This is a genomic window from Sciscionella sediminilitoris, from assembly GCF_000737195.2.
Taxonomy (GTDB): domain Bacteria; phylum Actinomycetota; class Actinomycetes; order Mycobacteriales; family Pseudonocardiaceae; genus Sciscionella; species Sciscionella sediminilitoris.
On record NZ_JALM01000068.1, the window covers coordinates 1 to 56,693 of the forward strand.

The 56,693-nt window shown below is 69.0% G+C and carries 56 protein-coding genes, 1 pseudogene and 1 riboswitch (1 of these 58 running past the window's edge); of the genes and pseudogenes, 37 read left to right on the forward strand and 20 right to left on the reverse strand.

Going from position 1 to position 56,693, the window contains the following annotated elements; genetic code table 11:
* Window positions 1–155: 155 nt before the first annotated feature.
* A complete protein-coding gene (locus tag AD72_RS24205) occupies window positions 156–2,255 on the reverse strand; it encodes a HelD family protein (RefSeq protein WP_082469129.1) in 2,100 nt (699 codons plus the stop codon).
* Window positions 2,256–2,451: 196 nt separating this feature from the next.
* Between AD72_RS24205 and rsmD the strand changes: the two genes are divergently transcribed.
* Both rsmD and coaD read left to right on the forward strand, forming a co-directional pair.
* On the forward strand, window positions 2,452–3,006 hold the full coding sequence (gene rsmD / locus AD72_RS24210; RefSeq protein WP_031468866.1) for a 16S rRNA (guanine(966)-N(2))-methyltransferase RsmD: 555 nt from the start codon (window positions 2,452–2,454) through the stop codon (window positions 3,004–3,006).
* An 11-nt stretch (window positions 3,007–3,017) separates the two neighbouring features.
* The gene (coaD, locus tag AD72_RS24215; RefSeq protein ID WP_031468867.1) at window positions 3,018–3,497 is read left to right on the forward strand and encodes a pantetheine-phosphate adenylyltransferase; all 480 of its coding nucleotides are present in this window, start codon (window positions 3,018–3,020) and stop codon (window positions 3,495–3,497) included.
* Window positions 3,498–3,520: 23 nt separating this feature from the next.
* Here the strand turns inward: coaD and AD72_RS24220 are convergent, their stop codons facing one another.
* On the reverse strand, window positions 3,521–3,985 hold the full coding sequence (locus AD72_RS24220; RefSeq protein WP_031468868.1) for a GNAT family N-acetyltransferase: 465 nt from the start codon (window positions 3,983–3,985) through the stop codon (window positions 3,521–3,523).
* A gap of 62 nt (window positions 3,986–4,047) precedes the next feature.
* Between AD72_RS24220 and AD72_RS24225 the strand changes: the two genes are divergently transcribed.
* The 7 genes from AD72_RS24225 (at window position 4,048) to AD72_RS24255 (ending at window position 9,601) form a co-directional block, all read left to right on the forward strand.
* A complete protein-coding gene (locus AD72_RS24225) occupies window positions 4,048–4,506 on the forward strand; it encodes a guanyl-specific ribonuclease (RefSeq protein ID WP_031468869.1) in 459 nt (152 codons plus the stop codon).
* A gap of 109 nt (window positions 4,507–4,615) precedes the next feature.
* Window positions 4,616–5,389: a DivIVA domain-containing protein gene (locus tag AD72_RS24230; RefSeq protein ID WP_231644948.1), complete on the forward strand. Its 774-nt coding sequence runs from the start codon at window positions 4,616–4,618 to the stop codon at window positions 5,387–5,389.
* A 77-nt stretch (window positions 5,390–5,466) separates the two neighbouring features.
* The gene (locus AD72_RS24235; RefSeq protein ID WP_031468871.1) at window positions 5,467–6,048 is read left to right on the forward strand and encodes a YceD family protein; all 582 of its coding nucleotides are present in this window, start codon (window positions 5,467–5,469) and stop codon (window positions 6,046–6,048) included.
* 37 nt (window positions 6,049–6,085) lie between these two features.
* Entirely contained in the window at window positions 6,086–6,271 is a 186-nt protein-coding gene (gene rpmF, locus AD72_RS35915; protein WP_082469130.1) for a 50S ribosomal protein L32, read from the forward strand.
* 14 nt (window positions 6,272–6,285) lie between these two features.
* Window positions 6,286–7,029, forward strand: coding sequence for a ribonuclease III (gene rnc / locus AD72_RS24245; RefSeq protein WP_063890793.1), 744 nt, complete (start codon window positions 6,286–6,288; stop codon window positions 7,027–7,029).
* Window positions 7,030–7,074: 45 nt separating this feature from the next.
* The gene (gene mutM, locus AD72_RS24250) at window positions 7,075–7,932 is read left to right on the forward strand and encodes a bifunctional DNA-formamidopyrimidine glycosylase/DNA-(apurinic or apyrimidinic site) lyase (protein ID WP_031468874.1); all 858 of its coding nucleotides are present in this window, start codon (window positions 7,075–7,077) and stop codon (window positions 7,930–7,932) included.
* A 154-nt stretch (window positions 7,933–8,086) separates the two neighbouring features.
* Window positions 8,087–9,601 (forward strand): acyltransferase family protein, encoded by a 1,515-nt coding sequence (locus tag AD72_RS24255; protein ID WP_156365357.1) that lies wholly within the window; start codon window positions 8,087–8,089, stop codon window positions 9,599–9,601.
* Here the strand turns inward: AD72_RS24255 and AD72_RS24260 are convergent.
* Window positions 9,558–10,136 (reverse strand): histidine phosphatase family protein, encoded by a 579-nt coding sequence (locus tag AD72_RS24260; protein WP_197285061.1) that lies wholly within the window; start codon window positions 10,134–10,136, stop codon window positions 9,558–9,560. The two genes, AD72_RS24255 and AD72_RS24260, sit on opposite strands and share 44 nt — an antisense overlap.
* Window positions 10,131–10,295, forward strand: a riboswitch (cobalamin riboswitch). (Overlaps the previous gene by 6 nt.)
* A 13-nt stretch (window positions 10,296–10,308) precedes the next feature.
* Between AD72_RS24260 and AD72_RS24265 the strand changes: the two genes are divergently transcribed.
* The 3 genes from AD72_RS24265 (at window position 10,309) to AD72_RS24275 (ending at window position 11,787) form a co-directional block, all read left to right on the forward strand.
* A complete protein-coding gene (locus tag AD72_RS24265; RefSeq protein WP_020502433.1) occupies window positions 10,309–10,521 on the forward strand; it encodes a CbtB domain-containing protein in 213 nt (70 codons plus the stop codon).
* Between the two features lie 31 nt (window positions 10,522–10,552).
* On the forward strand, window positions 10,553–11,287 hold the full coding sequence (locus AD72_RS24270) for a CbtA family protein (protein ID WP_031468877.1): 735 nt from the start codon (window positions 10,553–10,555) through the stop codon (window positions 11,285–11,287).
* Window positions 11,288–11,400: 113 nt separating this feature from the next.
* A complete protein-coding gene (locus AD72_RS24275; RefSeq protein WP_031468878.1) occupies window positions 11,401–11,787 on the forward strand; it encodes a VOC family protein in 387 nt (128 codons plus the stop codon).
* Here AD72_RS24275 and AD72_RS24280 read toward each other — a convergent pair.
* Window positions 11,784–12,209, reverse strand: coding sequence for a MarR family winged helix-turn-helix transcriptional regulator (locus AD72_RS24280; RefSeq protein WP_031468879.1), 426 nt, complete (start codon window positions 12,207–12,209; stop codon window positions 11,784–11,786). The two genes, AD72_RS24275 and AD72_RS24280, sit on opposite strands and share 4 nt — an antisense overlap.
* A gap of 16 nt (window positions 12,210–12,225) precedes the next feature.
* Entirely contained in the window at window positions 12,226–14,064 is a 1,839-nt protein-coding gene (asnB, locus tag AD72_RS24285) for an asparagine synthase (glutamine-hydrolyzing) (RefSeq protein ID WP_031468880.1), read from the reverse strand.
* A 425-nt stretch (window positions 14,065–14,489) separates the two neighbouring features.
* On the opposite strand from asnB, the gene kdpF reads away from it, so the two are divergent.
* The 6 genes from kdpF to AD72_RS24310 are packed head-to-tail and all read left to right on the forward strand — an operon-like array spanning window position 14,490 to window position 22,230.
* Complete coding sequence (gene kdpF, locus AD72_RS35920; RefSeq protein WP_082469131.1) at window positions 14,490–14,591, forward strand: K(+)-transporting ATPase subunit F; 102 nt, start codon at window positions 14,490–14,492, stop codon at window positions 14,589–14,591.
* A gap of 3 nt (window positions 14,592–14,594) precedes the next feature.
* Window positions 14,595–16,256 (forward strand): potassium-transporting ATPase subunit KdpA, encoded by a 1,662-nt coding sequence (kdpA, locus tag AD72_RS24290; RefSeq protein ID WP_031468881.1) that lies wholly within the window; start codon window positions 14,595–14,597, stop codon window positions 16,254–16,256.
* Window positions 16,253–18,346: a potassium-transporting ATPase subunit KdpB gene (kdpB, locus tag AD72_RS24295; protein ID WP_031468882.1), complete on the forward strand. Its 2,094-nt coding sequence runs from the start codon at window positions 16,253–16,255 to the stop codon at window positions 18,344–18,346. Before kdpA ends, kdpB begins: the two co-directional genes overlap by 4 nt.
* A 4-nt stretch (window positions 18,347–18,350) precedes the next feature.
* Entirely contained in the window at window positions 18,351–18,974 is a 624-nt protein-coding gene (gene kdpC, locus AD72_RS24300) for a K(+)-transporting ATPase subunit C (protein WP_031468883.1), read from the forward strand.
* 5 nt (window positions 18,975–18,979) lie between these two features.
* Window positions 18,980–21,547 (forward strand): DUF4118 domain-containing protein, encoded by a 2,568-nt coding sequence (locus AD72_RS24305; protein ID WP_051898957.1) that lies wholly within the window; start codon window positions 18,980–18,982, stop codon window positions 21,545–21,547.
* A complete protein-coding gene (locus AD72_RS24310; protein WP_031468885.1) occupies window positions 21,544–22,230 on the forward strand; it encodes a response regulator in 687 nt (228 codons plus the stop codon). Before AD72_RS24305 ends, AD72_RS24310 begins: the two co-directional genes overlap by 4 nt.
* On the opposite strand, the gene AD72_RS24315 is transcribed toward AD72_RS24310, so the two are convergent.
* On the reverse strand, window positions 22,227–22,865 hold the full coding sequence (locus AD72_RS24315; protein WP_156365358.1) for a hypothetical protein: 639 nt from the start codon (window positions 22,863–22,865) through the stop codon (window positions 22,227–22,229). The genes AD72_RS24310 and AD72_RS24315 overlap by 4 nt on opposite strands.
* Window positions 22,866–22,919: 54 nt before the next feature.
* Between AD72_RS24315 and AD72_RS24320 the strand changes: the two genes are divergently transcribed.
* The 3 genes from AD72_RS24320 (at window position 22,920) to AD72_RS24330 (ending at window position 27,428) form a co-directional block, all read left to right on the forward strand.
* A complete protein-coding gene (locus AD72_RS24320; RefSeq protein ID WP_031468887.1) occupies window positions 22,920–23,219 on the forward strand; it encodes an acylphosphatase in 300 nt (99 codons plus the stop codon).
* Between the two features lie 179 nt (window positions 23,220–23,398).
* Window positions 23,399–26,989, forward strand: coding sequence for a chromosome segregation protein SMC (smc, locus tag AD72_RS24325; RefSeq protein WP_031468888.1), 3,591 nt, complete (start codon window positions 23,399–23,401; stop codon window positions 26,987–26,989).
* Window positions 26,990–26,993: 4 nt separating this feature from the next.
* Window positions 26,994–27,428 (forward strand): SRPBCC family protein, encoded by a 435-nt coding sequence (locus AD72_RS24330; protein WP_031468889.1) that lies wholly within the window; start codon window positions 26,994–26,996, stop codon window positions 27,426–27,428.
* 161 nt (window positions 27,429–27,589) lie between these two features.
* Here AD72_RS24330 and AD72_RS38220 read toward each other — a convergent pair.
* From AD72_RS38220 to rnhA, 3 genes and pseudogenes are all read right to left on the reverse strand, one after another.
* Window positions 27,590–27,781: pseudogene (locus AD72_RS38220) on the reverse strand (restriction endonuclease); the annotation flags it as partial.
* Between the two features lie 248 nt (window positions 27,782–28,029).
* Complete coding sequence (locus tag AD72_RS37230; RefSeq protein ID WP_197285062.1) at window positions 28,030–28,260, reverse strand: winged helix-turn-helix domain-containing protein; 231 nt, start codon at window positions 28,258–28,260, stop codon at window positions 28,030–28,032.
* 77 nt (window positions 28,261–28,337) lie between these two features.
* Complete coding sequence (gene rnhA / locus AD72_RS24345) at window positions 28,338–28,793, reverse strand: ribonuclease HI (RefSeq protein ID WP_231644949.1); 456 nt, start codon at window positions 28,791–28,793, stop codon at window positions 28,338–28,340.
* 52 nt (window positions 28,794–28,845) lie between these two features.
* Here rnhA and AD72_RS24350 point away from each other — a divergent pair, with 52 nt between their 5' ends.
* The 4 genes from AD72_RS24350 (at window position 28,846) to AD72_RS24365 (ending at window position 32,760) form a co-directional block, all read left to right on the forward strand.
* Window positions 28,846–29,367: an adenylyl-sulfate kinase gene (locus tag AD72_RS24350; protein ID WP_031468893.1), complete on the forward strand. Its 522-nt coding sequence runs from the start codon at window positions 28,846–28,848 to the stop codon at window positions 29,365–29,367.
* 68 nt (window positions 29,368–29,435) lie between these two features.
* Window positions 29,436–30,107, forward strand: a complete 672-nt coding sequence (locus AD72_RS24355; protein WP_037347191.1) for a DedA family protein — start codon at window positions 29,436–29,438, stop codon at window positions 30,105–30,107.
* Between the two features lie 52 nt (window positions 30,108–30,159).
* Window positions 30,160–30,543, forward strand: a complete 384-nt coding sequence (locus AD72_RS24360) for a MerR family transcriptional regulator (protein WP_031468895.1) — start codon at window positions 30,160–30,162, stop codon at window positions 30,541–30,543.
* A 45-nt stretch (window positions 30,544–30,588) separates the two neighbouring features.
* Window positions 30,589–32,760, forward strand: coding sequence for an NB-ARC domain-containing protein (locus AD72_RS24365; protein ID WP_031468896.1), 2,172 nt, complete (start codon window positions 30,589–30,591; stop codon window positions 32,758–32,760).
* On the opposite strand, the gene AD72_RS24370 is transcribed toward AD72_RS24365, so the two are convergent.
* From AD72_RS24370 to AD72_RS24380, 3 genes are all read right to left on the reverse strand, one after another.
* A complete protein-coding gene (locus AD72_RS24370; protein ID WP_031468897.1) occupies window positions 32,702–34,279 on the reverse strand; it encodes a hypothetical protein in 1,578 nt (525 codons plus the stop codon). The genes AD72_RS24365 and AD72_RS24370 overlap by 59 nt on opposite strands.
* A 192-nt stretch (window positions 34,280–34,471) precedes the next feature.
* Entirely contained in the window at window positions 34,472–35,140 is a 669-nt protein-coding gene (locus AD72_RS24375) for an MBL fold metallo-hydrolase (protein WP_037347192.1), read from the reverse strand.
* A 17-nt stretch (window positions 35,141–35,157) separates the two neighbouring features.
* On the reverse strand, window positions 35,158–35,964 hold the full coding sequence (locus AD72_RS24380) for a maleylpyruvate isomerase family mycothiol-dependent enzyme (RefSeq protein WP_051898959.1): 807 nt from the start codon (window positions 35,962–35,964) through the stop codon (window positions 35,158–35,160).
* Between the two features lie 267 nt (window positions 35,965–36,231).
* Here AD72_RS24380 and uvrA point away from each other — a divergent pair, with 267 nt between their 5' ends.
* Complete coding sequence (gene uvrA, locus AD72_RS24385; RefSeq protein ID WP_031468900.1) at window positions 36,232–39,087, forward strand: excinuclease ABC subunit UvrA; 2,856 nt, start codon at window positions 36,232–36,234, stop codon at window positions 39,085–39,087.
* Window positions 39,084–39,893, forward strand: a complete 810-nt coding sequence (locus tag AD72_RS24390; protein WP_031468901.1) for a phosphotransferase — start codon at window positions 39,084–39,086, stop codon at window positions 39,891–39,893. Before uvrA ends, AD72_RS24390 begins: the two co-directional genes overlap by 4 nt.
* A 37-nt stretch (window positions 39,894–39,930) precedes the next feature.
* Here AD72_RS24390 and AD72_RS24395 read toward each other — a convergent pair whose 3' ends face one another.
* From AD72_RS24395 to AD72_RS24410, 4 genes are read right to left on the reverse strand one after another with little or no spacing between them, the layout of a single operon-like run.
* Window positions 39,931–40,899, reverse strand: a complete 969-nt coding sequence (locus tag AD72_RS24395; RefSeq protein ID WP_051898960.1) for a lactonase family protein — start codon at window positions 40,897–40,899, stop codon at window positions 39,931–39,933.
* A 48-nt stretch (window positions 40,900–40,947) separates the two neighbouring features.
* Window positions 40,948–42,333 (reverse strand): GntP family permease, encoded by a 1,386-nt coding sequence (locus AD72_RS24400; protein ID WP_031468903.1) that lies wholly within the window; start codon window positions 42,331–42,333, stop codon window positions 40,948–40,950.
* Window positions 42,334–42,350: 17 nt separating this feature from the next.
* Window positions 42,351–43,928, reverse strand: coding sequence for an N-acyl-D-amino-acid deacylase family protein (locus tag AD72_RS24405; RefSeq protein ID WP_031468904.1), 1,578 nt, complete (start codon window positions 43,926–43,928; stop codon window positions 42,351–42,353).
* A 2-nt stretch (window positions 43,929–43,930) separates the two neighbouring features.
* The gene (locus tag AD72_RS24410; RefSeq protein ID WP_051898961.1) at window positions 43,931–45,244 is read right to left on the reverse strand and encodes an amino acid deaminase; all 1,314 of its coding nucleotides are present in this window, start codon (window positions 45,242–45,244) and stop codon (window positions 43,931–43,933) included.
* A gap of 39 nt (window positions 45,245–45,283) precedes the next feature.
* On the opposite strand from AD72_RS24410, the gene AD72_RS24415 reads away from it, so the two are divergent.
* The gene (locus AD72_RS24415) at window positions 45,284–45,661 is read left to right on the forward strand and encodes a RidA family protein (RefSeq protein WP_031468906.1); all 378 of its coding nucleotides are present in this window, start codon (window positions 45,284–45,286) and stop codon (window positions 45,659–45,661) included.
* Window positions 45,662–45,765: 104 nt separating this feature from the next.
* Window positions 45,766–46,737, forward strand: a complete 972-nt coding sequence (locus tag AD72_RS24420; protein ID WP_031468907.1) for a translation initiation factor eIF-2B alpha/beta/delta subunit family protein — start codon at window positions 45,766–45,768, stop codon at window positions 46,735–46,737.
* Here AD72_RS24420 and AD72_RS24425 read toward each other — a convergent pair.
* Window positions 46,716–47,078 (reverse strand): DUF1844 domain-containing protein, encoded by a 363-nt coding sequence (locus AD72_RS24425; RefSeq protein ID WP_051898962.1) that lies wholly within the window; start codon window positions 47,076–47,078, stop codon window positions 46,716–46,718. The genes AD72_RS24420 and AD72_RS24425 overlap by 22 nt on opposite strands.
* A gap of 184 nt (window positions 47,079–47,262) precedes the next feature.
* Here AD72_RS24425 and infC point away from each other — a divergent pair, with 184 nt between their 5' ends.
* From infC to pheT, 6 genes are all read left to right on the forward strand, one after another.
* Window positions 47,263–47,919 carry a translation initiation factor IF-3 gene (infC, locus tag AD72_RS24430; RefSeq protein ID WP_051898963.1) on the forward strand — a complete coding sequence of 219 codons (657 nt, stop codon included), beginning with the start codon at window positions 47,263–47,265 and terminating at the stop codon, window positions 47,917–47,919.
* 50 nt (window positions 47,920–47,969) lie between these two features.
* Window positions 47,970–48,164, forward strand: a complete 195-nt coding sequence (gene rpmI, locus AD72_RS24435; RefSeq protein WP_020502401.1) for a 50S ribosomal protein L35 — start codon at window positions 47,970–47,972, stop codon at window positions 48,162–48,164.
* Window positions 48,165–48,224: 60 nt separating this feature from the next.
* On the forward strand, window positions 48,225–48,605 hold the full coding sequence (gene rplT, locus AD72_RS24440; RefSeq protein ID WP_031468910.1) for a 50S ribosomal protein L20: 381 nt from the start codon (window positions 48,225–48,227) through the stop codon (window positions 48,603–48,605).
* Between the two features lie 3 nt (window positions 48,606–48,608).
* Window positions 48,609–49,454 carry a TrmH family RNA methyltransferase gene (locus AD72_RS24445; RefSeq protein ID WP_082469135.1) on the forward strand — a complete coding sequence of 282 codons (846 nt, stop codon included), beginning with the start codon at window positions 48,609–48,611 and terminating at the stop codon, window positions 49,452–49,454.
* A gap of 114 nt (window positions 49,455–49,568) precedes the next feature.
* On the forward strand, window positions 49,569–50,636 hold the full coding sequence (pheS, locus tag AD72_RS24450; RefSeq protein WP_031468912.1) for a phenylalanine--tRNA ligase subunit alpha: 1,068 nt from the start codon (window positions 49,569–49,571) through the stop codon (window positions 50,634–50,636).
* A 2-nt stretch (window positions 50,637–50,638) separates the two neighbouring features.
* Window positions 50,639–53,116 (forward strand): phenylalanine--tRNA ligase subunit beta, encoded by a 2,478-nt coding sequence (gene pheT, locus AD72_RS24455; RefSeq protein ID WP_031468913.1) that lies wholly within the window; start codon window positions 50,639–50,641, stop codon window positions 53,114–53,116.
* An 80-nt stretch (window positions 53,117–53,196) separates the two neighbouring features.
* Here the strand turns inward: pheT and AD72_RS24460 are convergent, their stop codons facing one another.
* The 3 genes from AD72_RS24460 to AD72_RS24470 form a co-directional block, all read right to left on the reverse strand.
* On the reverse strand, window positions 53,197–54,399 hold the full coding sequence (locus AD72_RS24460) for an acyltransferase (RefSeq protein WP_051898964.1): 1,203 nt from the start codon (window positions 54,397–54,399) through the stop codon (window positions 53,197–53,199).
* Between the two features lie 92 nt (window positions 54,400–54,491).
* Complete coding sequence (locus AD72_RS24465) at window positions 54,492–54,983, reverse strand: nitroreductase family deazaflavin-dependent oxidoreductase (RefSeq protein ID WP_037347194.1); 492 nt, start codon at window positions 54,981–54,983, stop codon at window positions 54,492–54,494.
* A gap of 10 nt (window positions 54,984–54,993) precedes the next feature.
* Window positions 54,994–55,563 (reverse strand): TetR/AcrR family transcriptional regulator, encoded by a 570-nt coding sequence (locus AD72_RS24470; RefSeq protein WP_031468916.1) that lies wholly within the window; start codon window positions 55,561–55,563, stop codon window positions 54,994–54,996.
* Between the two features lie 101 nt (window positions 55,564–55,664).
* Here AD72_RS24470 and AD72_RS24475 point away from each other — a divergent pair, with 101 nt between their 5' ends.
* Window positions 55,665–56,498 (forward strand): putative RNA methyltransferase, encoded by an 834-nt coding sequence (locus tag AD72_RS24475; protein ID WP_031468917.1) that lies wholly within the window; start codon window positions 55,665–55,667, stop codon window positions 56,496–56,498.
* A 22-nt stretch (window positions 56,499–56,520) separates the two neighbouring features.
* On the forward strand, window positions 56,521–56,693 hold the 5' portion of the coding sequence (argC, locus tag AD72_RS24480; RefSeq protein WP_031468918.1) for an N-acetyl-gamma-glutamyl-phosphate reductase. 856 nt of this gene lie beyond the right edge of the window; only the first 173 of its 1,029 coding nucleotides appear in the window; its start codon is at window positions 56,521–56,523; its stop codon lies beyond the right edge, outside the window.

Below are 56,693 nucleotides of genomic sequence, written 5' to 3' on the forward strand. Positions count from 1 at the left end.
GTTACGAGACACCCCTTAGCAAGGTGTGGTGGTGATGCTGACAGTCGATCGGTTTTCTTCAGCAAATTCGCTCATCGCCGGCCGATGACAACGTGAAGCCGGAGCGGCTCTGTAAGGAGGTGATTCCTCGTGCTGGAACGAGTTGGGTGCGATAGTCAGTCAGGAAGCCAGTTCATTCCGCTAGCCAGTACGATCAATTCCTGGGTCGCCCGGGTCAGTGCAACGTAGAGTCCGCGCCGTCCGGCGGCTGATTCTGCGATGAGCTCATCCGGTTCGTAGAGCACAACCGCGTCGTATTCGAGCCCCTTCGCATCCAGGCTGCCCACCACGCGGATCCGGTCATCGGTGAACCTGTCCAGCCAGCCGCTAGCCTCGGTGACCCGGTCCATCGCGGTGATCACACCGACTGTGCCCGCCACCGAATCGAGCAGTTCGCTTACCGCCGCGCGCACATCCTCCGGCGCGGTGCCGGAATGGATGCGCGGCTCGACCCCGGTGGCGCGCACTGCGTCCGGAAGTAGCTCGCTCTCAGTGTAGGGGGCGACCACGCGTGCGGCGAGCCCGAAGATCTCCGCCGAGTTCCGGTAGTTGGTGGCGAGTGTGAAGTCACGCCATGCGCTCTGCCGTTCGAGTGCGGTCCGCATCGCGGCGACCGATTCCTCCGGCCGTGCCCAAGAGGACTGCACCGGGTCGCCGACGATCGTCCAGCTTGCGAATCGGCCGCGCCGTCCGACCATGCGCCACTGCATCGGGGACAGGTCCTGGGCCTCGTCCACGACCACGTGCGCGTATTCCTCGTAGACCTGAGGCATCGACAGACCGGCGCTGCGGCCCGAGCGCTTGCGCGGATGACCGAGCAGCACCCGTAGTTCGTCGAGCAACGGGATGTCCGAGACGGTGAAACCCTGTTCCTCGATCCCGGCGAACGAGGCGGCGAGTGTCCGTACCTCGGACGCGGTGAGGGTCTTGCCCGCGGCACGCGCGAGCCTGCGCTCGTCGGCGAGCCCGCGCAGCACATCGGCGGGGGAGGCGAGCACCCAGAACCGCACCACGAAGCGGTGGAAATCGAGCCGTTCCGCCATATCGTCGAGGAACTGCGCGCGATCGAAGGACAGTTCGCCGCCGGAGTTCTCGGCGAGCGTGGAAGCCTTGTCCCACAAGGCCTCCAGCAGCATCTCCGCGGCGATCACCCGGGACGCGTTCGGCAGTCCGCCGCGTGCGTGCACCTTGCGTCGCAGCCTGGCCAGCTCGCGTCCCTCGAGGCGCAGCACCTGGCCCTTGTAGGTGGTGCGCAGTTCCCCGGGAGCATCCTCCGGGGCGAGCCGCACCGCAGAGCGCAGCACCTTGCGCATCCGCTCCTCACCCTTGAGGGTGGCCAGCTCCGCACCATCCTGTCGAGTGGCGCGGACCCCGTCGAACACCTCCCCGAGCGAACGCAGCTCCGCGGAGTCCTCACCGATCGAGGGAAGCACGCGGGAGATGTAGTTGGTGAACACCGGAGAAGGGCCGACGACCAGCAGCCCCGAACCGGCCATCGCGCGGCGGTCCCGGTAGAGCAGGTAGGCCGCGCGATGCAGGGCGACCGCGGTCTTTCCGGTACCCGGGCCGCCGGTGATCTGGGTGACCCCCTTGGCCGGGGCGCGGATCGCCTCGTCCTGTTCCTTCTGGATGGTGGCCACGATGTTGTGCATCCGCTCGCCGCGTGCCCGGGACAGCGAGGCCATCAGCGCGCCCTCGCCGACCACCCGCAGCCCCTCGCCGAGGTGGTCCGGCATGAGCAGGTCGTCGTCGATATCGGTGACCGTCCCCCCGCTCGAGCGGATCACCCTGCGGCGGATCACGTCCATCGGCTGGTCGGCGGTGGCCTGGTAGAACGCGGCCGACGCGGGGGCGCGCCAGTCGGTGACCAGGTTGTTGTACTCCTCGTCGCGGATGCCGAGCCGTCCGACGTAGATGGTTTCCCCGTCGACGAGGTCGAGCCTGCCGAACACCAGTCCCTCATGTTCGGCGTCGAGCGACTGCAGCACCTTGGAGGCGTGCGCGACCATGATGTCGCGCTGCAGCAGCATCTGTCCCGCCTCGAGCTCGTCCTCGTTGCGCGCGCCGTCCGCGACGGCGAAACCCTTGTCTCGCATGGATTCCGCGTGCGTCCGCAGCTCGGTGACCCTGGCGTACACCCGGTCGACGTGGCGCTGCTCGATCGCGATCTCGGCGGCCTGAGCTGCCAGGCCCTCATCCGTCGTCGTTCTGGACACCCATCGCTCCGCTAGCTACCCGCTCCTGAACGCCTGAGATCATCCGCCGTGCCTCCCCGGCCGGTAATCTCAGACGCTCGAGCTTACGTCGCGTGCGCGCGTACGTCCGCCCCTGGTCGGTGAATGTTGCCGTCCGGGGGCCGCGTAAACTGGAACTCGTGACAGCGCACCCGCATCCGCGTGGCCCGGAGGCGCGGTGACCAGGATCGTCGCAGGCAGCGTCGGTGGCAGACGGATCAAGGTGCCGCCGAAGGGGACGCGGCCGACCGCGGAACGGGTTCGCGAGGCGCTGTTCTCCGCGCTCGAATCCGATGACCGGGTGACCGGCCGGGTGCTTGACCTCTACGCCGGATCCGGCGCCCTCGGTATCGAGGCGCTCTCCCGTGGCGCTCACGAGGCCGTGTTCGTGGAATCCGACGGCCGTGCGGCCGGGGTGCTGCGCGCCAACCTCGTCGAGCTCGGTCTCACCGGATCGCAGGTGGTGCGAGGCAAAGTGGAGACCGTGCTCGCCACATCCCCGGCGGCCTCGTTCGATTTGGTGCTCGCCGATCCGCCGTACGCCATCGCCGAACCCCAACTGGGCACCGTGCTGCAAGAACTGACCGAAGGCTGGCTGGCCGAGGACGCCATGCTCGTACTCGAGACATCCGCGCGCGCCACTGAACCGAACTGGCCGCACGGCCTCGAACCGGTGCGGGCACGCCGCTACGGAGAGACCACCGTGCACCAGGCGGTGTTCACGGGCGGTTAGGCTGCACAGCCATGCGCAGAGCGGTCTGTCCCGGTTCCTATGATCCGATCACCAACGGGCACCTCGACGTGATCGAGCGGGCCAGCGGCCTGTTCGACGAGGTCATCGTCGCGGTGGGGATCAACAAGAACAAGCGCACCCTGTTCACCGTGGAGCAGCGGCTGGCGATGATCGCGCAGGTCACCGAGGAGTTCGGCAATGTGCGCGCCGACTCCTACGAGGGCCTGCTGGTCGACTACTGCCGGGCCGAGCAGGCCCCCGCGATCGTGAAGGGGATCCGCGCGGCTGGTGATTTCGACTACGAGTTGCAGATGGCGCAGATGAACCATGGCCTCACCGGAGTCGAGACGCTGTTCCTGCCCACCAGTCCGCGCTACTCCTTCCTGTCCTCCTCGCTGGTCAAGGAGGTCGCCGCGCACGGCGGAACGGTGGACGGGCTGCTCCCGGCCACCGTGCACGAGCGGCTGCTTGAGCGGCTCGCGCAGGACTGAGCCGGCGCCGAGTCAGTCCTCGCTCAGCTGAGGGCGAGCTTCATCCCGATGTGGGTGTGCTCGAAACCGAGCCGCTCGTAGAACCGGTGCGCATCGGTCCGTTTCAGGTCCGAGGTGAGCTGAACGAGGACCGCACCCTCGTCGCGGGCGTGGTCCACCGCCCAGCGCACCAGGCGTTCGCCGAGCCGGTTCCCACGCTGATCGGAGCGCACCCGGACACCCTCGATCTGCGCCCGCAGCGCTCCGCCCCTGGACAGTCCGGGCAGCCAGCTCAGCTGGAGAGTGCCGACCGGTTCGCCACCCGACTCGGCTACGACCAGCAGTTCGCTCGGGTCGGTGTCGATCCGGTCGAATGCCTCGAGATAGCGCGGATCGTCGGCGGGGTACTCACGCTTCGCGCCGAGGAAATCGTCGGAGAGCATCGCGACGATCGCGGATACGTCGGCGCGCTGTGCCTTGCGGATGATGGTTCCTTCGTCGTCACTCACGCGGAGAATCTTTCACCGCGAAGAAAGCCCGAGGACACCTGGGGCGGTTAGGGTCACCGGTCATGCGCACACCGAACACAGGCCACATTCGCAACCGCTTCCTCGCCCCGGTGCTCGCCGGTGTCTTCGCGCTTGCCGCGCTGCTCGGCTGCGCCGGGCCCGCTGTCGGCGATCCGGGCCTGGCCACGCACACCGCTCACGCCGTCGCCGCGCAACCGAACTGCGGGGACACCTCGAGCTACAAGAAGGTCGACCTCTCCACGCTGCCGAAGGAGGCGACCGACACGGTGAACCTGATCAAGAAGGGCGGTCCGTACCCGTATCCGCAGGACGGCACGGTGTTCAGCAATCGTGAGGGAATTCTGCCGAAATGTGATTCCGGGTACTACCACGAATTCACCGTGAAGACTCCGGGTAGTGATGACCGGGGTGCGCGGCGGTTCGTCACCGGAAAAGGTTCCGAGTACTTCTACACAGACGATCACTACAAGTCGTTCTCGCTCGTCAACGTGGGCGCCTGAGCACGTAGGGGACACGCCAGGGCGCCCGGCATCCGGGAAATGACCGCACCCGCGAGTCACACTGTCGGGGAAACAACGACGCGGTGACGTTGGGTCAGGAGTGTGGATCGTGTACCGGGTGTTCGAAGCCCTCGATGAGGTCGTAACCATCCTCGAGGAATCGCGCGGCGTCCCGATGACGGCGAACTGTGTCGTGCCGAGAGGCGATGTGCTCGAGCTGCTCGACGATGTGCGGGACGCATTGCCGAGCGAGCTCGACGACGCCCAGGACGTGCTCGATCGCCGGGACGAGATCGTGGCCACCGCCGAGCACGAGTCCGAGCAGACCATCTCCAAGGCCAATCTCGAGGCCGAGGAGACGACCGGGAACGCGCGGGAAGAAGCCGAGCGGATGCTCGCCGAAGCCCAGCGCAAGGTCGAGGAGATGCTCGAGGCCGCGCAGGCGGAGGCGAATCAGACCATCGAGGCGGGCCGGGCCGAGTACGAGCGGCTCAGCGACGCCGGCCAGGCCAACTATGAGCAGGCCGTCGCCGCCGGGCAGGCCGAACAGGACCGGCTCGTCTCCCAGTCCGAGGTGGTGCGCGCCTCGCAGGCCGAGGGCACGCGCATCGTCGAGGCGGCGCACGCCGAGACCGATCGGGTGCGCGCGGACTGTGATGTGTACGTGGATACCAAACTCGCCGAGTTCGAGGACCTGCTGCACCACACGATGCGCACCATCGACAACGGCCGGGCACATCTGCGCCCGCAGGGAATGCCCCCGCAGCCTTCACCCCAGTACCAGCAGCAGTATCAGCAGCAGCAATACCAGGAGCAGCAGTACCAGGAACCGCAGCGTCAGCAGCACAACGACTTGGACGTGCCCTTCGACTACACGGCCTAGGAACTCTCTTCGCGTTCCACGATTACCTCGCGTAACCTGTACGGCGGGGGTCGACAAGCAGCCGTGCCGATCGAGGGATGACAGTGTCGCAGCAGCAAACACGCCGTGGTTCGGTGAATCCGTGGGTGCTCGACACCCGCATGCTCGGCAGGCGCCCCGGTACATCCAGGACCTACGAGTACGAGGCTCCGATCGGGATGGAGCTCGGTGTGCCCGATGTGGTGACCATCGCCGAGGACGCTCCGGTCCGGCTGGACCTGCTCGCCGAGGCGGTCGTGGAGGGCGTGCTGGTGAGCGGGACGGCGAGCGTGGACTACACGGGCGCCTGTATGCGCTGCCTGGATCCGGTGCACGGCGAGACGGGCGCCGAGGTCATGGAGCTGTTCGCGTACCCGGAGAGCACCACCGAGGAGACCACCGAGTCCGACGAGGTGTTCCGGCTGGTCGACGACCTCGCCGACCTGGAGCCGATCGTGCGGGACGCCCTGGTGCTCGCGCTGCCCCAGGCGCCGCTGTGCTCCCCGGACTGCCCCGGTCTGTGCGTGGATTGCGGCAGGAAGTGGGCCGATCTCGAGCCCGGACACACGCATGAGAGAATTGATCCTCGGTGGGCCGCGCTGCGCGAGCGTTTCGGTGGCCCCGAGCAGAACCAAGACTAGTTCCCAAGGCTAGTTCTCAGACTCAAGGAGAAACCTCGTGGCCGTCCCGAAGCGGAAGATGTCGCGCTCGAACACGCGTACGCGCCGTTCGCAGTGGAAGACGACTGCGCCGAACCTCGTGGCTTGCTCGAACCGCGCCTGCCGCCAGCCGAAGCTCCAGCACGTCGCCTGCCCGTCGTGCGGCCAGTACGACGGTCGGCGGGTCGTCGAACCCGCCAACTGACCAGGGCGTCGCTCGTGCCGGATCGCCAGCAGGGCAATGCGTCCCCGGACCGGGGGCCACTGCTCGAAGCGCTCGGCGTGGCGATTGACGACGACCTGCTCACGCTCGCGCTCACGCATCGGTCCTACGCGTACGAGCACGGTGGTCTTCCGCCGAACGAGCGGTTGGAGTTCCTCGGAGACTCCGTACTCGGTCTCGTCGTCACCGACCACCTGTACCGCACTCATCCGGATCTGCCGGAGGGCCAGCTCGCGAAACTGCGGGCGAGCGTGGTTAACATGCACGCGCTCGCCTCGGTGGCGCGCGAGCTCGGGCCCGGTGGGCTCGGTGCGCACCTGTTGCTCGGCAAGGGCGAGGAACTCACCGGAGGCCGGGACAAGGCGAGCATTCTCGCCGACGGCCTCGAAGCCATGATCGGCGCGGTGTACCTGCAGAACGGGATCGAGATCGCAACCGGATGCGTGCACCGGCTGTTCGATCCGCTGCTCGCCGAGGCCCCGAATCTGGGGGCGGGCCTCGACTGGAAGACCAGCCTGCAGGAACTCACCGCAGCCAACGGGCTCGGTGTGCCCGAGTATCAGATCGCCGAGGACGGGCCCGACCACCGCAAGGAGTTCACCGCGACCGTGTTCGTGCGCTCCACCGCGCACGGCAACGGGATCGGCAAGACGAAGAAGGAAGCCGAGCAGAAGGCGGCGGAGGCGGCTTGGCGCACGCTGTCCGCCGAGTTCGGAACCGGCGACGGCGAAGAAGGCTGAGCGGGAGAAACCCCAGCCGGACAAGACTCAGCGGAAGAAGATCGAGTGCCCGAACTTCCCGAGGTCGAGGTCGTCCGAACCGGCCTCGAGGCACACGTACTCGGCAGGGAGATCGCCGCCGTCGAGGTACTGCATCCGCGTGCCGTGCGCAGGCACGTCCCCGGCGCCGATGATTTCGGCGCACGGCTGCGCGGCACCCGATTCCTCGCGGCCCGGCGCAGGGGCAAATACCTGTGGCTGCCGACCAGCGCCGGTGAGGCGGTGCTCGGTCATCTCGGAATGAGCGGGCAGCTGCTCATCCAGCCGCCGGACGCGCCGGCAGAGACGCACCTGCGGGTACGGGTCCGGTTCGCCGACGAAGGACCCGAGCTGCGATTCGTCGACCAGCGCACCTTCGGTGGGCTCTCGGTCGAAGACCTTCTCGACGGGGTTCCCGAGCCGATCGCGCACATCGCGGCCGATCCGCTCGAACCCGGGTTCGTACCGGATGCCGTGATCACCGCGATGCGCCGCAAACGCACCGAGCTCAAACGCGCGCTGCTCGACCAGTCTTTGGTGTCCGGGATCGGCAACATCTACGCCGACGAGGCGCTCTGGCGGGCCCGCTTGCACTGGTCGCGGCCGACGGAACGATTGCGGTCCGCCCAGGTCGGCGCCGTGCTCGAGGCGGCGACCGCGGTGATGCGCGAGGCACTGGGCGCCGGCGGCACCTCCTTCGACGCGCTCTATGTGAACGTCAACGGCCAGTCCGGCTACTTCGACCGATCGCTCTCGGTCTACGGCCGCGATGGTGAACACTGTTCTCGTTGTGGAACGGTGATCCGCAGGGAGCCGTTCATGAACCGCTCGTCCTACTTCTGCCCGCGCTGCCAGACCCGGCCCCGTGCTCGGGTGAAGGCATGACTGAGCGGTTTCGCCCGGTTTCCGGGCTGATCGCGCTCGCCCGGTGACCGATCGTGCTGTTCCGGGTTTCGGCGCGGGATGACCGCGTGACGAGGTACTGTGTCCTGCGGAATCCGGTTATCGGGCGGGATCGTGAAGGGCTGGAGTCGGCGTGGTGTCACCACCGCGAGCGCGCGCGGGAGAGCGCCAACGGGGACGGCACGCGGCGCCGGACCCGGCCGAAACGGCACCCATCGAGGCGGTGCCCGAGCGGGGCCACGCCGAACCCGACAGTGCCGAGACCGCGGTGATCGAGCGCATCACCGAACCCGAGCCGGCCGAGGAACAGGCCGCAGAAGATCAAGCGGGCGAAGAACAAGCCGTCGAGGAACCGGTCAGACCGGAATCCACGAGCTCCGAAGCTGCGAGCATCGGAGCCGTCAGCGCAGAACCCGCCAGTGCAGAACCTGCCAGCCCAGAACTCGCCAGCCCAGAACCGGCCAGTGCGGAACCCGAGAGTGCGGAATCGGCGCGGCGCTATCGGATGCCCGGCTGGCTGCGCCGACGTGTCACACCCGTCGCGGACAAGAAACGGGTCGCGTTCATCGACATCATGCGCGCGATCGCGGCGATCCTGATCGTGTACTCCCACCTGGAGTGGGTTTTCCTGCACGGCAGGGGACTGCACCTCGGCCTGCTCGATTGGCTGGATCACTGGCTGTTCATCCCGCTCGGTTTCGGCGATCAGGGACCCGGCGGGATCTCGGTTCCCGCCTTCTTCCTGACCAGCGGGCTCGTGGTCACCCCGATCGCGATCCGGATGGGCGGGGCACGGTTCGCGGTGAATCGGTTCTTCCGGATCTACCCGTTGTTCATCGCCGCGTTCGTGCTCGCGCTCGTGGCCGTGTTCCTCGGTTTCTCGCCGCTGGTCACCGGGAACCCGGAACCGGTGACGCCGTCGAAGGTGTTCGCCAACCTGTTCTTCTACAACTTCACCCTGAAACCGCTCGACTCGTACGTGGCCGTGGCGTGGACGCTGTTCATCGAGGTGTTGTTCTACATCCTGCTCGTGCTGCTGACCCCGCTGTTCCGGCGGTCCCCGCTGCTCGCGCTGCTCGTGGAGTTCAACCTGGTGGTCGCGGTCTTCCTCACCCACGATCTGTTCGGCAGGCAGTACGCGGCCTTCGCCTCGCTGTTCGCGTACCTGCTCGTGCCGATCATGGGCCAGGTGATCTGGGCGGCGTGGCAGCGCAAGATCCCGATGGCCGCCGCGGGCGTGTTCCTGCTGTTCGGCTGGCTGCTGTTCCTGTGGGCGGCGCGCGCTCACTTCGACGAGGCCTACATCCTGCGTCCGTTCCCGATCGCGGTGGCCGTCGTGCTGTTCGTACTCGGTCTGCTCGCCGAGAAACACCTGCGCGAGCGGCCGATCTGGACGGCGCTCTCCGAACGCACCTACGCGATCTACCTGTTGCACGGGGTGGTGCTCTTCCCGGTGCTGACCGCGCTGTACACGCAGCTGCCGCTCGGGCTCGCCGTGGTGCTCGCGCTGCTGGCCACCGCGCTGGTCGTGGAGTTGACCTATCGCTTCGTGGAGCGGCCGCTGCACCAGTTCGGGCGCAGGCTGGCCAAACGGGACTGGTCCGGGCTCACGCGCCGACGCGCAGGTGCCAGCGCCCGATCCGGCCGGTGAGCACCACCCGCTCGAGTGGGGCGATGTCGATCCGCCAGTAGCAGCTGGGCTTGGCGTCGATGGCGTGCACCAGCGCCGCCCGGATGAAGGACTGTTCGGCGATCGCCAGCACCGAGTTGACCCGGTCGAGCCCGTCCAGCCAGGCACCGGCCCGCTTGATCAGCCCGGTGACCGGTTCTCCGCCGTGCGGCGCCGCGCTCGGGTCGGTCAGCCAGCGGGTGAGTGCCTCGTGTTCGGTGGAGAGCACGTCGTCGATGGCGCGTCCGCGCCAGATGCCGTGATCGCAGCCGTTCAGCGCCGGCTCGGCCCGCGCATCGAGCCCGAGCGCCTCGGCGGTCTCGCGGCACTGCGTGCTCGGGGCGTGCAGGAGGAGTTCGGCGCGCGGGGCGGTCAGCTCGGCGGCCCGGGCGCGCCCCCGCGCGGTGAGTGGTTCGTCGCCCGGGAAGGTCGTACTCGCGGTCGCCTTCGTCTCGGCATGGCACAGCAGGATCACTCGCACGCCGACATCCTGGCTGATCCGGTTGATTTCCGACACATTGACGCGGTCAGTGTCGCTGCCGTAACTTCGAGCAGCGCCTCGACGACGGGAAGCCGGTGGAAATCCGGTGCGGTCGCGCCACTGTGACCGGGAGAAATCCCGGGAGCCAGACCCCGAATCGAGGAGTGAGTACCGAGCGGGACGCGTTATCCCTAGGAGGCAACTGCAAATGGCGACACATTCGGTTCCGGCGACCCCCGCGGCACTGCCCGCGATCCCGATTCGCCAGGTCGCGCCATGGCTCATCTTCGCGGGCGTCATTCTGCTGCTCGCCATCTACTTCATTTCCTCCGAGCAGGGTGCGCTGGCGATGTTCCCCGGCATGAGCGTGCACGAGTTCGTGCACGACGGCAGGCACCTGCTCGGGTTCCCTTGTCACTGAGTCCCTGCCACTGAGCGGGAGAAATACTTCGATGGTCGGAAAACTTCTGGTCCGCGGCATGCTCGCGGGCCTGGTGGCCGGGGCGCTCGCGTTCGTGTTCGGGAAGCTGTTCGGCGAACCCTCGATCGGGAACGCGATCGGTTTCGAGGAGGCGCACGCGAGCGAACCCGAGGGACCGGAACTGGTGAGCAGGGCGGTGCAGGGCGGGCTCGGGCTCGCCGTGGCCGTCATCGTGTTCGGTATCGCGATCGGGGGCATCTACGCGCTGGTGTTCGCCCTCGCGCACGGCCGGATCGGCACCACGACAGCGGGAGCGAGCGCGGCGAGTCTCGGTGTGCTCGGGTTCTGCGTGGTGTACCTCGTGCCGTTCCTGAAGTACCCGGCGAACCCGCCCGCGGTCGGGGAGCCGGACACGATCGGACAGCGCACCGGCGAGTACTTCGGCATGATGCTGGCCTCGGTCGTGCTCGCCGTCCTCGCGGTGTTCACCTATCGTGCGCTGCGGCAACGGTTCGGCGGTTACCCCGCGGGCCTGCTCGCCGCCCTCGGCTACGTGGTGCTCGTCGCGGTCTGTGCGGCGCTGATGCCGGGAGTCGACGAGGTACCCAAGGCCTTCCCCGCGGACACCCTGTGGAACTTCCGGGTCGCCGCGATCGGCACCCAGGCGGTGCTGTGGCTGGTGCTCGCACTCGTGTTCGCCCCGCTGGCCAAACGGGTGCTGCAGCCCGCCCCGGATCGCGCGCTCGCCGCGGTCCGACAAGCGTGACCGGCGCGCCTGCCCGGCCTCCAGCGGGCAGGCGCCCCGGTCCGGGAGATGTCCCGGATCCCGATCCCCGTTCGTCGGTGGGGTGACCCTGGAGAACGAGGAGAGGATCCGCCATGACCACGATCACCATTGCCCTGCCGACCACGGACCGGATGCGCACCGCCGCCTTCTACCGGGCGCTCGGCTTCGAAACCTCGGGCGAACCGGCCGAGGACGGCTTGCCCGAGCCGCTGCGGTTCGCGCTGAACGAGCACACCGAGCTGATGTTCGCCCCGACCGGTGGATTCGGCTGGGTGATCGGGAACGAACCGGTCAGCACCGGGGAAGCCAAGGAATGCGTGCTCGGGCTCGCGCTCGGGTCGCCCGCGGAGGTGGACGAGTTCGTCGAGCGGGCGCGGCAGGCGGGGGCCGGGGTACTGATCGAACCAGGCACGCAGCCGTGGGGATACGCGGCCACGATCACCGATCCGGACGGGCACGCCCTGATGGCGACCGGCTAACTCGGCTCCGCCAGTTTGCGCAGCGCCTCGTCCAGGGCGAGCACCGAGTCCCGCTGTGCGGCGGGAAGGGTGTCGAGCCGTTCGGCGAGCACCTTGGCCTGGCTGTTGCCGAAGGTGCGCAGTTCTTCCCTGCCCTGTTCGGTGAGCACCGCCTGGGTGGCGCGGCCGTCGTCGGGATCGGGCCGCCGGTCCACGAGTCCTTCGGCCTCGAGCCCGGCGACGACCATGGTGGCGGTCGGCTGCGAGCAGGGCACCCGCTCGGCGATGGTGCCGATGCGCAGTGGCCCGTGCTGGTGCAGTTGGGTCAGCACGATGAGGGCGGTGGGCGAGGCGCGCCCACCGCCTGCCGCGTGCCGCAGGCTGCGTTGGAGCCGGTGCAGCGCGACAACGAGGGACAGTGCCCGTTCCTCGCTCACCGTCATGTGCTCATCTCTGTTCTCAGGCCGTCTTGATGGTCGGAGAGTACATGTCCATCCAGAGGGAGAGGTCGAGTGCGCGCTCGAGGACCTTCCGCGAGGCCTGATCGATCTGCGGCTCCTTGTTCTCCACGGCCTTGCGGAGGGTGTCCGGGTCGATCAGGTCGAACACCTGGTGCGAGGGCTTGGCGAGCAGGTCCCCGCAGTGTTCCTTGAGCTTGACCGCGTACTTCGGGTCCTGGGTCGAGGGGTAGGGCGATTTCACCCGGTCCACCACCGACTGCGGGAGCACATCCGCCGCGGCGCCGCGCAGCAGCGACTTCTCCCTGCCGTCGTAGGTCTTGAGCGCCCACGGAGCGTTGTAGACGTACTCGACGAGGCGGTGGTCGCAGAACGGCACCCGGACCTCGAGCCCGACAGCCATGGAGGCGCGGTCCTTGCGGTCGAGCAGGATGCGCACGAACCGGGTCAGGTGCAGGTAGCTGATCTTGCGCATCTGCCATTCGAGCTCGCTCTCCCCGTCCAGGCGGGTGACCTCGCCGACCGCGGTGGAGTAGCTGTCCCGGATGTAGCCGGGCAGATCGAGCACGTCGAGCAGGGAGCGGCGCAGCAGCGGGGCGTCGTCGCCGAGGTGTTTGAGCTGGGAGAGCCACGGGAAGGTGGTGCCCTTGCGCACCTCGGGGTCGAAGAACTGCTTGTAGCCGCCGAACACCTCATCGGCCGACTCGCCGGAGAGCGCGACGGTCGAGTGCTGCCGGATCGCCTTGAACAGCAGGTACAGCGAGGTGTCCATATCGCCGAGGCCGGTGGGGATGTCGCGGGCCTGGATCACCTTCGACCGGGCATCGGGATCGGCAAGCTGGTCGGAGTCGAGCACGATGTCCTGGTGCTCGGTCTTGGACTTCGCGGCCACGTCGTGCACGTACGGAGTGTCCGGGGTGGCCCGGAGCTCGTCGGCAACGAAGTTCTCGGTCTGGCCGACGAAATCGACCGCGAAGCTGCGCACCGACTTGCCCTCCTCGGCGAGCTGGTTGGCCGCGATCGCGGTCATCGCCGAGGAGTCGAGTCCGCCGGAGAGCAGGGTGCAGCGCGGAACATCGGAGATCAGCTGGCGGCGCACGATGTCGTGCAGCAGCTCGCGCACGTGCTCGACCGAGGCGGCCTGGTCATCGGGGTGCTCGCGGGTCTGCAGGCTCCAGTACACGTGCTCGCGGATCCCGCCCTTGGCGACGGTGACCACGGTGCCCGGTTCTACTTCGCGCATGCCGTCCCAGATCGCGTGGCCCGGGGTCTTGATGAAGGCGAACATCTCGCGGATGCCGTCGAGGGTGACGGTGTGCTCGGCGAGCGGGTTGGCGAGGATGGCCTTGGGTTCGGACCCGAACAGCACTCCGTCGGCGGTGGGGTAGTAGTAGAACGGCTTGATGCCCATCCGGTCGCGGATCATGACCAGCTTGTCCTCGCGGCCGTCCCAGATGGCGAAGGCGTACATGCCGTTGAGCCGCTCCGCCATCGCCGGTCCCCATTCCAGGTAGGCGTGCAGCACGACCTCGGTGTCCGAATCGGTGCGCAGCGTGTGCCCGCGGGAGACGAGCTCGTTGCGCAGTTCGGTGAAGTTGTAGGTCTCCCCGGAGTAGACCATGGCGACGCTGCCGTTCGGGGTGTCCACGCTCATCGGCTGACGGCCGCCGGGCAGGTCGATGATCGCCAGCCTGCGGTGACCGAGCGCGCCGTGCTTGTCGATCCAGGTTCCCCGGTCGTCGGGTCCGCGGCAGGCCATGGTTTCGGTCATCGCGTCTACGGTCGCCTGTTCCGCGCGTAGGTCGCGATCGAACGCCACCCAGCCCGCGATTCCGCACATAGGGTCCTCCTTGACCATTAATTGTATTAGCTAACTATGTAACAGCTATGATACGACCATGTGACAAGAGTGATAAGTGCCGTTTGTCGTCTTTGGCTGCACACGGAATGTGGTCACCGCTGGTCATCCGACCATTACACCCAATCGTGTGAAACGGGCCACGAGTTTCGTCGCCCTGTGTGGCCGTTTTCCGGGGCCCGGCGAAACCGGCATCAAGATCGCGTCAATGGGGTGCGGTATCGCGTCAAGAGCCCGTCATGCCCGCTGTCCCAGGGCTACGGATAGCGCACGCTTGCATGGCGTCGTCCCCAATCCAGGGGATGCCAATGGGAAAGGTGAGAAGTCATGGCCGACCTCGCGTACGCGGTGCTGCTGATCGCCGCGTTCGCCGTCCTGACACTGAGTCTGCGCGGGCTGGAGAAGCTATGAGTGGCGTCGGTGTCGTCGCGAACATTATCGGCGGGATTCTGGGGCTCGCCTTGATTGGTTACCTGGCTTTCGCACTTCTTCGACCGGAGAAATTCTAGAAAATGTCGGATCTCTGGGCCGGTCTGTTGCAGATCGGCGTCCTTTTGCTGTGCCTTGCCGCCGCGTACAAACCGCTCGGCGACTACATGGCACGCGTGTTCACCAGTGAGCGCCACTGGAAACTCGAGAGCGGTATCTACCGGGTCATCCGGGTCAATCCCGATTCCGGTCAGCGCTGGACCACCTATGCCGCCGGGGTGCTCGGGTTCTCCTTCGTCTCGATCGTGCTGCTGTACCTGTTGCAGCGGCTGCAGGCGATCCTGCCGCTGAACTTCGGCCGGCCGGCGGTGGATCCGGCGACCGCGTTCAACACCGCGGTCAGCTTCGTGACGAACACCAACTGGCAGTCCTACACGCCCGAAGAGGCCATGGGCCATGTCGTGCAGATGGTCGGGCTGACGGTGCAGAACTTCGTGTCCGCGGGCATGGGGATCTGCGTGGCCATCGCGCTGGTGCGCGGGTTCGTGCGGGCGAACACCGACCGGATCGGCAACGTCTGGGTGGACCTGACCCGGATCTGTGTCCGGGTACTGCTGCCGATCTCGTTTGTGTTCGCCATCCTGCTCGTGGCCGGTGGTGTGGTGATGAGCCTGAGCTCGGGGTTCACCTCCACCGGTATCGACGGGATGCAGCACACCACCGCGCTCGCCCCGGCCGCGAGCCAGGAGGTCATCAAGGAGCTCGGCACCAACGGCGGCGGGATCTTCAACGGAAACTCCGCGCATCCCTTCGAGAACCCGCAGGGCTGGACCAACCTGATCGAGATCTTCCTGATCCTGGTGATCCCGGTCAGCCTGACCCGGACCTTCGGGGTACTGGTCGGCAGCCGCAAACAGGGCTACACGCTGCTCTCGGTCATGGGCACGCTCTGGGGGCTGATGCTCGCGGTCATCTGGTGGGCCGAATCGCACCCGAACGGACCGGCCGCATTGCTGGCGGGCGGGGCCATGGAAGGAAAAGAGTCCCGGTTCGGGATCGCGGGCTCCGCGTTGTTCGCCGATTCCACGACCGGAACCTCCACCGGGGCGGTGAACGCCGCGCACGATTCGCTGACCGGGCTCGGCGGCGGTGGCGCCCTGCTGAACATGCTGTTCGCCGAACTCACTCCGGGCGGGGTGGGGACCGGGCTGTACTCGATCCTGGTCATCGCGATCATCGCGGTGTTCCTCGCCGGGCTCATGGTCGGGCGAACCCCGGAATACCTGGGCAAGAAACTGGGGCGCAGGGAGGTCACCTGCGCGGCGATCGCGATCCTGGCGATGCCCGCGCTGGTGCTCCTCGGTTCCGGGATCGCGCTGCTGCTGCCCGGAACCGGGGCGGCGATGACCAATTCCGGGGCACACGGCCTCTCCGAAGTGCTCTATGCCTACGGATCGGCCTCGAACAACAACGGCAGCGCCTTCGCCGGGCTGACCGTCACCAATGACTGGTTCGAGGCGACACTCGGGGTGGCCATGCTGTTCGGCCGGTTCGTTCCGATCCTCGCCGTGCTGCGGCTGGCCGGGGCGCTCGCCGAACAGCGCAAGACTCCGCCCTCGGCGGGCACCCTGCCCACCCAAGGGCCGATGTTCGCCTCGCTCGTCGGCGGGACCGTGGTCCTCGTCGCCGCACTGACCTTTGTCCCCGCGCTCGCGCTCGGACCCATCGCGGAGGCATTAGCATGACCATCGCCAAGACCCGGGAACCCGAAGTGGAACCCAAGCAGGACAACGAAAAACCGGCCGCGCGCGCCTTCGGTACCGCGCAGATCGCCAAGGCCGTCCCGGACGCCTTGCGCAAACTCGGCCCGCGCCACCAGATGCGCAATCCGGTGCTGTTCGTGGTGTGGATCGGCTCGGTGCTGGTCACCGTGTTCGCCATCGGGCAGCTGATCACCGGCAGCGGCCAGCCCGGTTTCTCGGTCGCGGTGGCACTGTGGCTGTGGTTCACCGTCTTCTTCGCGAACGTGGCCGAGGCGGTGGCCGAGGGCCGCGGTAAGGCGCAGGCGGAATCCTTGCGCCGCACCAAAAAAGAGACCGTGGCGCACAGGCTCGCCGAGGACGGTTCGGTCACCGAGATCTCCGGAACCGATCTGGACATCGGGGATCACGTGGTCGTCGAGGCCGGGCAGACGATCCCGGGCGACGGGGACGTCATCGAGGGGATCGCGACCGTGGACGAGTCCGCGATCACCGGTGAATCCGCGCCCGTCATCCGGGAATCCGGCGGCGACCGGTCCTCGGTGACCGGCGGGACCACGGTGCTCTCCGACCGGATCGTCGTGCGCATCACGACGAAGCCGGGCGAGTCCTTTGTGGACAAGATGATCGGGCTCGTGGAAGGCGCTTCGCGGCAGAAGACGCCGAACGAGGTGGCGCTGACCATCCTGCTCTCGGTACTGACGATCATCTTCCTGCTCGCGGTGCTCGCGCTACAGCCGATGGCCGCCTATTCGGGATCCCAGCAGTCGGTGGTCACCCTGACCGCGTTGCTGGTCTGTCTCATCCCGACCACCATCGGCGCGCTGCTGTCCGCGATCGGGATCGCGGGCATGGACCGGCTGGTGCGGCGCAATGTGCTCGCCATGTCCGGGCGCGCGGTCGAGGCCGCGGGTGATGTGGACACGCTGCTGCTGGACAAGACCGGGACGATCACCTTCGGGAACCGGCAGGCGACCGAGCTCATCGCGTTCGGCGACGAACAGGCGCTCGCCGAGGCCGCGCGCCTTTCCAGTCTCGCCGACGAAACACCCGAGGGCCGCAGCATCGTGGACCTGTGCGTGCGGCGCTACGGTCTCGCCGCCGAAGCTGGGGAGGCCGAACAGGACGGCGAGTTCGTGCCGTTCACCGCGCGCACCAGGATGAGCGGCATCGACCTCGGCGCCCGCCAGGTCCGCAAAGGGGCCACCACCGCGGTCTGCGCCTGGGTCGCCGAACACGGCGGCACCGTGCCGGACAAGACACAAACATGCGTGGACACGATCAGCGCCGAGGGGGGAACTCCCTTGGTGTGCGCGGAACTCGTGGACGGCCGCGCGGTGGTGCGCGGGGTGATCCGGCTCTCCGACGTGGTCAAACCCGGGATGCGCGAACGGTTCGCGGAACTGCGCGCCATGGGCATCCGCACCGTGATGATCACCGGGGACAACCCGTTGACCGCCGAGGCGATCGCCGAGGAGGCCGGGGTGGACGACTTCCTCGCCGAGGCCACGCCGGAGGACAAACTCGCGCTGATCAGCAAGGAACAGGAGGGCGGGCGGCTGGTCGCGATGACCGGGGACGGCACGAACGACGCCCCCGCGCTCGCGAAGGCCGATGTCGGGGTCGCGATGAACACCGGGACCGCGGCGGCGAAAGAGGCCGGAAACATGGTCGATCTCGATTCGGATCCCACGAAGCTGATCGAGATCGTGCGGATCGGCAAACAGTTGCTGATCACCCGCGGCGCGCTGACCACCTTCAGCGTGGCCAACGACCTCGCCAAATACTTCGCGATCCTGCCCGCCATGTTCGCCGGGATCTATCCGCAGCTCGGCAGGCTGAACATCATGCACCTGGCCTCGCCGACCTCGGCGATCCTGTCCGCGGTGGTGTTCAACGCGCTGATCATCATCGGGCTGATCCCGCTCGCCCTGCGCGGGGTGAGCTATCGCGCGGTCTCCGCGACGAAACTCCTGCGCCGCAACCTGCTCGTGTACGGGCTCGGCGGGGTCGTCACCCCCTTCGTGTGCATCTGGCTGATCGACCTGGTCATCGGCCGACTGATTGGAGCATGAGCCAATGCGCTGGTTCACCGCTGTACTACGGCAGGCCGGGGCGGGGCTGCGGCTGCTGATCGTGCTCACCGTGATCCTCGGGATCTGCTATCCGCTCGCGGTGTACGGGGTTTCCCGGATTCCCGGGTTGCAGTCGAACGCCGAGGGATCCCAGGTGAAACTGGACGGTCAGGTCGTCGGTTCCCGGCTGATCGGGGTCGACCCGGTGGCGAAGAACCCCGCTGCGGACCCGTACTTCCACAACCGAGCCTCGGCGAGCGCCAAGGGCGCGCTCGGCCCGGCCGATCCGAGCACATCCGGGGGCTCCAACCTGTCCGGGGACAGCACCGAGCTGCGCGGACTGGTGCTCGAACGCAAGGAGGCCATCGCCAAACGCGAGGGCGTCACCCCGGACCGGGTCCCCGCCGACGCGGTCACCGCATCGGGTTCCGGGCTCGATCCGGACATCAGCCCCGCCTACGCCGCGTTGCAGGCGCCCCGGGTCGCCCGGGTCAACCACCTCGACCCGGGCGCGGTGCGGCGGGTGATCGCCGAGCACACCGCGGGCCGCCAGCTTGGCGTGCTCGGCGCGCCGACGGTGAACGTGCTGCAGCTCAACCTCGCGATCAAGAAACTGGGTGCACACTAAGTACTGTGACGGATTCGAAGCGGCGGGGAGAGCTGCGCATCTACCTCGGTGCCGCGCCAGGGGTCGGGAAGACCTTCGCCATGCTCGGCGAGGCACACCGGCGCCATGAGCGCGGCACCGATGTGGTGATCGGGCTCGTCGAGACGCACGGGCGGAAGAAGACCGCCGCGCTGCTCGACGGGCTCGAAGTGCTGCCCCGCAAACAGCTGCGCCACCGCGATCGTGAGTTCGGCGAGCTCGACGTGGAGGCGGTGCTCGCCCGCGCGCCCGAGGTGGTCGTCGTGGACGAGCTCGCGCACACCAATGTGGAGGGTTCGCGCAATCCCAAACGCTGGCAGGACATCGAGGAACTGCTCGCGGCCGGGATCGACGTGCTGTCCACGGTGAACGTGCAGCACCTGGAAAGCCTCAACGACGTGGTCACCACGATCACCGGGGCACGCCAGCAGGAGACGGTCCCGGACGAGGTGGTGCGCGCCGCCGAACAGGTCGAGCTGGTGGACATCACCCCGGAGGCGCTGCGGCGGCGGCTCGCGCACGGCAACGTCTACTCGGCCGAGCGCATCGACGCGGCGCTGGGCAACTACTTCCGGCCGGGAAACCTGATCGCGCTGCGCGAGCTGGCCCTGTTGTGGGTCGCCGACCAGGTCGACGTGGCGCTGCAGCGGTACCGCGAACAGCAGAGCATCACCGAGACCTGGGAGACCCGCGAGCGTGTCGTGGTCGCGGTGACCACCGGACCGGAATCGGAGACCCTGCTGCGGCGGGCGCGCCGGATCGCGAACCGTGCCGGCGGGGAACTGCTCGCGCTGCACATTCTGCGCGGGGACGGGCTCGCCGGAGCGGATCCCCGCGCCGTGGCCAAGGCCCGCAAGCTCGCCGACGAACTGGGCGCGAGCTGGCACACCCTGGTCGGGGACGATGTGCCGAGCGCGCTGCTCGAATTCGCCCGCGGGGTCAACGCCACCCAGCTGGTCGTGGGCACCTCCCGGCGATCCCGGCTGGCGCGGCTGCTGGACGAGGGAATCGGCGCCACCGTGGTCCGCGAGTCCGGCACGATCGACGTGCACATGGTCACCCACGACGAGGCGGCGCGCGGGCTGCGCAATCCGTTCGCCCGCAGCCCGTTGTCCCGCACCAGGCGGATCCTCGGCTGGGTGCTCGGCGTGCTGGCCCCCGGTGTGGTCACCGGTGGCGGGATCGCGCTGGCCAGCACGTTCAACATGTCCACCAATGTCGCCGGGTTCGTGCTGGCCACGGTCGTCGTGGCGCTGGTCGGCGGGCTCGGCCCGGCGCTGCTGTCCGCGGTGCTCGGCGGGTTGCTGCTGAACTGGTTCTTCGTGCCCCCGGTGAGCACCCTGACCATCTCCACCCCGGAGAACCTGATCACCCTGATCACCATGCTCGTGGTCGCCCTGCTGGTGGCCCTGGTCGTGGACCGTGCGGCACGGCGGGCGACCCAGGCGGCCCGGGCGCGCACCGAGGCCGCGCTGCTCGCCTCCTACGCGCGGGTGATGATGCGTCCCGATCCGCTGCCGCGGCTGCTGGCCAAGATCGTGGAGAACTTCGGCCAGGATTCGGCCGCGCTGCTCGAACGCGGTGGCGGCGGCTGGACCTGTGTCGCCTCCACCGGGGACAACCCGTGCACCGCGCCGGACACCGGGGATGTGGAGGTCAAGGTCACCGACGAGGTCAGCCTTTCGTTGCGCGGCAAGGCTTTGCAGGCCCGCGACCGGGGCACCCTGGAGACCGCGGCCGGGCAGGCGCTGCTCGCCCTGCGCCAGCAGCGGATGGCCGCGGAGGCCGCCGAGTCGAAGCGCAACGCGGAGGCCACCGAACTGCGCACCGCTCTGCTCTCCGCGGTCGGGCACGACCTGCGCACCCCGCTGACCTCGATCAAGGCCTGTATCGGCAGCCTGCGCGATCCCGAACTCGCGCTGTCCGAGGCGGACACCGGGGAACTGCTCGCCGCGATCGAGGAGTCCACGGACCGGTTGACCGCGCTGGTGGGGAACCTGCTGGATTCCTCGCGGATCGCCACCGGCGCGGTGACCGTGCAGTCCAAGGCGATCGGGTTCGACGAGATCGTGGCGCGGTCCATGGCCGGGATCGACGAGCGGCGCCTCGTTTCCGCGCACGTCGCCGAATCGCTTCCGCCGGTGTGGGCCGATCCCGGCTTGCTCGAGCGGGTGGTCGCCAATGTCATCGACAACGCGCTGCGGCACGGCCGTGGCACCGCGCGCGAAGGCGAACCGGTCGTCGAGGTGCGGGCCAGCGAACACGCGGGGGAGGGGCAGCTGCGCATCATCGACCACGGTCCGGGGATCCCCAAGCACGCCACCGAGGAACTGTTCGCGCCGTTCCAGCGGCTCGGGGACCGGGACTCCAGCAGCGGGGTCGGCCTCGGTCTCGCCGTGGCGCGCGGGTTCACCGAGGCGATGGGTGGCAGCATCCGGGCCGAGGACACCCCGGGCGGCGGGCTCACGGTCGTGATCGCGCTGCCGGTCGCCGCGGTATCGAACGAGGACAGTGCGGCCGAACAGGTCTCGAGGGAGAGGGAGCCCAGGTCATGAGTACGACGGTGCTGGTGGTGGACGATGAGCCGCAGATCCTGCGCGCGCTGCGGATCAACCTCACGGCGCGCGGATACACCGTGCTCACCGCGGCGGACGGGGCCACGGCCCTGCGCGCGGCGGCGGATGGCAAACCCGATGTGGTGGTGCTCGATCTCGGCCTGCCCGACCTGGACGGCGCGGAGGTGATCGAGGGCATCCGGGGCTGGACAAGTATCCCGATCCTGGTGCTCTCCGCGCGCACCGATTCCGGGGACAAGGTCGCCGCACTGGACGCGGGCGCCGATGACTACGTGACCAAACCCTTCGGCATGGACGAACTGCTCGCCCGGCTGCGTGCCGCGGTGCGCAGGGCGGCGACCGCGCCCGCCGAGGGGGAGCAGGCGGTGATCGAGACCGCGAGCTTCACCGTCGACCTGGTGCGCAAGACCGTGCACCGGGACGGCACCGAGGTACACCTGACTCCCACCGAATGGGGCGTGCTCGAGGTGCTGACCCGCAATCGCGGGAAGCTCGTCGCGCAGAAACAGCTGCTGCAGGACGTGTGGGGACCCGCGTACGCCACCGAATCGCACTATCTGCGCGTCTATCTCGCGCAGCTACGCCGCAAGCTCGAACCGGAACCGGCGCGCCCGCGGCACCTGCTCACCGAGCCGGGCATGGGCTACCGCTTCCAGCTCTAGTTCTCGGGCAGCGTGCTCGCGCTTCCGCCCGGGTCCGAGGTCGAGGTGCTGGTGTGGGTCGGCGGCGAGCTCGTTTCCGAGGTGGGCGGCGTGGTGTGCGTCGGAATCGGGCTCGCCGTCCAGGTCGGGCTGCTCGGCGGATCCGTCGTGGGGCGGCTCGTCGGCTGGGTCGGGTGACTCGTCGGCGGGGTCCACGGCGGCGGTGCGGGCCGGTTGCCTCCGGGCCTGCCGGGGTTGTCCGGGGCGCCGGGGGGATTGGTGTTGGTGGACGTGGTCGTGGAGCCATCCGGTGCGGTGCGGGTGGTGATCGTGGTGACGGTGCCGTCCGGGTTCGGGTGCATCGCGACGACGACCATCGAACCGTCCGGGGCGCGCTTGGTCGTGGTGGCCGGCGCGGTCATCCCCTGCGTCTGGCCGTTCGGGGACTGGACCCGCTGGTGCGCGTCGTCCTGCTGGGTGCCCGGCTGGACCGCGGCCACGTTCTTGCCCGGCTCGTCACCGTTCCCGACCAGACCGGCCACCGCGGCACACAGGGTGGCCACGGCGACCCCGGACATGGAAAGCAGTGCCCACGGCCGGGACCCGGCCGACGCGGCCGGTGGAGCCTGTTCCGCGCGAGAATGGGGATTGCTCATGAGCTGTCACTCCTGACGGGCTGATAGAGCCGGGGGAACTTTATCATTTGCAATATGGGCGACGAATCCGGCAAGCCGAAGGGGCCCGCGCGCCTGACCGCGTGGGTCCGGGGCACGGTGCAGGGGGTCGGTTTTCGCTGGTGGGTGCGTTCGCGGGCACTCGAGCTCGGGCTCGTGGGCAGTGCGGCCAACCTGCGGGACGGGCGGGTCGAGGTGATCGCCGAGGGCGCGGTTCCCGACTGCGAACGGCTGCTCGCGCTGCTGGAGGGCGGCACCTCGCCGGGCCGGGTCACCGGAGTGAGTACCCGGTGGAGTGAACCGCGCGGCGGGATCAGCGGCTTCGTCGAACGGTAGGGTGCCGGACGGCAGGCTCTCCCGAACCGCTGGGCACAGCAGTCACATCGGCCCCAGCAGGCTCATATACCACGGTCTCGACCGGGTTCATCGGCGCGACACGCGGTGCGGTGCGCGGTCCGCGCGGCGGGCGCGGGTACGCTTCCTCGAGGAGTCGAAACCGGGGAGGCCGTGCACATATGCACCTCAAGAGCTTGACGCTGAAGGGCTTCAAGTCCTTCGCCTCGGCCACGACACTGCGCTTCGAGCCGGGGATCACCTGCGTTGTCGGCCCGAACGGATCGGGCAAGTCGAACGTCCTCGACGCGCTGCGCTGGGTGATGGGTACCCAGGGCGCCAAGGACCTGCGCGGCGGGAAGATGGAGGACGTCATCTTCGCGGGCACCGCGGGCAAGGCCCCGCTCGGGCGTGCCGAGGTCACGCTCACCATCAACAACAATGACGGCGCACTGCCCATCGACTACACCGAGGTCTCGGTGACCAGGCGGATGTTCCGCGACGGGGCCAGTGAGTACGAGATCAACGGCAACTCCTGCCGATTGATGGACGTGCAGGAACTGCTCTCCGACTCGGGTATCGGGCGCGAGATGCACGTGATCGTCGGCCAGGGGCAGCTCTCCCAGATCCTCGAGTCCAAGCCGGAGGGGCGCAGGGCCTTCATCGAAGAGGCCGCGGGCGTGCTCAAACACCGCAAGCGCAAGGAAAAGGCGCTGCGCAAGCTCGAGGCCATGGAGGCGAACCTCAACCGGCTCAACGATCTGACCGCGGAACTGCGCCGTCAGCTCAAACCGCTGGGCAAACAGGCCGAGATCGCCCGTAAGGCGCAGACCGTGCAGTCCGAGCTCCGGGACGCGAAACTGCGGCTGTACGCCGATGATCTGGTGACCCAGCGCGAGGAACTGCGCAAGGAACAGGCCGACGAGCAGCAGGCCCGGCAGCGGCGCGGCGAGGTGGAGCAGGCGCTCGAGGTCGCCTCCTCACAGCAGGCCGAGCTGGAGACCGCACTCGAGGCGGACGCGCCGAAACTCAACGCGGCACAGGACACCTGGTACCGGCTCTCCGCGCTCGCGGAACGGCTGCGCGGCACCGTAAGGCTCGCCGAGGAACGCCACCGGCACCTGTCCGCGGAGGTGGAAAACCCGTCCGGGCAACGGGATCCGGATGAACTCGAGGCCGAGGCCGAACAGGTCGCCGAGCAGGAGGCCGAGCTGGCCGAGGCGGTGACCGAGGCGCGGGAGGCGCTCGCGGAGGCCACCGAGCGGCGCACCGAACTCGAACGCGAGGCGCAGGCCGCGGAGAAGGCGCACATGGCCGCGGTGCGCGCGGTCGCGGACCGGCGCGAGGACATGGCCCGGCTGTCCGGGGAAGTGGAAACCTTGCGCGGCAAGGTGACCGCGACCGAGGAGGAGGGCGAGCGGCTGGCCGCGAACCTCGCCGAGGCGCGGGAACGGGCCGAGGCGGCGGCCGAGGAGCTCGCCGAGGCGGACCAGGACGGGACCGAGACCGAGGAATCCGACGACGGGCTGCGGGAACGGCGTCAGCAGGCCAAGGAAGCACTCGAGGCGGCGACCGCGCGGGTGGAGGAACTCACCGCGGCCGAACGCGCCACCGAACGGGAGATCGCCTCGGAGAAGGCGCGCGTCGACGCGCTCTCCATCGGACTGTCCACAAAGGACGGCGCAGGCGCGCTGCTCGGTGCGGGCGACCGGGTTCCTGGGCTGCTCGGCAAAGTGGCCACGCTGCTCACCGTGGAACCGGGCGCCGAGGTCGCGCTCGCCGCGGCACTGGGCAAGGTCGCCGAGGCGGTCGCCGTCGCCTCCGGACAGGATGCGATCAGCGCGCTCGAACTGCTCCGCTCCGAGGATCTGGGCCGGGCCGGACTGCTGATCGGCGGGTCCGGGGCCACTGAGCCGCCACGGATCGCGCTTCCCGAAGGGGCCCGGTACGCCGCCGATCTGGTCACCGCTCCCGAATCGATCGCGAAAGCGGTGCGGCACGCGCTCGAGAACGTGGTCGTGGTCGCCGATCTGGGCCAGGCGCGCGGCATCGTGACGAACCATCCCGAACTCTCCGCGGTCACCGCCGAGGGCGATGTGCTCGGCGCGCAGTGGGCGATCGGTGGTGTGGAAGGAAAACAGAGCACCATCGAGGTGCAGGCCGCGGTGGACGAGGCCAAGGCAAGGCTCACCGAACACGAGGCGGCCAAACAGGAGACCGCGGCCGCGCTCGAAGGCGCACAGGCCGAACAGCGCTCCCGCCGCGAAGAGGTCAAGGCCGCCGAGGACGCGCTCGGGGAGGCGCGGGTGCACGCCGCGCGCGCCGCCGAGGTGCGCAACGGGCTGCGCCAGACCGCCTCGCGTGCCGCGGCCGAGGTGCAGCGGCTGACCGAACAACGGGACCGCATCGAGGGATCCAGGGCAACGGCACTGGAGAAACTCGCCGAGGTCGAGGAACGCTACAAGGCGGCCCAGGACGCCGAGCCGCTCGAGGCGGAGCCGGACACCGAGGAACGCGATCGCATCGCCGAAGCGCTCAACGCGGCCCGTCAGTCCGAAGTGGACAGCAGGCTGAACCAGCGCACCGCGGAAGAGCGACACCGTGGTGTGCAAGGAAAAGCGGACCAGCTGCTGCGTGCCGCCCGGGCCGAACGGGAGGCACGGGAACGCGCCCAGCGGCTCGCACGGGCCCGCGCGGAGGGTGCGCGGATCGCCTCCCTCGTGGTGAGCAGTGGCCAGACCGCGATCGAGCGCATCGAGGTGTCCCTGGCCCGCGCCGCCGAGGAACGCGATATCGCCAAGCAGGCGCGCGCCGAACGCGAGACGGAGCTGAACGCGGTCCGCAACAAGGTTCGCCAGCTCACCAGTGAGCTCGACAAGCTCACCGATGCGGTGCACCGCGACGAGGTGCTGCGCGCCGAACAGCGGCTGCGCCTGGAACAGCTGGAAGCCAAGATCACCGAGGAATTCGGGATCGGGCTCGAGGATCTGGCCAACGAATACGGCCCCTCGGCCCCGGTTCCACCGAACGCCACCGAGATCGCCGAATACGAGGCGGCCAAGGAACGCGGCGAGGATGTCGTGGCGCCCCAGCCGGGACCCTACGACCGGGAAACCCAGCAGCGCAGGGCGAAGCGCGCGGAGAAGGACCTCGCCACCCTCGGCAAGGTCAACCCGCTCGCGCTCGAGGAATTCGCCGCCCTTGAGGAGCGGTACAAATTCCTCTCCACCCAGCTCGAAGATCTCAAGGCGACCCAGAGCGATCTGCTCACCGTGGTCAAGGAGGTCGACGAGAAAATCCTCGAAGTGTTCACGACCGCCTACGAGGACGTCGCCCGCGAATTCGAGACCGTGTTCGCCACACTGTTCCCCGGTGGCGAAGGGCGGATGATCCTCACCGAGCCCGACGACATGCTCACCACCGGGGTGGATGTGGAAGCCCGGCCACCGGGCAAGAAGATCAAGCGGCTCTCGCTCCTGTCCGGCGGGGAGAAATCGCTCGTCGCGGTCGCCATGCTGGTGGCCATCTTCCGCGCCCGGCCCTCGCCGTTCTACGTGCTCGACGAGGTGGAGGCCGCGCTGGACGACACCAATATGCGCAGGCTCATCGGGCTGCTCGAGGAACTGCGCGGCACCTCGCAGCTGATCATCATCACCCACCAGAAGCCGACCATGGAGATCGCCGACGCGCTCTACGGGGTCAGCATGCAGGGCGACGGGATCACCAAGGTCATCTCGCAACGCTTGCGGGACAAGGACAAACAGGCCGGCTGAGCACATGCGGCTGACGGCTCGTGCCACCGTGGAACAGAGCCCCGCCGCCGTGTGGGCATTTCTGGCCGACCCGTCGACCGCGCCGTCCTGGGACGCGAGCATCGCCGAGGTCATTCCCCGCTCGACCGGCGCGCCCGCGGTCGGCTGGGAGGCGGAGACCCTGTCACCACGGGGTAAGCGGCAACGTTTCCGGATCTCGCGCTACGAGGACGGCCGGTTGCTGAGCTTCGTCCTGCTGGACGACCCGATGTTCCACCACGCCGAGCTGAGCTTTCTGCTCGAACCGGCCGGTGCGGGGACCCGGATCGTGCACATCATCGAGGGCCGGACCCGCAACCGCGCACTCGGGATCCTGCTGACCGTGATCGGCGGACGAGCGCTCGCCCGCGACCTGAGCAGGCTGCGCGCGGCGCTACGTCGGCTGCCGACCGATCCCTGAACCCGGCTGTCCGTGCGGGACTTCGTGTTCACTGCGTGAAGAAGTCCTCGTCCAGCTTCTTGAGGGTGAAGGTCTGCTCGACCTGTACCCCGACGTTGTAGAGCAGCATCAGTTCGGTGAGCCGTTCTGAATCTGCTCGTGGTGATGAATACGCCGCGGTCGGCCTGCTGGCCATGCAGCGCCCCGACGAAGGCATGGATGCTCGGCCGACCGATCGCAGCGTCCGCATAGCGTTTGGCTTGCACATATACCCGGTCGATGCCGAGCGGATCCTGAGGTATGACACCGTCGATTCCCTCATCGTGCGGTCTGCCGCGATGTTCGAAGGCGGCGCGCTGACCGCCGTATCCCATGGCGGTGAGCAACTTGAGCACCAGGAGTTCGAGGAATTCCGGCGGCTCAGCGAGGATTCGTTTCAACAGATCGTTTCGGACCAGATCGTTCGCGAACTGCACGCTTGCGGAAATGGTCTCGATCGGAGTGGTCTGATCCTCGGCGCCCGTCTCCGCTTCGTGGTTTTCCGTTGCCTGTTGCCCGGGCTTTCGGGTCCGATTCTCGAATTCGACGTATTCGGGGTACCTGCGCAGATAATCGGGTGTGATCACCTCGGGCGGATCGGCAAGGAGCTCCCGGCCTGGTAGAGGTAGGAATTCGCCCAGGAAACCCGGTCATCCACCCGGGACTGGCCGCTCGGCAGCTGCTCGGCGAGGTCGTCCTCGGAGAGCCGGAACGCCTCAGCGCAGCCGTCCCGCAACCGACGCCAGTGTCGCGGTTCCCCGTCGGCGAGCTGCCGGAGCACGGGCAGCATGAACTCGTAGAAACGGGGAATCATCGTGTCCACCCTCGCCAGACCTCGCGCACGATCGTATCGAGCCGATATTGGCACGATCGCCCGCGCGTGTCGACGCCTTACCGGTCGCGGGCTTCTTCCATTCCCTTCACGGCGAGCCGGTCCGCGCGTTCGTTGCCGGGATCGCCCGCGTGCCCCTTGACCCAGTGCCATTCCACGTCGTGCTCGCCGACCGCGGCGTCCAGGCGCTGCCAGAGATCGGCGTTCTTCACCGGCTTGCGTTCGCTGGTCTGCCATCCGTTCCGGCGCCAGCCGTGGATCCAGGAGGTGATGCCGTTCCGCACGTAGCTGCTGTCGGTGTAGAGGAGCACGGTGGACCGGCGGGTCAGGCTCTCCAGCGCCATGATGGGCGCGGTGAGCTCCATCCGGTTGTTCGTGGTCGGTTCGGCCTGCCCGCCGTAGAGCTCTTTCTCGTGCTCGCCGTACCGCAGCAGGGCGCCCCAGCCGCCGGGACCCGGGTTCCCGCTGCACGCCCCGTCGGTATAGATCACCACTGCTTCGGATTCCGCTGCCACGCGTGCATGGTAGCCGGGTGGTTCCGCGCACCGATGCGGCACAGTGCCCGTCATGGATTCCTGTGCGGTGTTATTGCTCGGCGGGCGCAGCGGGGCCGGGAAGTCCTCGGTGGCCGTGGAGGTCTCCACACGGTTGCGGGACCGGGGAGTGGCGCACTGCCTGCTCGAAGGGGGCACCCTGGATCAGGTGCATCCGGCCCCGCCAGGGGACCCGGACCGCGCGCTGATCACCGAACGCAATCTCGCCGCGATCTGGCGCAATTACGCCGAGCTCGGCCACCGGAAGCTGGTGTACTGCAACACCGCGAGCCTGCTCGATGCGCCGATGTTCCTGCGGGTGCTCGGTGAATCGGCCCGGCTGATCCCGGTGCTGCTCACCGCGAGCGATGCGACCGTGGGGGAGCGGCTGGCCGGCCGGGAGATCGGTTCCGGGCTCGAGGAACATCTGCGGCGCAGCGCGGCGGCGGCCCGGGAACTCGACCGGACGGTGCCCGCCGAGACCGTGCGGATACCGACCGGCGGGAGCACGGTTTCCTGGATCGCGGAGCGCGCGATCGCCGCCACCGGCTGGTAGCCGCCCGCGAGCTTGGTATCCTTGACCGGTTCGCATTCGCTTGGGGTGGATTTTCGTGGGGTGCCGAGGTGTCGTGGATCAGTGACGGGCTCGCCGCGCTCGGTGGGCTTCCGGTCCCGGTACTGTTCGCCGTGGCGTTCGTGGCCAGCTTCGCCGAGTCCGGTCTCGGCGTCGGGATGCTGCTGCCCGGCGAGACCGCGGTCCTGATCCTCGGCGCGAGCGTGCGGGACACGGTACTGCTGGCCGCGCTGTTCGTGATCGTGGCCATCGGTGCCTGCGCGGGGGACCACATCGGTTACCTGCTCGGGCGCCGTTACGGGCGCCGGATGCGCGAGACCAGGATCGTGCACAAGCTCGGGGTCGAACACTGGGACCGCGCCGTGGACACGCTGCACCGCCGCGGGGCGCTGGCGATCGTGCTGACCAGGCTGCTGCCGATCGTGCGCACCTTCACCCCGGCCGCCGCGGGTGTTGCCGGGATGCCCTATCGCCGGTTCCTGCCCGCTTCACTGCTGGCGGGCCTGCTCTGGTCGGCGGTGTACGTGTTCGCCGGGGCCGCGGCCGGTGCCTCGATCCACGCCGTGGAGCGGTTCATCGGCAATGCGGGCTGGATCGTGTTCGCGGCCCTCGCGGTGGTCCTGCTCGCGGTGCTGCTGTGGCGCAGACGCCGCAAGCGCGCGGCCGAACCGGACGCCGAGGGCGAGCGTGAGCTCGACCGGGTCGCCGACGGAGAGCGCTAATTAGGTTAGCCTAACCATGTAGAAGTCTTCGGTTCCGGGTTCGATGGACGGAATGCGGGAGCTCACCGGAATCCGCCGGGTGGCCGAGCATTGCGGTCTGCCGGCCTCGACGCTGCACTACTGGGAACGCCGCGGACTGATCACGCCGTACCGGTGCGCGGCAAGGCGTTGTGACGGCACCGAACAGCTCTACCGGATCGCGCTCATCAAGAAGTGGCCTGAGACCGGACTGCTCGGTATCGAGGAGATCGCCGCGCTGCTCACCGGCGCGAGCGGATGGAGCACCCTCATCGGGGAGCGGATGCGGGTGCTCGAGCAGCGGATCGCCGAGCTCGAACGGGCGTGCGGCTACCTCGCCGAACTGCGTGGCTGTCCCTGCGAATCGGGCCTCGAACGCTGCCCGGCCTTCCGTGCGAACACCGAAAACCCGGCCTGAACCCCTGATACGATCGCCGTCGCCTACGGGACGAGGGGGTCGTGCATGGTCGACATGGTCGAGGTGTTCGCGAGCGAGGCGACGAAATGGGCCGTGTCCGCCGCGACGAGCGAGCTGGGCAAGGGCGCGCGCCGACTGTACGACCTGTTGCGCTCCCGCAAGGACGAACTCTCCGAAGCGCCCGACATCCACGCGGTGCTCGAACTCGCCCGCCGCGATCCGGGATTCCGGGAGGAACTGATCCAGGCGGTGGGGCTGCTGAACGCGGACTCGGTCGCTCGTGATGCCCCGCAACCGATCCCGGCATTCCGCAATCATCGCCGGTACCTGGAGAATCCGCCGCTGGACGGGCCGAAGCTGATCGCCGGGCCGCACGGCTGCGGGGCGACCGAACTGGCCCGTCAGCTCGGCGCGGCCGTCGCGGACCGGTTCCCGAACGGCCGCGTGGAGGTCGACCTCGCCCGGTTCCGGTCCGGTGATGTCCTGGATCTCGCGGGCGTCATGCAGTACGTGCTGCGCCGGTTCGGCGTGGACGCGGGAGAGCTCGCGGTGGACGACGCCCGGCTGGCCGAACAGCTGGCCTCGGCGCTGGCCACCCGGCAGTGCGTGATCATCCTGGACAACGTCACCGCGGCGAGCGAGATCGAGGTGTTCACCCGGTTCCGGACGAGCCTGCTGCTGATCACGACCACGTACCTGAGCAGGGATCTGCGGAGCCTCGATCGGAATCCGATCCTGCTGCGCGGCCTGGATCCCGAAGGCGCGCGGGAGCTGCTCGCCGACTACTGCGGCGCGGTCCGGCCCGCCGAAGAGCCCGAGGCGAGCAGCGAACTGGTCGCGCTGTGCGAGGGACTGCCGGAGGCGCTGCGCGAAGTGGGGCTCAGCCTGGCCACGCGCGCGGGCGAACCGCAACCGGTGGCGGGGCTGCTCGCCGCCTACCGGCAGACCGGGGTCGTCGATGCCGAAGGCGTGATCCGGGAATCCGTCCGGCGCACGATCGACGCCCTGGATGCGCGCACCGCCCGCGCGGTCGCGCTGCTCGCGGAGTTCCCCGGCGGCCGGTTCACCCGCGAGACCGCGACCGCCTATCTGGGCGCGGGAACCGATTTCGAGGCGGTGCTCGCGGCGCAGCTGACCACTCCGGACGGGAACGCGCACCGGGTACGGCGCCTGGTCGGCGAGTACCTGCCGAAACCACCCGAGGGGGAACGCGCGGCGGTCTTCGCCGCGCTGCTGCGTCATGTGCGGGACAACGCCGTCGCGGCCGACTTCCAACCGGATCGCCTGCGCGTGTACGAGGACGCCGGAGTCGAGGCATGGTCGCGGCCCGAGGACCGGTTCGACTGGCTGGACGAGCACCTGGGGCTGATCGGTGCCCTGGCCCGCGAAGGATGCGAACGGGGCCATTACCGCGAGGTGTGCCAGCTCGGTGGCGCGGTCGAGATCCTGATCAATCAGCGCTGGCGCTGGCGCGAATACGCGGATATCGCCGATTGCGTGGTGCGCGCCGCGCTCACCGATCCCGAACAGCGCGCCGCCCAGATTGCCCGGGCGTATTCGATGCGCGCCAAGGCGTACTACCTCGCCCGGGTTTTCGAGCCCGCGCAGGCCGATCTGGAACAGGCATCCCGTCACGCCGAGGCCGCCGCACAGCCGCGGCTGAGTGCCTCGGTCGCCGAGTTCCGGAGCCGGTACTGGGAAGAACGGTTCGATGCGGGATGGGCCCGGGACCTCGATGAGGCGATCCGCTGGATGCGCGCCGCCGTGGCCATCGACCGGCAGCTGGGCGACCGCACCGCGCTCGGCATTCATCTGCGGATGCTCGCGGTGATGCTGGTCAAAGCGGGGTACGCGACCGAGGCGCTGACCCAGGCTGGTGAGGCCGCCAGGTACGCCGAAGGGCGCAATCTGGGGCGGGCGCACATGGCCGCCACCCGCGCCTACCTGGCGCTCGGGGACACCGTCGCGGCCCGTACCTGGCTCGGTGAGGCGGACCGGCTGCTGCGCGGTGTCGGCGCCGAACAGTACGGGTGGGAACTGCGCGAGCTGGAGGCGCGACTGCTCGTGGCCGAGGGCGCGATCGACGCGGCGCGGCAAACCTGGGGCAGCCTGCTGGACGAGGCCAACCGGAGCACGCACCCACGGCGCGACGACTACTTCACCGAACTCTGCTCGTTACCCGCACCGTCCGCTCGCCGATGGCTATGGCCCTGGTAGTCGCGGCGCCGCCCAGATAGACCAGGCTCGCGGCGAGCAGCGGATCCGCCCGCAGGCTCAGTTCCCGTTCCTCGCCGGCGCGGTCCCTGGTCAGGCAGACCGTGTCCGAGATCCGGGCCGCGGCGACATGCGCGGCGGGCCAGCGGCGCAGCACCGCCTCGGCCCATTCGCTGAACGGCTCGGGCTCGCGCAGCTCGGTGAACACGATCGCCGCCCCGGACAGCTGGCGCAGGCTCGCCCGGGTGGCGTGCGCGGCGAGGTGGCGGTATTCGAGCCGGTGTTCGGTGTCCGTCGCGGGGAACCGGGTCAGCTCCACGGTGTCGCCGTGCGGGCACGCGCCGATGACGAAAGCGGAAACCGGTGCGGGCGGCGGATCCGGGACCGGAAGGGGAGCGAATTCCGCCTCGTGTCCGGGTTCGGTGAGCCGCAACCGCCGGTAGAGCAGTTCGCGCAGGGCCGTGGCGGAGCTCCCGGCGACGGCCGCCTCGACCACGTTCCGGTACCGGCCCGGACGGTGCTCGTCCATCGCGCGCCGCAGCTGCGCGAGCAGCGGGCGATCCGGCTCCAGCCGGGGTGCCCGTTCGGCGAGCGCGGCCATCGGTGATCCGGGAACGGTGCTCGCGGCGGGCCGACCGGCCAGCAGCAGCGGACGGTCGAGTGCCGCCGCGTACAGCGCGAGGGAGCCCTCGTCCGCCAGCACACACGAGGCCGCGATGAGCGCGGCCTGCCACCCCGCGGCCGGGGTGACCAGGCGCAGCCCGGCCGCTCGCGCCGTGGCCAGCCAGGCCCGCAGCTGCCAGGGACCGTGCGCCGAGGTGATGCCCGGATGCAGGGCAGCGCACACCGCGAACTCGTCCACCGGAAGCCGCGCGAGCAGTTCGGTGAGCAGGCCGGGGTCGGTGCCGAGCAAGGAATCCGGGCCCCAGGTGGAGACCACGGTCAGCAGCGGTCGATCCGTGCTGCCGAAGGCCTCCCGGAACGCCTCGAAGCGGTGCGCGTCGGCGAGCAGCCGGTCCAGGCAGGGATCGCCGACGACCTCCGCGCGCCGCGCCACATCCGGGCCGATCCGGCGCAGTTCCTCGAGCTGATCGTGATGGGACAGCGCGATCGTGTGGTCCCAGCCGCGCAGCCGTTCCGGGTGGAGACCGGCGACGACCGTGGTTCCCGGGTAGTACTTCTGGAACCCGATCCCATGCGGGAACAGGATTCCCGGGCCGTCGAGCAGTTGCAGCCGGTCGTTCTCGCTCGCGGCGAGCACCAGATCGAACCGGGTGCCGACGGCCTGCTCCCAGGGCAGCACCACCACCCCGAGTTCGTGCAGGAAATCGCGCACCCCGGAGCCGAACACCGCCGAGTTGTCCTCATCGCGGGTGAACACCACCTGGATCCGGTGATCGTCCTCGAACAGCGAGAGCACATCGAGCAGCCGGGTGCCCGCGGTGACCGTGCGGACCACGACCAGCACCGTGCGCGTGAACCCCACGGTCAGCCAGCGATCGAATTCCCCGCCGACAGGCAATTTCGGCCGAAAACGGTCGGGGGGGGGTAACCCTTCGGTCATCGCACCCCTCGCCGTTTCAGCGGCACCACGTGCGCCGAGACGACACCCATGAGGGTGAGGGTACGGTCACCGGCTCAATCGGGCCGCACCCTGGTCGGTTTCGCGATCATCGATTACCGGTGCGGCGGCGTAGCGCTCACGGGCGCTGATTCACCAGCCGCGTTCGCGCCACTGCGCCAGGTTCGGCCGCTCCGCCCCGAGGGTCGAGTCGTCGCCGTGTCCCGGGTAGAACCAGGTGTCATCGGGCAGCTCGCCGAACACCCGCGCCTCGAGGTCGTCCATCAGGCTGGCGAAGTCCTCGGGGTTCGTGGTCTTCCCCGGCCCGCCCGGGAACAGCGAATCCCCGGTGAACAGGTGCCCGTGGCCCTGCGGATCCCGGTACAGCAGCGCGATCGAGCCCGGGGTGTGCCCGCGCAGGTGGATGACCGACAGGCTCGACTCGCCGAACCGGACGGAGTCGCCGTGCTCGACGAGGAAGTCCGGCGGAACCGGCAGCGGCTCGGAGTCGGCGGGGTGTGCCACGGTGTTCGTGCCGTACGCCCCCGCGGTCGCGCCGAGCGCCTGCCAATGATCGGGGTGCTGGTGCGTGGTGACGATGGTGCGCAGATCGGGGCGGGAGTCCCCGGAACCGATCAGATCGGAAAGCCGCTGCGGGTCGTTCGCCGCGTCGATGAGTAGCGCCTCATCGCTGGCCTTGTCGATGAGCAGGTAGGCGTTGTTGTCCATGGGCCCGACGGAGAGCTTGGTGATGCTGATCTCGGCGAGCTCGCGCTTCGCGGGGGCACCGCCCGGCTCCACATGCCCGGTGTAGCTGTTCACAGGCGCGACTTTACCGGTCACTTCAGCCAGCCGGACAGGGCCGGAATCTCCCCGGAGAGCGCGGATCCGTCCGTGCGGCCGGTGAGCCAGGCGATCAGTTCGGCCGGTGTCCCGGTGATCTCGTACTCGGCGGGCGCGGTGCCGATGGCGTGCTCACGGGTACCGCTGTCCGCGGTGGCGTGCAGCAGCATCGACGGGGTCTCGGGAAGGCTCTTGTAGGTCAGCGTGACATAGCTCAACACCAGGTCGAGTGTTTCCTCGCCGAGGTCGGCGTAGTCCGCGAAGCGGTGCCCGAGATCGAGGTCCACCAGGTGCACGAACAGTTCGGTGACCCGCATCCACGGGACGAGGTGCCCGCCGAGTTCCACACCCTGGCGGCTGGTGGCCGAACCCGACCACGCGGAGTCGGGCATCGCGGCGGCCGCGGTACGGAACCGGCCCGAAGCGGCGAGGTGGTCCTCCTTGATCACCTGCGCCAGCCGCTGCGCGCCCTCGTCGATGTCGGCGTCCCGGTCCTCGTCGGAGGCGTAGGCGGGCCGTTCGATCCCGGTACGCGCCCAGGTGAGCAGGTTGACCAGGGCATCGGCATTGCGGGCGAGGTGGCTGACCAGGTGCGCCCTGGTCCAGCCGGGCAGCGCGCTCGGCCGGGTCATACTCGCCTCGGTGATCGCGGCGACCGCCGCGTCGACCCGGGGCGTGAGTTCGTCGATGGCCCGCAGACCGGCGTGCGCGAGCCGGGCCGGGCTCGCGGTCTCGTTCTCGTCGCGGGGCATCGGCACCACCGTGCTCTCGGCCAGTACGTTCGCGGGTCGGGAGGACTGCACAGGGACACCCTTCTCGTTGTTCGCGGTCTCTTCGTTTCCTGCTGTCAGGATGGGTGTGCTCAAGAACCAATTCAGTGATTTGTCCACGCCGGATGGCACTCGACGGCGCCGTATGCGCGAGGGGTACCTCTCCACCATATGCCGCCGGAGCGTTTCGCGGTAGTCGCTGGTCAGCCGGTTACACAGAGTTGTGAGTACCCGCGCGGCGAAAATTGTCGGTGGGGCTGCCTAGCATGGACTCGTTCCCTGTTTCGTCCGGAGGTTTTCGTGGCTGATCGACTTGTGGTGCATGGTGCGCGGGAGCACAACCTGCGTGGAGTCAATCTCGACCTGCCCCGCGACTCGCTGATCGTGTTCACCGGTCTTTCCGGCTCGGGCAAGTCCTCGATGGCCTTCGACACGATTTTCGCCGAGGGGCAGCGGCGGTACGTGGAATCGCTCTCGGCGTACGCGCGGCAGTTTCTCGGGCAGATGGACAAACCCGATGTGGACTTCATTGAGGGGCTTTCCCCCGCGGTGTCGATCGACCAGAAGTCCACCAACCGCAACCCGCGCTCCACGGTCGGCACGATCACCGAGGTGCACGACTACCTGCGGCTGCTCTACGCGCGCGCCGGCGTCCCGCACTGCCCGGCCTGCGGGGAACGAATCGCGAAGCAGACTCCACAGCAGATCGTGGACCAGGTGCTCGATCTCGAGGAGCGCACCCGGTTCCAGGTGCTCGCCCCGGTGGTGCGCGGGCGCAAGGGTGAGTACGTCGACCTGTTCGCCCAGCTGCAGTCCGACGGTTATTCGCGGGTGCGCGTGGACGGGCAGATCCACCAGCTGACCGAGCCGCCGAAGCTGAAGAAGCAGGACAAGCACTCGATCGCGGTGGTCATCGACCGGCTCACGGTGAAGGCGAGCGCGAAGCAGCGGCTGACCGATTCGGTGGAGACGGCGCTGCGCCTCGCGGACGGCCTGGTCACCCTGGAATTCGTGGACCTGGAGGCGGAGGACCCGGATCGGGAGCGCACCTTCTCGGAGAACCTCGCCTGCCCGAACGGGCACGCGCTGCAGGTCGAGGATTTCGAACCGCGTTCCTTCTCGTTCAACTCCCCGTACGGCGCCTGCCCGGAGTGCACCGGTCTGGGGACCCGCAAGGAGGTCGACCCGGAACTGGTGGTGCCCGATCCGGACCTCTCGCTGGAGGACGGGGCGATCGCACCCTGGCAGGGCGGCCAGTCCGCCGACTACTTCCAGCGCCTGCTGACCTCGCTGTCCACGACCATCGGGTTCCGCATGGACACCCCGTGGCGCAAGCTCGGCGCGAAGATCCAGAAGGCGGTGCTGCACGGGGTCCCGGACCAGGTGCACGTGCGCTACCGCAACCGGTACGGGCGCCAGCGCTCCTACTACGCCTCCTTCGAGGGAGTCATTCCCTTCCTGGAGCGGCGGCTCGAGCAGACCGAGTCCGAATACATGCGCGAGCGCTACGAGGGCTACATGCGCGAGGTTCCGTGCCAGGCCTGCCAGGGAACCAGGCTGCGCCCGGAGATCCTCGCGGTCACCCTGGAGCACTCGCAGCACGGTGAGCGCTCGATCGCGGATGTCTCGGCCATGTCCGTCGCCGAGTGCTCCACGTTCCTGGACGGGATGACGCTGGACAAGCGCCAGGAGATGATCGCGGGCCGGGTGCTCAGGGAAATCCAGGCGCGGCTTCGCTTCCTGCTCGACGTGGGACTCGACTATCTGTCCCTGGACCGGGCCGCGGGCACCCTCTCCGGGGGAGAGGCACAGCGCATCCGGCTCGCCACGCAGATCGGCTCGGGCCTGGTCGGGGTGCTCTACGTGCTCGACGAACCCTCGATCGGGCTGCACCAGCGGGACAACCACCGGCTGATCGAGACCCTGACCAGGCTGCGCGATCTCGGCAACACGCTCATCGTGGTGGAACACGACGAGGACACCATCCGCTCGGCGGACTGGGTCGTGGACATCGGCCCTGGCGCGGGGGAGCACGGTGGCGAGATCGTGCACAGCGGCACCTACAAGAAGCTGCTCGCCAACAAGCGCTCCGCGACCGGGGACTACCTGTCCCGCCGCAAGGAGATCCCGGTCCCGGAAGAACGCCGGGTGGCCGATCCGAAGCGCAAGCTCACCGTGGTCGGCGCGCGGGAACACAATCTGCGCGGGATCGACGTGGCCTTCCCGCTCGGCACCCTCACCTCGGTCACCGGGGTCTCGGGTTCCGGGAAATCCACCCTGGTCAACGACATCCTGGCCACGGTGCTCGCGAACCGGCTCAACGGCGCGCGCCAGGTTCCCGGGCGGCACACCAGGATCAACGGCATCGGCGAGGTGGACAAGCTGGTGTGCGTGGACCAGTCGCCGATCGGCCGGACCCCCCGGTCCAATCCGGCGACCTACACCGGCGTGTGGGACCACATGCGCAAGCTGTTCGCCGCGACCACCGAGGCGAAGGTGCGCGGTTACCAGCCGGGCCGGTTCTCCTTCAACGTCAAGGGCGGGCGCTGCGAGGCCTGCGCGGGCGACGGCACCATCAAGATCGAGATGAACTTCCTGCCCGATGTGTACGTGCCGTGCGAGGTCTGCAAGGGCGCCCGGTACAACCGCGAGACCCTCGAGGTGCACTACAAGGGCAAGACGGTCGCCGAAGTACTGGACATGCCGATCGAGGAGGCAGCCGAGTTCTTCAAGCCGATCACCGCGATCCACCGGCACCTCAAGACCCTGGTGGATGTGGGGCTGGGCTACGTGCGGCTCGGTCAGCCCGCCCCGACCCTGTCCGGCGGTGAGGCGCAGCGTGTGAAGCTCGCCTCCGAACTGCAGAAGCGCTCCACCGGAAAGACCGTCTACATTCTCGACGAGCCCACCACCGGACTGCACTTCGAGGACATCTCGAAACTGCTCGGGGTGATCAACGGCTTGGTGGACAAGGGAAACACGGTGATCGTGATCGAGCACAACCTCGACGTGATCAAGACATCCGACTGGATCATCGATATGGGACCCGAGGGCGGATCCGGCGGCGGAACCGTGGTCGCGGAAGGTACCCCGGAAGAGGTGGCGGACACCGAGGAGAGCTACACCGGCCAGTTCCTCGCCCCGATGCTCGGGTGATCCCGGCCGACCGGGTCGCTCCGGTACTGCGGGCGCTGGGCATCCGGGGCGAGCGGATCACCGAATGCGGACGGGGCTGGGATTCCCGCGCCCTCGAGGTGGACGAGACCTGGATGGTGCTCGTGCCCCGGGAGCCCGGGATCGCGCGTAACCACCTCAAGCAGGCGCGGTTGCTGCCCTGGCTGGCCCCGCGGCTGCCGTTCGCGGTGCCGCGCCCGCTGTTGTGCGGTGGGCTTCTGGTGTACCGCAAGCTCGACGGTGAACCGAACACCGACTGGACCGGCCTGCCCTCGGCCCTGCGGGCGCTGCACGGGGCGGACCTCGGGCACGCTGCGCGCTGCTGTGACACCGCACCGAACCTGGATTCCTGGCTGCGCTACTACCGGGACCGCAGGGAGGACGCGCGCCGGATCGCGGACACCCTCGGCGCGCTCGCCGGTCCCCTGGAGGAGGCCTTCACCGCGTTCTTCGCCGGCGACTGGTCGAGCCCGGCCGCGCTGGTGCACGGGGACCTCGGTAGGGAACACGTGCTCGCCGGGAACGGCGGGATCCGCGCGCTGATCGATTTCGGGGACGCGACCATCGGCGATCCGGTCCAGGACTTCATCGGGCCCTATCTGGAGCTCGGCGCGGACCGCACGGCGGACCTCATCGCCGAATACGGCCGCCCGCTGCCGCTCGAACGGCTGGCCCACTACGCCTGGCTGGGTGCCCTGGAGGCGGTGCTCTACGGGCTGCGCACCGGCGATCGGCACGAGCTCGCCGACGGGCTGAACGGGCTCGCCGAACGCCTGGCGCGGCTGTGAATCCCAGCCGTGAACCCGAAGCCGTGCAACCCCGCCGCTACGGCAGGATCATCGAGACGCCGGGGAATTCCAGCACCGGTCGCGGACCGGAAAGCTCCCCGCTGGCCGGATCACGATCGAACCGGACCACCTGGCCGCCGCGCTCGTTGCCGACGTAGAGCGCGGATTCGGCGAGCGCGAACTGGCGCGGCCAGTCCCCGGTGGTGGGCACCGTGTCGAGCAGCCGCAGCCCGGAGCCCTCGACGGCGAGCCGGGCGATCGTGTTGTCGCCCCGGTTGCTCGCGTACACGAACCGCCCGTCCTCGCTGACCGCGATCTCCCCGGGGAAGTTGTCCCCGCCGGTTTCCTGCCGGGTGCTCACGTTCGCCCCGATGGTCAGGGTGCCCGCATCGGCGTCCCAGCCGAGCACGGTCACCGTGGACTCGTATTCGTGCACCAGATAGGCGCGCTCGCCGTCCGGGTGGAAGTCCAGGTGCCGGGGTCCGCTTCCCTTCGGCAGCACCGCGCGCGAATGCTCACGCAGCTTGCCGTCCTCGATGCGGTACACGAACACGGTGTCCACCCCGATGTCCACGCACAGCAGCCAGTTCCCGGAGGGATCGCCGAGCGCCTGGTGCGCGTGCGCGCCCTCGCCGTGCTGCACGAGATCGCTGAGCGCACCCAGCGAACCACCGGCCTCGATCGGGTGCACGGCCACCGATCCGGAGCCGTAGTTCGAACTCACCAGCCAGTCCCGGTGCACCGTGCAGTGCGTGGGTTCGGCGCCCTCGGTCAGCTGTGCGCCCAGCACCTCCGGCGCGTACGGATCGGCGATGCTCAGCGCCCGCACCGCGCCCGCCGTGGATTCCTGCACCGCGTACAGCACCGAACCGCTCCGGGTCAGCCAGGACGGGTTCTCCAGCGGAATCCGGGCCCGCTCGGTGAGCGTGCCGCCCTCCCGCTCGGTCACGACGAGCCCCGGCCCGCCTTCGGATGTGAAACCACCGATGTAACACGGAGTACCCACGCCGTTCCCTTCCTTCCAGGCAGCCGCTCAACTATACGACTGTGCTCACTACACGAACAGACTCAACAACGCCGCCATACCGAAACCTACTAGGGACAGCACGGTTTCCAGGACAGTCCAGCTGCGCAGGGTGTCCTTGACGGTGAGCCCGAAATAACGCGAGACGATCCAGAACCCGCCGTCGTTGACGTGCGAGGCGATGATCGAACCCGAGGAGATCGCCATCACCAGTAGGGCCAGCTGTGGCTGTGAATAGTGCAGCTCGGTCACCGTCGGCGCGAGGATCCCGGTCGTCGTGGTGATCGCGACGGTCGCCGAGCCCTGGGCGATGCGCAGCCCGCAGCTGATCACGTACGCGGCCAGCAGCACGGGCAGCCCCGCGGCGTCCAGCGAACCGGCCACCGCCTTGCCGATCCCGGTCGCGGCGAGCACCGCGCCGAAGAACGCGCCCGCGCCCACCACGAGCAGGATCATCGCCACCGGGCGCAGCGCGGCCGCGGTGAGCGTGCTCAGCTCCTTGCTGCCCATCCCGCGGCGGAAGCCGAGCAGCCACATCGCCAGCAGCACCGAGATGGTCAGCGCCACCGCGGGCGTGCCGAGGAAAGTCGCCACCTCGCCGACCGTGGATCCCTTGGGCAGCAACAGATTCCCGAAGGTGCCGAACAGGATCAGCACCAGCGGAACGAGGATCAGCAGCAGTACCGTGCCCAGGGCCGGTTCGTCCTCGCCGTCCTCCTCGGCGAGTTCGGCCTCGGCGGGAACCGACCGGTGCATCCGGTTGCCCAGCCAGGTGGAGAACAGGATGCTCGCCGCGAACCAGGCCGGGATCCCACAGGCCAGCCCCATCACGATGATCCAGCCGAGACTTACCCCGAGCAGCCCGGCCGCGGTGACCGGACCCGGGTGCGGGGGAAGGAAGGCATGCGTCATGGACAGCCCGCCGATCAGCGGGAGCACGAACAGCAGCACCGAGCGCTTGTCCTGGCGGGCCGCGGCGAACACCAGCGGGGCGAGCACGAACACGCCGATGTCGAAGAACACCGGGATGCCGAAGATCAGCCCGGCGAGCCCCATCGCGAGCGGGGCACGGCGCTGCCCGAACAGCCGCAGCAGCGCCCTGGTCAGCACCCGGGCCCCGCCGGATTTCTCCAGGATCGCGCCGAGCAGGGTACCGAGCCCGATGATCACCGCGATGTGCCCGAGTATCGAGCCGAATCCCTTCTCCAGTAAGGAATTCGAGGACTTCTGCGCGGTACCCACCAGATCCTGCACCGAGATCCCGGCGGCCAGCGCCACGAGCAGCCCGACCACGAGCAGCGCGATGAACGGCTCCATGCCGAACTTCATGATCAGTAACAGCAGCACCGCGATGGCCACCAGGGCGAGCAGGAGCAGACCCGGTGTGGAGTGCTGGAGCCAGTCGACCGCCGCCATGGAGGCCTCCCCGTGTGTTATCCGTTGTGCCGCAAGGCCTTCCCAGGAAACGCTCCGGTGTGCGCACCCTCGGCGTACACCGTGACCCCGCCGACGAGTACCCGCTCGATGCCCGCGGCGAGCCGGCGGGGCTCGTTGAACTCCGCCCGGTCGGCGACCGTCTCCGGATCGAAGAGCACCAGATCGGCTACCGCGCCCTCGGTGAGCACGCCCCGGTCGCGCAGCCCGAGCCGGGCCGCGGGCCGCCCGGTCATGTGGTGCACGCAGTCCTCGAGGCCGAGCACGCCCAGTTCGCGGCAGTAGTGGCCGAGATAGCGCGGGAAGGTGCCCCAGGCGCGCGGGTGCGGCCGCGGGCCGTGCAGCAGCCCGTCGCTGCCCGCGGTGTGCGCCGGATGCCGCATGATCGCGCGGACGTTGTCCTCATGGCCGATGTGCATCAGGCAGGACGGGGCGAGCCGTTCGGCCACGAGCACGTCGAAATACAGTTCGCTCGGCGTTTTCCCGCGGCGCGCGGCCGATTCCGCGACGCTCGCACCGACAAGCGCGGTGTCCTCGGCACCGTTGATCTCGATGGCCGACCAGTCCACGGGCACGCCGTGGCAGCCGTCCGAACCGAGTTCCTCCATCTCGTACCGGATCCGTTCCCGGGTGTCCGCATCGGCGAGCCGTTCCAGGGTGTCCTCGACCCCGCCGGAGAACACCCAGCTCGGCAACAGCGCGGACAGCGTTGTCGCCCCGGGCAGATACGGATAGCTGTCCAGGGTGATGTCCGTGCCCTCGGCGATCGCCGCGTCCAGCAGCGCGAGCAGTTCGCCCGCCCGCCCGGCATTGCAGTCGAAGTTCATCGTGGCGTGCGCGAGATGCAGCGGGCAGCCCGAACGCGTGGAGACGTCCACCATCTCCGCGTACGCCTCCAGCGCATGCGCCCCGTACCCGCGATGGTGCGGGCTGTAGTACCCGCCGTGTTCCGCGACCACCGCGCACAGCGCGACCAGTTCCGCGGTGGAGGCATACATCCCCGGGGTGTAGGTGAGCCCGGAGGACAGCCCGAACGCGCCCTGGTCCATGCCCTGTGCGACGAGCTCGCGCATCCGGTCCAGCTCGTCCTCGCTCGCCGCGCGGTCGTCGAACCCGACGCCCAGCATGCGCACCGTTCCCTGCGGCACCAGGTACGCCGCGTTGATGGTGATCCCCGTGTCGAGCCGGTCCAGGTACTCGCCGACGCTGCGCCAGGAGAAATCGAAATCCGGCGGGTTACCGTTCCATCCGGCGATCTGGGCACGCAGCGCGGCCAGGGTCCGGTCGTCGCAGGGCGCGTAGGAGAGGCCGTCCTGGCCGATCACATCGCAGGTAACCCCCTGGGAAACCTTCGCGAGGTGCTCGGGTTCGGTGAGCAGCGCCAGATCCGAGTGCGCGTGCATATCGATGAAACCCGGGCACAGCACCAGTCCCGTGGCGTCGATCAGGTTCGCGCCCCGCCGGGTTCCGGGTGCGGTGATCTCCGCGATCCGGCCGTTCCGCAGCACCACATCCGCGTGATAGCGGTCCGCGCCCGTTCCGTCGATCACCGTGGCCGAGCCGAGGATCAGGTCCATGATCAGAAGTAGGTCCGGACGAACTCGAGCACGGTCTCCCCGTCGGTATCGAGTACCGGGATCAGTTGCCACTTGTCGAACACGGTGCACGGATGCGAGGCGCCGAGCCCGATCCAGTCACCGACCCGGATGTCGGCTCCCGGACCGAGTGCGCAGTAGGCGTGCTGATCGTTGAGCTTGGTGACGGTGACCCCGGAAAGCGCAACGGTCTTACCCTCCCTGCGGATCACCTCGGCGCTCGGCATGCCCTGGTCGAAGGAGACATCCCGGCGCCCGAGGGTGAGCAGGGCCAGGTCCGCGTCGGGTTTCGAGCTGACCCGGGCCCACAACCGCATCGCGGGCCGTAGCCGTTCGTATCCGGCCAGTCGCTGATGCGCGCCGAGCGGGGAAAGTCCTTCGTAGAAGCCGGAATCGTGGGTCAGATACGCCCCGCTGCGCAGTACCGGGAGCACGTCCAGCCCCGCGGGCCATGGTTCGGTGAGTACCTCGGTGACCTGATCGAAGTAGGCGCTCCCGCCCGCGGTGACCAGCACCTGCCCCGGAAACAGCGGAGCGCAGCGGTCGACCAGCTCCCGCAGCGCGCGCAGGTAACCGTCCACAGTGGACAACGCGTCGGACTCGGCACCGTGCGCGAGTGCGGCCTCGTAGCCGCCGACCCCGGCCAGCCGCAGCGCGGGTGAGGCGGCCACTGCCTGTGCGAGCTCGACCGCCGCCGCCACATCCCGGACGCCGGTCCGCCCGCCCGCACCACCGAGCTCGATCAGCACCGGCAGCTGGAAATCCGTGCCCGCGAGCGCGTTCTCGGCGATCTCGATCCCGGCGGAGGAGTCGAGGAAACAGCTGAACTCGAAACCGGGATCGCGCGCGGACTCGGCCGCGATCCAGGCGATGGCCACCGGATCCACGAGCTGGTTGGCCAGCAATACCCGGGAAACCCCGAACGCGCGGTACACCCGGACCTGGCTGAACGTGGCCGCGGTGATGCCCCAGGCGCCCGCCCGCAGCTGACGTTCGAACAGCCGCGGTGCCATGGTCGTCTTGCCGTGCGGAGCGAGCGCGATCCCGCGTGCGTCCGCGAGCCGGGCGAGCACATCCACGTTGTGCCGCATGGCCGCGTCGTCCAGCACCAACAGCGGGGAGTGGAATCCGTCAGTGAAAATATTGGGCCGTTCGGCGGCGAATGCTGCGATACTCGTACCGGACGCGGCGGGTGGCATTCCCTTGTGCCGCCAGTCGACGGGGATCTCGTCGGCTTCGGCAAGGGCGTTCGGGTCGATTGTCCCGGGTGTGATCGTCACGCTGTCCGTCTTTACCATCACTGTGCAATGATCGGCAATAGCGGAGGTATCCACCCGATGGCCAAGCAGGCATTCTCCAGCCCGAACGCACCGTCCCCCGCGGCGAAGTACTCCCCGGCCGTGCGCAAGGGGAACATGCTGCAGATCTCCGGGCAGGTCGGCTTCGATCCCTCGGGCACCCTCGTCGGGGACTCCGTGGACGCGCAGACCCGGCAGGCCTTCGCCAATGTCAACACGCTGCTCGCCGAGGCCGGGGCCAGCATCGACGACGTGATCATGCTGCGCGTCTACCTCACCGATCCCGGGCACTTCGCGGAGATGAACGCCGCCTTCGCGGAGTACGTCACCGAGCCCTTCCCGGCGCGCACCACCGTGTACACCGGGCTGAACCCGGGGATCCTGGTGGAGATCGACGCGCTCGCGGTGCTCGACTGAGCGGATTATTCGGAATTTGTCTTCGTGGTGGTTAAGTGTCGAGGACCGTCGCGGGGGCGGCGTACCTGACGACGTGGCCACGAACTTTCGAATACGCTCTGAGCATGTCCGCCATCCCGGTGCCCACGCTGCTGGACAGCGTGCGTATCGAGCCCGATGTGGTGCGCATCCTGGACCGTCGCCGGTTCCCGATGCGCACCACCTGGGTCGAGTGCCGGGATGTCGAACAGGTCGCGGTGGCCATCGAGGACATGGTCACGCAGAGCTGCGGCCCGTTCTTCGCCGCGGCGGGCGCGATGGTGCTCGCCGCGGGACAGGGCCGTTCCCTGGACACCGCGGCGCGGCGGCTGCTCGCCACCCGGCCGACCAACAACGGCATCCGGGAGGCGGTGACCGCACTGCGCGGGGTGGAGCCGGAGCGGATGTTCACCGAGGCGAACCGGATCTCCGACGAGTTCCACGAGCGCGGGCGGCGACTCGGTGCGCACGCGGCCGCGCGGTTCGCGGACGGGGATGTGATCCTGACCCACTGCTGGGGCGATGTGTACGTGATCGGCGTGCTGCGCGCGATCCTCGAACGCGGCGACTCGGTCCGGGTGATCTGCACCGAGACCCGGCCCTATCTGCAGGGCGCCCGGCTGACCGCGCACAGCGTCGCCGAACTCGGCATGGATGTCTCGGTGATCACCGACGGCATGCCCGCCGCGCTGATGAGCCAGGGCCGGATCGACAAACTGCTGACCGCCGCCGACCGGGTCACCATGGACGGGCACGTGGTCAACAAGGTCGGCACCCTCGGCCTCGCGATCGCCGCGCGGCATTTCGGGGTGCCCTACACGGCCACCGTGTTCGCCCCGGACGAGCAGGCCGAGACCGGCTCCCAGGTGCCGTTGGAGGACCGGGACGGTGCGGAGGTACTGCACGCGCTCGGGAACCGCACCGCGAGTGAGCGGGCCACCGGGATCTACCCGGCCTTCGATGTCACCCCGCCGGAACTGGTCGGCGCGATCGGCACCGACCGGGGTGTGTTCGCCCCGGAGCGGGTGCGCGGCTACTACCAGACCGGGCCGGTGTAGCGCTCGCCAGGACCCTGACCCGGTTCATCGGGCACCGCGGACTCCTCGCGGAAGGAACGCTGCAGGGACTGCAGGCCGTCGCGCAGCGGACCGGCGTGCAGTCCGAGGTACTCCGCGCTGGAGGTGACCAGTCCGGCGAGCGCGGTGATCAGCCTGCGTGCCTCGTCCAGATCGCGGCTCGGCGATTCGGCGGGCACCTCGGCGGAGAGCCCGAGCCGTTCGGCGGCCGAGGACATCAACATCACCGCGGCCCTGCTGATGACCTCTACACTGGGGATTTCGGCGAGGTCCCGCTCGGCGATCCCGTCCGGAATATCCTGCCCACCTGGTGCGTTCGACACATCTGATAGGCTGTCATGCGCGACCGGCCCCCGAGCGTTCGGGGGTGGCAAGTGGAGCCCCGCTCCCACCCGAGTCGCCCGCTCAGAACGGGTGTCCGGGTCCGGTCCCGCCGGATTCGTCCGGCGGTGAAGCCTGGCATGACCAGGTGACCGGTCGGAGACGTGGGCCCCGTATGCGCATCGCATGCGGGGCTTTCGGTTTGCTGGGGTTCCACGTGCAGCTCCCGGGCGCGCACGACAGCAACGAAACCAGCTTTACCGAGGAGGCCCCATCAGCTCCGAGTCGCGCATCAATGAGCGCATCCGCGTTCCCGAGGTCCGTCTCGTCGGACCGAACGGTGAGCAGGTCGGCATCGTCCGCATCGAGGACGCACTCCGGCTCGCCGGCGAAGCGGACCTCGATCTCGTCGAGGTCGCCCCGCAGGCCCGCCCACCGGTCTGCAAGCTCATGGACTACGGGAAGTTCAAGTACGAGAGCGCGCAGAAGGCTCGCGAGTCACGCCGCAACCAGCAGCAGACCGTCATCAAGGAGCAGAAGCTCCGGCCGAAGATCGACCCGCACGACTACGAGACGAAGAAGGGCCACGTGGTCCGCTTCCTCGCGCAGGGGCACAAGGTCAAGGTGACGATCATGTTCCGCGGCCGCGAGCAGTCTCGTCCCGAGCTGGGGTTCCGTTTGCTCCAGCGGCTTTCCGACGACGTGCTCGAGTACGGCACCGTCGAATCGGCGCCGAAACAGGACGGCCGCAACATGATCATGGTGCTCGCGCCGACCAAGAACCCGAAGCAGCGGCCCAAGGCGCAGGCCACGACCGATCAGGCGACGACCGAGACCGAGTGACTGGTCTGCCCAGCAACGGTCCAGCCGAAAAGTAGAACAAGGGAATCACCATGCCGAAGATGAAGACCCACAAGGGAACGGCCAAGCGCGTCCGGGTGACCGGGAGCGGCAAGCTGCGCCGCGAGCGTGCGGGACGCCGCCACCTGCTCGAGCACAAGTCGAGCAAGCTGACCCGCAAGCTCGAGGGCACCGCCGAGGTCGCCAAGCCCGATGTGAAGCGGATGAAGAAACTGCTCGGCCGCTGACGCGGTCGCCGGGCACCAAGCACTGACCATTTCCCCCGATCAGATCGACAGGACTTTCACGTGGCACGCGTCAAGAGGGCGGTCAACGCCAAGAAGAAGCGCAGGACGACGCTCGAGCAGGCGAGCGGCTACCGCGGCCAGCGCTCCCGGCTCTACCGCAAGGCGAAGGAGCAGAGCCTCCACTCGCTGAACTACGCCTACCGGGACCGCCGCGCCCGCAAGGGTGACTTCCGCAAGCTGTGGATCACCCGGATCAACGCGGCCGCGCGGCAGAACGGCATCACCTACAACCGCCTGATCCAGGGCCTCAAGGCCGCGGGCGTCGAGGTGGACCGCAAGAACCTCGCCGAGCTGGCCGTGCACGACGCCGGTGCGTTCACCGCGCTGGTCGAGGTGGCCCGCGCGAACGCGGACGCGCAGCCGGTTCCTGGCAAGGACTGAGGGATCAGCGACACAGGCGACACACAGCGACCCGGGGCAGGTTCTTCGGTATTCACCGAGCGAACGCCCCGGGTCGTTGCCGCGCGGAGGCTGATCCGCCGGGCGGAACGCACCAAGACCGGGCGCTTCCTCGCCGAGGGGGCGAACGCGGTCGGTGCCGCTTTGGAGAACGCCCCGGTGGTGCACGAGTTGTTCGTCACCGAGCAGGCGGGGAGCCGCCACCGGGGGCTCACCGAGCGCGCCCGCGACCGCGGGGTCCCGGTGTCCACGATCACCGATAAGGCCGCGGCCGGGCTGTCCGAGACGGTCACTCCGCAGGGGATCCTCGCGGTGTGCGGGCTCATGGATGTGCCCGTGGAAACCGCGCTGGCCGGGAGTCCGCGCCTGGTCGCGGTGCTGGCCGGGATCACCGATCCGGGCAATGCGGGCACCGTGCTGCGCACCGCCGATGCCGCGGGCGCGGACGCGGTGCTGTTCGCCGGGCAGACCGTGGACCCGCACAACGGCAAGTGCGTGCGCGCCTCGGCGGGCAGCCTGTTCCACGTGCCGGTGGCCAGGGAACCCGAGCTGAGCTCCGCACTGCGGGCCTGCCGCGATGCCGGGCTGCGGGTGTTCGGCACCAGCGGAACCGCGCGGCGGCTCGCCTATCCGGGAGCCGAGTGGCTCGCCGGGCCGACCGCGTGGGTGTTCGGCAGCGAGGCACACGGGCTGAGCGAGGCAACCGGGGTTGACGAGTTCCTCGCGCTGCCCATCCACGGTCGCGCGGAGAGCCTGAACCTGGCCGCGGCGGCCTCGGTTTGCCTGTATACATCGGCATTCACCGATCGACCCGAGAACCGCCATGCGTAGGGTCAACCGCGGTGGATACGATCACTGTGCCGGTAAATACCAAACCGACCTCCAGTAAGCCGATCCCCGCTTGGTAAGAGGTTTTCGACCGACCACAGGAGCAGCCCGGAAGCGATGTCAGGCGCAAACGACTCGTACGATCCCAAGCAGGTAGCCGCGCTCAGCGCGGAGACCCTCGATGCCGCCGTCGAGGCAGCGACCGCCGCGTTCGCGCAGGCGGGCGACCTCGACGCGCTCGCGGGTGTGAAGCCTGCCCACCTCGGGGACGGCGCGCCCGTGCTCCTCGCGCGGCGCGAGATCGGCGCGCTGCCCCCGGCTGCCCGGTCCGAGGCGGGCAAGCGGGTCAACGCGGCGCGGGAACGCGTGCAGCAGGCCTACGAGCAGCGCCGCACCGCACTCGAGGCGGAGCGCGACTCCCAGGTGCTGCTCGAGGAGAAGGTCGACGTGACCCTGCCCTGGGACCGGTTCCCGCGCGGGGCACGGCACCCGATCACCACGATGACCGAGCGGGTGGCCGATGTGTTCCTCGGCATGGGCTACGAGGTCGCCGACGGCCCGCAGCTCGAGACCGAGTGGTTCAACTTCGACGCGCTGAACTTCCGCCCGGATCACCCCGCGCGGACCACGCGGGACACCTTCTACGTGGCACCGGAGGACTCCGGGCTGGTCCTGCGCACCGAGACCTCGCCGATGCAGATCAGGGGGCTGCTGAACCGGGAACTGCCGGTGTACCTGGTCTCCCCGGGGCGGGTCTACCGGACCGACACCCTCGATGCCACCCACACCCCGGTGTTCACCCAGGTCGAGGGCATCGCGGTGGACAAGGGCATCACCATGGCGCACCTGCGCGGCACCCTGGACGCGTTCGCGCGCGCCCTGTTCGGGCCGAAGGCGCGCACCCGGTTCCGCCCGCACTACTTCCCGTTCACCGAACCGTCCGCGGAGATGGACATCTGGTTCGAGGAGCGCAAGGGCGGGCCCGGCTGGGTCGAGTGGGGTGGCTGCGGCATGGTCAACCCGAACGTGCTGCGCGCCTGCGGAGTCGATCCCGAGGTCTACTCCGGTTTCGCGTTCGGCATGGGCGTCGAGCGCGCCCTGATGTTCCGCAACGGCATCGAGGACATGCGGGACATGGTCGAAGGCGACATCCGGTTCACCCTTCCCTTCGGAACGGAGGCATGAGCATGCGGGTCCCCGTTTCCTGGCTTGCCGAACACCTGGAACTCAACGAACACGTCAGCACCGATCAGTTCCCGGACGCGCTGGTGCGCATCGGCCACGAGGTCGAGGCCATCGACCGGGTCGGCGAGGTCACCGGGCCGCTGCTGGTCGGCCGGGTCGCCGAGATCGAGGAACTGACCGAGTTCAAGAAGCCCATCCGGTACTGCACCGTGGATGTCTCCGACGATGGGGCGCAGAACCACATCATCTGCGGGGCGAGCAACTTCGCCGAGGGCGACCTCGTCGTGGTGGCGCTGCCCGGCGCGGTGCTGCCCGGCGGTTTCGAGATCGGCGCGCGCAAGACCTACGGGCGGGTCTCCGAGGGGATGATCTGCTCCGCGCTCGAACTCGGGATCGGAGAGGACCACGACGGGATCCTGGTGCTGCCGACCGGTTTCGCCGAGGCGGGCACCGATGCGCGCACCGCGCTGGGCATCCCGGACACGGTGGTGGACCTGGAGATCACCCCGGACCGCGGCTACGCGCTCTCGGTGCGCGGGCTCGCCAGGGAACTGGCCTGCGCGCTCGATCTGCCCTTCGGCGATCCCGCCGGTCTGGAGATCGAGGAACCCGAGGAACAGCCCTGGGAGGTCGAGGTCGAGGACCCGGTCGGCTGCCCGCGCTTCGTGCTGCGCCGGGTCACCGGGATCGACCCGACCGCGCCGACCCCGTGGTGGATGCAGCAGCGGCTGATGGCCGCGGGCATCCGCTCGATCTCGCTCGCCGTGGACGTCACCAACTACGTGATGCTCGAACTCGGCCAGCCGCTGCACGCCTACGACGCCACCCGGATGGACGGGCCGATCGTGGTGCGCCGCGCCAAGCAGGGGGAGCGGCTGACCACGCTCGACGAGGCCGAGCGGGAACTCGACCCGGACGATGTCGTGGTCACCGACAACAGCGGGCCGATCGGGCTCGCCGGGGTCATGGGCGGGGGAACCACCGAGATCTCCGCGGGCACCACCGACATCCTGCTCGAGGCGGCGAACTGGGAACCGGCTTCGATCTCGCGCACCGCGCGCAGGCACAAGCTGCCCAGTGAAGCGGCGAAGCGGTTCGAGCGCGGGGTCGACCCGTTGCTTCCGCCCGCCGCCCTGGAGCTGGCCGTGCGCCTGCTCCAGCGGCTCGGGGACGCCGAGGCCGCGCACGGGCGTACCGATGTGGGCGATCCGCTGCTGCCGAATCCGGTCACCATGGCGATGGATCTGCCCGACCGGGTCGCCGGGGTGCGGTACCCGCGCGGTGTCACGGTCACCCGGCTCACCAAGATCGGTTGCCGTATCGAGGTGTTCACCGCCGAGGACGGCACGCCCATGGTGCAGGCCACCCCGCCGAGCTGGCGCCCGGACCTGACCGAGCCCGCCGACCTCGTCGAGGAGGTGCTGCGGCTCGAGGGATACGACACGATCCCCTCGGTGCTCCCGCCCGCGCCCGCGGGCCGTGGGCTCACCGGGGAACAGCGCAGACTGCGGTCGATCGGGCGAGCCCTTGCCGATGACGGATACGTCGAGGCGCGGCCGTTCCCGTTCGTGTCCCAGGAGAAGCTGGACGCGCTCGGGCTGGCCACCGACGATGCGCGCACCCGTACCGTGCGGCTGCTCAACGCGCTCGACAGCGAGGCGGACCTGCTGGCCACCACGCTGCTCCCGGTGCTCGCGGACACGATGTCCCGCAACCTTTCCCGCGGTCTGCGCGATGTCGGCCTGTTCACCATCGCTCCAGTGTTCATCGCCAAGACCGAACAGCCGCCGGTGCCGAGCGTCGGCGTCGCACAGCGCCCGAGCGAGGACCAGCTGCGGGCGCTCGACGCGGCCCTTCCCGAGCAGCCCGAGCACGTCGCGGTGCTGCTGACCGGAAACCGGCAGCGCGCGGGCTGGTGGGGCAAGGGCGAACCGGCGAGCTGGGCGGACGCGATCGCTTCGGCGCACGTCGTCGCGGACGCGATCGGGATCTCGCTGACCGTGCGGGCCGCCGAGCACGCGCCCTGGCATCCCGGCCGGTGCGCGCAGCTGCGGCACGGCGAGACGGTCGTCGGCTACGCGGGTGAGCTGCACCCGAAGGTGCTCGAACGGCTCGGCCTGCCCAAGCGCACCTGCGCCATGGAGCTCGATCTGTCCGCGATCCCGGTGGCGGACAACAAGATCAATCCGGTGATCTCGGCCTACCCGCCGGTGCTGCTCGATGTCGCCGTGGTGCTGGACGAGACCGTCCCGGCCGCCGAGCTCGCCGCGACCCTGCGCGAGGGCGCGGGGGAACTGCTCGAGGATCTCGCCCTGTTCGATGTGTACACCGGCGAGCAGCTCGGGGAAGGCAAGCGCTCGCTGGCCTTCTCCCTGCGGTTCCGGGCCGCCGACCGAACCCTGGCCAGTGAGGAGGCGACCGCGGCCCGCGATGCCGCGGTGCAGCTGGCAGGGCAACGCCACGGCGCCACCCTGCGCTGAGTACTCCCGCACGAAACTGCGCTGGTCACAAAACCGGCCCGCCCACCGAGGATTCGGTGGGCGGGCCGGTTTTTTTGGGTCTATGCCGTGGGTTTGAGCCCGCCGAGGCTGCGCAGGGTGCTCTTGGCCTTCGCGCTGAGCAGCGGGGCCGAGGGGCGCCCGATGAGCTTCGTCGAGAAGGGCGTGCGCCGCAACAGTTCCACGAGCAGCACCGAACCCGCCACCCCGAGCAGGTACACGATGACCGTGGCACCCATGAACCCGAAGCTGCCGATGAGCTGGCCGAGGAGGTTGTCGTAGATCAGCGAGAGTACGAGCGGGTGGGCGAGGAAGATGCCGAACGCGCGCAGCGTTCCGCCCTGCAGCACCTTGTCCGCCACACTGCCGGGCTGCCTGCGGTCGGCCCACCGGACCCCGATCGCGTACACCGCGAGTACCGCGGGCACGCACCAGATCATCAGGCTCGGCTGCAGCGGATTGCTCGCCGTGAACGGGTGCATGCCCTCGCCGATGTTGGCGTAGTAGTTGATCTGCACGGCGATGAGACCGGCACCGGCGAAACCGAGCATCGCCCAGAAATGCTTGCGCATCCACTCGGTGACCACCTCGAGGTGCATCGCGACCACGCCGCCGATCACGAAGTAGATCAGGTAGCTGGGCAGCACCGAGGTGATGACCTGCCAGTGTTCGCCGAGGAATCCGTCGACCGGCGCGGGCTGGATGGAGAAGAACGAGTCGTAGGCGAACTGGAACGCGATCGCGAGGCTCAGCGTCAGGACCGGCCAGCGGCGCATCGCCCGGAGCACGGCGAGGAAAAGCGGGAAAACGAGGTAGAACTGGATGGTCACCACGAGGAAGTACAGCTGGTACATCGCGCCGCCGGTGATCAGGTTCTGCAGCAGCGCGCGGGCGAAGTCACCGAGCGTCGCATCCGGGGCGTTGATTGCGGTGTAGATCGCCGACCAGACGATGTAGGGCACCGCCACCACGCCGATTCGCTTGCGCCAGAACGAGAACACGCCGGAAGGGCGATCCCGGTAGCCGTACACGAGCACCAGCGCGGTGAGGAAGAAGAACGCGCTGCGGGTGAAGTGCATCGACATGGACACCGCTGCGACATCCGGATCGGCCATGTCGTTCACGCCGTTGACCACGTGCGCGAGGATCACGAACGAGAACGCGAGTACGCGCACCATGTCGATCTGGTGCAGATGGCCGGACCGGGGACGTGATGGAACCTCGCGTGCGCCCGTCGGCGCGAGTGCTGTGGTCGGTGCGCTCACACCGGCAATCCTCGCCCACGAACCTTGGTGGAAATTAGGAAACGGCCCTCAGGCGGGCGGGCTCTTAACGAACTCTTGGGTCTGAGCGCGGTTTAGGCCCGCCCCGGGCGGAAAGCGACGACGGGGCACTCGGCGAGCAGTCGGTGTCGTGCCGCTTCGCTTCCGTCGTAGCGCCAGCCGATCACCCAGCTCAGTCCGCGCCGCACGATGGGCGCGAGCATTCGGTTGCGGTACTCGTAGCGGTTCAGAATCCCGGCCGCTCGCACCGGATCGACCGGGTGCGCCCGCACCTCGAGCCGGGCGGCGCCGAGATCGATCCGCGCGGGTGCGGCGAGCACATTGCGGTACCAGTCGGTTTTCGGTCCCAGCCCGGCGAGCACGTAGATCTCCCCGGCCTCCCGGTCGATGCCGATCACCTCGAGCATGACCCGGTAGCAGCGCCCGGACCGGCGGCCGGTGTGGCTCAGCCGCAGGAACCGTTGCCCGAGCAGCCAGCCGAACTCGTGGTCGTAGAGCGAGCCGAGCACCTGGAGCAGGCGCATCAGCCGGGGTGGCCGGGTTTTGCTCATCCGGGTCGTGGCCATCGGATCCTCCTCAGTCGTCCTGCGGAACCAGTCGCGCGAGCACCTCGTCGATCGCCGTGCTGTCCAGGTTCGGGTCCAGTCCCCGGTGCAGGACGAGCCCGTCGAGCGCGGCGGCCAGGACCGCCGCGGTCGGTTCCGGTGCGGGGACCGTGTGCTCGCCGAGCCAGCGCCCGAGCCGGGTCCGGAACTCGGCGAGGGCTTCGGCGATTCCGGCGTGCAGCTGCTCGTCCCTGCTCGCCGCGAGGTAGGTCTCGATCGCGAGCAGCGAGGCCGGGTCGGTCCCGGAGTAGGCGCGGATCGCGGCGAGCAGTTCCCTGACCGCCCCGGCGGCGGTGTCCGCGCGGGCGAGTACCGCGTCCAGTTCCCCGACGAGCCGGGTGACCAGGCCGAGCGCGGCTTCCCGCAACACGGACTGGATCGAGGGGTAGTGGTAGTGCACCACGCTGCTGCTCACCCCGGCCCGCTCGGCGAGTACCCGGGTGCTCACCGCCGACCAGCCGCGCTCGGGAATGAGTTCGGCCGCGGCGGCCAGCAGCCGCACACGGACTTCCTGGCCACGGGCCGCTGCCGGTGAGCTCACTCTACTGTCCAATCGACCTGAACGAGTGTCCTGTACGAATGACCCGAGACTAGGTCGCGCGGTGGCCGGACGCAAGCCTGTCGCGGGATAAGGTGGTCGCGATGAGCAGGCTCTCGCTCGTCGAGCGGTGGTTGCGCTGCCCGGTGTGCTCCGGGGAGGTCGCCGTCGGCGATTCCGTGCGCTGCGCCGAGGGGCACAGCTTCGATATCGCGCGCCAGGGCTACGTGAACCTGCGCGCGGGGGCGGCGAAACCACCGCGCAATGCCGATACCGCCGAGATGGTCGCCGCGCGGGCCCGGTTCCTCGGTGCGGGGCACTATGCGCCACTGCAGGACCGGCTCGCCGCGCTCGTGGGTACCGCCGGACTGGTGCTCGACGCCGGTTCCGGATCGGGGGAGTACCTGTCCGCGGTGCTCGACGGGGCCCCGGATGCGCGCGGTCTCGCGCTCGATCTGTCCGCGCCCGCGATCCGTCGCGCCGCCAAGGCCCACCCGCGGGCCGCCGCGGTGGTCGCCGATCTGCGCGGGCGCCTGCCGCTCGCCGATGGCGCGGCCACGGTGCTGCTCAACGTGTTCAGCCCGCGGCATGCCGAGGAGTACCGCAGGGTGCTCGCCGCGGACGGGCTGCTGCTCACGGTCACGCCCGGCCCCGGTCATCTCGGCGAACTCGTGCAGCGGCTCGGCCTGATCACGGTCGCCCCGGACAAACCCGAACGGTTGCGGCGCGCGCTCGGCACCGCGTTCGCCGAGACCGCGCGGGAGCCGCTGTGTATCGAGCTCGCCCTGGAGCACGCCGCGGTCGCCGACTTGGTGCTGATGGGGCCGAGCGCGCACCATGTGGACCCGGAACGATTGCGCGCGGACATCGCCGCGCTGCCCGAGCCGGTCACGGTGACCGCCTCGTTCGTGGTGACCAGCGCCACCCGGCTTGGGTGAAATTGCATCTTGGTGCATAATCATTCATATGAAGGTCGCCGTAGCCGGTGCGAGCGGATACGCGGGAGCCGAGCTCCTGCGGTTGCTGCTCGCCCACCCCGAAGCCGAGATCGGAACGCTGTCCGCGGGAGCGAACGCGGGCCGACGATTCGGTGAGCTCGTGCCCGGCCTGTCCCCGCTCGCCGACCGGGTGAT

Coding starts and splice junctions, on each gene's coding strand:
- coaD (WP_031468867.1), top strand. CDS start 3,018: ATGCGCAGAGCGGTCTGTCCCGGTTCCTATGATCCGATCACCAACGGG.
- AD72_RS24225 (WP_031468869.1), top strand. CDS start 4,048: ATGCGCACACCGAACACAGGCCACATTCGCAACCGCTTCCTCGCCCCG.
- AD72_RS24235 (WP_031468871.1), top strand. CDS start 5,467: ATGACAGTGTCGCAGCAGCAAACACGCCGTGGTTCGGTGAATCCGTGG.
- AD72_RS24265 (WP_020502433.1), top strand. CDS start 10,309: ATGGCGACACATTCGGTTCCGGCGACCCCCGCGGCACTGCCCGCGATC.
- AD72_RS24270 (WP_031468877.1), top strand. CDS start 10,553: ATGGTCGGAAAACTTCTGGTCCGCGGCATGCTCGCGGGCCTGGTGGCC.
- AD72_RS24275 (WP_031468878.1), top strand. CDS start 11,401: ATGACCACGATCACCATTGCCCTGCCGACCACGGACCGGATGCGCACC.
- AD72_RS24280 (WP_031468879.1), bottom strand. CDS start 12,209: ATGACGGTGAGCGAGGAACGGGCACTGTCCCTCGTTGTCGCGCTGCAC.
- asnB (WP_031468880.1), bottom strand. CDS start 14,064: ATGTGCGGAATCGCGGGCTGGGTGGCGTTCGATCGCGACCTACGCGCG.
- kdpF (WP_082469131.1), top strand. CDS start 14,490: ATGAGTGGCGTCGGTGTCGTCGCGAACATTATCGGCGGGATTCTGGGG.
- kdpA (WP_031468881.1), top strand. CDS start 14,595: ATGTCGGATCTCTGGGCCGGTCTGTTGCAGATCGGCGTCCTTTTGCTG.
- kdpB (WP_031468882.1), top strand. CDS start 16,253: ATGACCATCGCCAAGACCCGGGAACCCGAAGTGGAACCCAAGCAGGAC.
- kdpC (WP_031468883.1), top strand. CDS start 18,351: ATGCGCTGGTTCACCGCTGTACTACGGCAGGCCGGGGCGGGGCTGCGG.
- AD72_RS24310 (WP_031468885.1), top strand. CDS start 21,544: ATGAGTACGACGGTGCTGGTGGTGGACGATGAGCCGCAGATCCTGCGC.
- AD72_RS24315 (WP_156365358.1), bottom strand. CDS start 22,865: ATGAGCAATCCCCATTCTCGCGCGGAACAGGCTCCACCGGCCGCGTCG.
- AD72_RS24320 (WP_031468887.1), top strand. CDS start 22,920: ATGGGCGACGAATCCGGCAAGCCGAAGGGGCCCGCGCGCCTGACCGCG.
- smc (WP_031468888.1), top strand. CDS start 23,399: ATGCACCTCAAGAGCTTGACGCTGAAGGGCTTCAAGTCCTTCGCCTCG.
- AD72_RS24330 (WP_031468889.1), top strand. CDS start 26,994: ATGCGGCTGACGGCTCGTGCCACCGTGGAACAGAGCCCCGCCGCCGTG.
- AD72_RS37230 (WP_197285062.1), bottom strand. CDS start 28,260: ATGATTCCCCGTTTCTACGAGTTCATGCTGCCCGTGCTCCGGCAGCTC.
- AD72_RS24350 (WP_031468893.1), top strand. CDS start 28,846: ATGGATTCCTGTGCGGTGTTATTGCTCGGCGGGCGCAGCGGGGCCGGG.
- AD72_RS24360 (WP_031468895.1), top strand. CDS start 30,160: ATGCGGGAGCTCACCGGAATCCGCCGGGTGGCCGAGCATTGCGGTCTG.
- AD72_RS24365 (WP_031468896.1), top strand. CDS start 30,589: ATGGTCGACATGGTCGAGGTGTTCGCGAGCGAGGCGACGAAATGGGCC.
- AD72_RS24400 (WP_031468903.1), bottom strand. CDS start 42,333: ATGGCGGCGGTCGACTGGCTCCAGCACTCCACACCGGGTCTGCTCCTG.
- AD72_RS24405 (WP_031468904.1), bottom strand. CDS start 43,928: ATGGACCTGATCCTCGGCTCGGCCACGGTGATCGACGGAACGGGCGCG.
- AD72_RS24410 (WP_051898961.1), bottom strand. CDS start 45,244: ATGGTAAAGACGGACAGCGTGACGATCACACCCGGGACAATCGACCCG.
- AD72_RS24415 (WP_031468906.1), top strand. CDS start 45,284: ATGGCCAAGCAGGCATTCTCCAGCCCGAACGCACCGTCCCCCGCGGCG.
- AD72_RS24420 (WP_031468907.1), top strand. CDS start 45,766: ATGTCCGCCATCCCGGTGCCCACGCTGCTGGACAGCGTGCGTATCGAG.
- infC (WP_051898963.1), top strand. CDS start 47,263: ATGCGGGGCTTTCGGTTTGCTGGGGTTCCACGTGCAGCTCCCGGGCGC.
- rpmI (WP_020502401.1), top strand. CDS start 47,970: ATGCCGAAGATGAAGACCCACAAGGGAACGGCCAAGCGCGTCCGGGTG.
- pheS (WP_031468912.1), top strand. CDS start 49,569: ATGTCAGGCGCAAACGACTCGTACGATCCCAAGCAGGTAGCCGCGCTC.
- pheT (WP_031468913.1), top strand. CDS start 50,639: ATGCGGGTCCCCGTTTCCTGGCTTGCCGAACACCTGGAACTCAACGAA.
- AD72_RS24465 (WP_037347194.1), bottom strand. CDS start 54,983: ATGGCCACGACCCGGATGAGCAAAACCCGGCCACCCCGGCTGATGCGC.
- AD72_RS24475 (WP_031468917.1), top strand. CDS start 55,665: ATGAGCAGGCTCTCGCTCGTCGAGCGGTGGTTGCGCTGCCCGGTGTGC.